We start from the raw sequence: 55,125 nt of genomic DNA on the forward strand, positions 1-55,125 counted from the left end.
CGCCCGCAGTTCCTCGCCGAGCAGTTCCAGCCGGACCGTGGTGTCCGGTGCGTGGAGCGTCACCCAGGCATGATCTCCGTGCTCGGGAGGAAGTAACCACTGGTGAGGGGCCTTGTCGGGGTAAGTCCACCCGATGGGGTCGAGACCCTGCTCACCGCGCGGGGTCGGCGGGCGCCCTGCTTGGTAGCCTCCCCCCTGCCGGGCGACGTCGCCGACAGGGCACCGACTGCCGCGTGACCGCTGGCGCTGAATCATCCATCTGTCTCGGGAGGATCTGCCAAGTGGCACCCGTCAACGTCACCGTCACCGGCGCGGCCGGCCAGATCGGCTACGCCCTGCTCTTCCGCATCGCCTCCGGTGCCCTGCTCGGTCCCGACACCCAGGTCAGCCTCCGGCTGCTGGAGATCCCGCAGGCCGTGAAGGCCGCCGAGGGCACCGCGATGGAGCTCGACGACTGCGCGTTCCCGCTGCTGAGTGGCATCGAGGTCACCGACGACGCGAAGAAGGCCTTCGACGGCGCGAACGTGGCGCTGCTCGTCGGCGCCCGCCCCCGCACCAAGGGCATGGAGCGCGGCGACCTGCTGGAGGCCAACGGCGGCATCTTCAAGCCGCAGGGCGAGGCGATCAACGCCGGTGCCGCCTCGGACATCCGCGTGCTGGTGGTCGGCAACCCGGCCAACACCAACGCGCTCATCGCCCAGCAGCACGCGCCGGACGTGCCCGCGGCCCGCTTCACCGCGATGACCCGCCTCGACCACAACCGCGCGATCTCGCAGCTGTCGTCGAAGCTGGGCGTGTCGGTCGGCGACATCAAGCGGCTGGCCATCTGGGGCAACCACTCGGCCACCCAGTACCCGGACGTCTTCCACACCGACGTCAACGGCAAGTCCGCCGCCGACATCGTCAACGACGAGACCTGGCTGGCGGAGAGCTTCATCCCGACCGTGGCCAAGCGCGGCGCGGCGATCATCGAGGCGCGCGGCGCGTCCTCGGCGGCGTCGGCGGCCAACGCGGCCATCGACCACATCCACGACTGGGTGCTCGGCACGCCCGCGGGCGACTGGACCTCGATGGCCATCCCGTCGGACGGCTCCTACGGCGTGCCCGAGGGCATCATCTCCTCGTTCCCGGTGACCTGCCAGGGCGGCGAGTACTCGATCGTCCAGGGCCTGGAGATCAACGAGTTCTCCCGCACCCGCATCGACGCCTCGGTCGCCGAGCTGGTCGAGGAGCGCGACGCGGTCCGGGCGCTCGGCCTCATCTGATCCGACTGGTCCGACGCTGACACGGCGGCTCGCGCGGGATTGCCCGTGCGAGCCGCCGTTCGTGTTCTACGGTGCGGGGGTGACCTTGATCCCGTGGCCGGTGCCGGAGCCCCAGTTAGCCCAGGCGACGCACCCGGTGCTCGCCGACGCCGCCCGCGCCGCGGCCGCCGCGTACCGCGAGGCCCGGCGCCTGCACACCCGGCCGCAACTGGCCGAGGAGCTGGCGATGGGCGCGGACGGCACGCCGACCATGCGGGTCGACTCGATCGTCGAGGACGCCATCGCCGAGTCCGCCCAGCGGCACGGGGTGAACCTGCTGTCCGAAGAGGCCGGTTTCGTGGATTGCGGTTCGGCCACCACGCTGGTGATCGACCCGCTCGACGGCTCGTCGAACGCCGCGTCCGGTGTGCCGCTGTCCTGCTTCGCGGGCGTGCTGGCCCGCGACTCCATCGCCACCGAGGCGCTGACGGTGTGGCTGGACACCGGCCGCTCGTGGTGGGCGCGCGCCGGTCAGTCCACTCCGTACCGGACCAGCGGACGCACCACACTGGACGGTGCCGCGGTCTGCCTGCTCCGACCGAAACCGCACGCCCGCGACGAGTGGCTGCGCGTCGCCGACCGCGCGGGCAGGCTGCGGATCCTCGGGACCACCTGCCTGGAGTCGGTGCTGGTGGCGGAGGGCTCGGTCGACGCCTTCGCCGACCCCGGCTCGGACACCCTGCGCATCGTCGACCTGGCGGCGGCGATGGTGACGGTGCCCGCCGCGGGCGGGGCGGTCGTCGACGCGCGCGGCCGGACCCTGGAGTTCGACCCGGACCTCACCCGCCGCTGGTCCGGCATCGCCGCGGCCACGCCCCGGCTGGCCGACGAGGTCGCCGAGACCGTGCTGGGCTGATCGCTAGGGGACGAGCACGGCCTTGCCGGTGACGCGGCGGTCGAGGAAGTCGGCCAGCGCGGTCTTGGCGTCGTCGAGGCGGTACTCGGTGACGGGGACGTCGAGGTCGGCCCGCAGGACGGCGTTGAGGTCGGCGGGGAAGGCGGCGTCGAACTTGACGTTGAACAGCCGGGTCTTCCGGCCGCGGCCGAGCCCGGTGAGCCTGCGCGCCTCCCAGCCGAGCAGCCGGGCGATGATGACGAGGAACGGGCGCAGGGGCGACCCGGACGCGTCGCCGTCGGCCTTGCTGCCGTAGCTGACCAGGGTGCCGCCGGGCTTGAGCATCCGGTACGAGTCGACGAGGTGCCTGCCGCCGATGTGGTCGAACACGACGTCCGCGTCGAGCTGGACCGGCTTCCGGTAGTCCAGCGCCACCGCCCCCAGCGCCTCGACCTCGGTCAACCGGCCCGCCGACGCCGTCCCGACCACGGACGCCCCGGCCTGGCGCGCGAGCTGGACCAGCAGCCGACCCACCCCACCCGAGGCGCCGTGCACGAGGACGGTCTGCCCGGCCCGCACCGTGGCCACGCGGTGCACCATCCGCCAGGCGGTGACCCCGTCGGTGATCAGCGCGACGGCCTTCGCCGGGTCGGTCCCGTCCGGCAGGACGACGAGTTGGCGGGGATCGACCTGCACCTCGGTGGCCCAGCTGCCACCTCGCGGCATCGCAGCCACCAGCTTGCCCGCGAGTGCACCCCCCACGACCGTGCCGACCAGGTCGTAGCCGCTGACGAACGGGAACTCGGGCTGGGCGTAGAAGCGGCCGAACAGCATCTCCCGGTCCGCCGAACCCACCCCCGCCGCCGTCACCCGGACCAGGGCCTTCCGCAGGTCGCGGACCAGCTCGCGGGTGCGCAGCTCCAGCACCTCGGGCCCGCCGCGACGCGTTGCGACAACCTCTTCCATTCGTAACACCCTCTCGCAAAGTTAGAAGCTCTAACGCAAGCTTGAGCCTGTTACCATCGAGCTGTCAAGGAGGGGTGATGAGCAGGCGCGAGCGGTATCGCGAAGAGGTGCGCCAAGAGGCCAAGGCGCACGCCATGGCGCAACTCGCGGAAAACGGGCCCGGCGGTATCTCGGTCAACTCGATCGCGCACCGAATGGGCCTTTCCGGGCCCGCGCTGTACCGCTACTTCCCCAGCCGCGACGCGCTGCTCACCGAGTTGATCTCCGAGGCGTACCAGGACCTGGCCGAAACCCTGGAATCCACCGCCGCCGAGCACCGCGCGGCCGAACCGGTCGTCGCGCTCACCGCCATGGCCATGGCCTTCCGCGAGTGGGCGCTGGCCGGGCCGCAGCGGTACCTGCTGCTCTTCGGCACCCCCGTGCCCGGTTACGCCGCCCCCGCCGAGACGATCGCCGCGGCTCAGCGCGCGTTGCTGGCGTTCGCGCAGGTCCTCGAGCGGCTCCCGGCGCCCGCGTGCCCGGTCGACGAGAGCTTCGGCCAGTGGCTCACCGACCGCGGTGTCGGCGTCGCGCCGTCGGCTTTTCGACAGGCGGTAGTCGGCTGGTCACGCATGCACGGGCTGCTCAGTCTCGAACTCACCGGCCAGTTCGCCCTAATGGGCTTCGACGTGGCCCAGCTATACCGAGACGCGGTGAAATCGGTGCTAAACGGCTAACCCATTCGAGGCTGTATACCCCGATAGCGTGAACGTCTGGCTAATGGCATCACGGGCTGCCGCCAAATGCGTTTCCCTGCTGACGGTTCGCCAACCACCAGCGCGAACACCGGGACAGGAGGCAACGGGATGACCAGCAACACCGAGCACTCGGAGCAGATCATCTCGCTCTACGGCGGCAGCACTCCTGTCCGCTCGCGTTGGAGCTACCGGGCGAACGAGCCCTTCACCGTCGTCGCGGCGTTCCAGACCGACTCCGACCGCTGGGTCGAGTGGATCTTCGGGCGCGACCTGCTGGCCGAGGGCCTGACCCGCCCCGCCGGTGAGGGCGACGTGCGGTTGAGCCCGGAGATCAGCGACGGCCGCCCCGTGCTCGCGCTGGAGATCGAGTCCCCTGACGGCCACGCCGTGCTGGAGATGGACCTGGCCGCCGTGCAGGGCTTCCTCGCCGCGACCACCGAGATCGTCCCGATGGGCGCCGAGAGCGACCACTTCGACATCGATGGCCTCATCGACGAGATCACCAACGTCTGACCGAACCACCCGACGACCGCCCGCCCCGGGAGCCGGGGCGGGCGGTCGTCGTTGTCGGGCGTCGGCGGTCACCTTCGCGGCTGGTCCGCCGCCGGTCGGCGGGTCAGAGGCAGGCCTGGCTCAGCGCGTTGACGGCGTCGAGCTTGTTCTGGGCCCAGGCGGTGATGCTGCTCGGGCTAACGTCGGGCACGGTCAGTTCGTTGACCTTGGTCGCCATGTCGTTGATGGCGTCGCGGACGGCCTGGTCGGCCGTCTTCGCGCTGAGCGCGGTCAGGTCCTCCGCGGTCTTCTTGGCCTCGTCCGCTGTCTTCGACACGTCCTGCGTGCTGGGCGTGAAGTTGGCCAGCTTCAGCGCCTCCAGGCACACGCTGGTCTTGTCGGCCGCGTTGCTCGCCGCGCCGGTCGCCTCGCGCACGGTGTCGCACGCGGTCAGGCCGCCGAGCAGGGCGGCCGCGGCCAGGGTGGTCGCCAGCCGGGATCGCATCATGCCCCCATCGGGTGAGAGGTCAGGTCGACGACAGCGTATCCGTTTTGCCCGGACCTCAGCCCGAAACGAACGCACTGCCCGCGGGCTGCGTCCCCTCCGGCTTGGCCAGGCAGAACAGGTGCGCCTTGCTCTGCCCCCGCGCCTTGACCGGCAGCGGCTCGATGTCCCAGCCCCCGGTGTCCTTGCCCGGCTTGGTGCGCGCGGCCATGGACTCCTTCGAGCACGCCCGCCGCACCTCGGGCAGGGCGGCCATCTCCGTCAGCGTCATCTCGGCCTCCGAGTCGGGTAGCAGCGTGCCCGCGAACGCCTGCCAGTTGTGCTTCGCGTCGCAGTCCATCGGGGTGGCCCGGACGTCGAGGTCGGCGATGTTGACGATGCCGCCGAAGCACTTGTCGACCGCGCAGAGGCCGTGAGCGTCGCTGTCGGCGCAGTTCGCCAACCCCGCAGGTATGGCCGGTGCGGTGCTGCTCGCAGTCGTAGTAGTGGGGGAGTTCGCCCCACCACCTTGTGCCTTCCCATGCCCGAACAGCCCTCGACCGAAGAACCCGGCAGCGACCAAGACAGGCACCGCAACCACGGCTACCGCTATCCGTGCCGTCTTAGCCCTGTCCGTCGCAACACGCGGCATAGGCCGAATCGGACGAAGACCACTGAGTTCGTCCCGTAGTTGCGCCGCGGTGCTAGTACGCCTCGCGGCGTCCGGATGCAGTGCGTTCAAGAGGGCCGCGTTGAGCGCGTTGGGCGCGTTCGGGACGGGTTGGACGGGGGCGCGAAGTGCCGTGATCAGGCTGTCGAGGGACTGGGCGGGCCAGGGGATGTCTCGTGGGCGTGACCCGGAGGCGAGGGTGTAGATCGTGGCGGCGAGGGAGTAGATGTCCCCGGCGGCGGTTGGTGCAGCTTGCGCGAAAACCTCGGGAGCGGCGTAGTAGGGACTAAGCGCACCTACGGTGACCGTGCTCTCGGCATGGGCGTCAAGGATCGCGGCGAGCCCGAAGTCCGCCAACTTCACCGCGCCGAACGAGTTGACCAGGATGTTCGCCGGCTTGATGTCCCGGTGCAGGATGCCGACCTGGTGGGCGTGCGCGAGTGCGTCGGCCAGCTTCGCCCCCATCTCGACAACCTCGTCGAACGGGAGCGGCCCGCGCTGGCTGAGCACATCGGACAGCGAGCCGCCGGTGCAGAGTTCCATGACGATGTAGGGCCTGCCGTCGGCCGTGACCCCGGCGTCGTACACGTTGACCACATTGGGATGCCCCGACAACCGCGCCGCGGCCCGCGCCTCGCGCAAGAACCGATCCCGATCCCGGTCGGTCTGCAACACCCGGTTGTCCACCTTGACGGCGACATCGCGGTGCAGCCGGTCCTGCCGGGCGAGGAAGACCGTGCCGAACCCGCCCTGGCCGAGGGGACCGGCCAGGCTGAGCCCCGCGATCTGCGGTGGAGAAGGCACATCACGCACGCGTGGAATCTACTTCCCCGCCCCCACGAGGCAGACTCTCCCTGCCCTGCCCTGCCCTGCCCTGCCCTGCCCTCGTCACCCCTGCTTGGCCGCCGCCTTCGCCGCCTTCTTGGTCGCCCGAACCTCCGCCAGAGTCTCCGCACTGGTCACATCAGCCACGGACTTGCGCGAGTCGACCACCCCGTAATCCCCAGCCGCCTCCCGCCACCCCACAGGCACAACCCCCAACTGCTTCCCCAACAACGCCAAAAAGATCTTCGCCTTCTGCTCCCCATACCCGGGAAGCCCCTTGAGCCGCTTGAGCACCTCCTTACCATCCGGCTCCCCACGCTCCCAAATCGCCGAGACATCTCCGTCGTACTCGGCCACCAGGTACTGACAAAGCACCTGCACCCGCTTCCCCATCGACGCCCCGTACCGGTGAATCGCAGGCGGGGTGGTCGACAAGGCCACCCACTCATCGGGGTCATACTCCGCCACAACATTCACATCCAACGAGTTCCCGAGCCGGGTGTAGAGCTTGAAGGGCCCGTTGAACGCCACCTCCATAGGAATCTGCTGGTCGAGCAGCATGCCGATCAAGAGGGCAAGTGGGCTCTCGGACAGCAGGGCGTCCGCGTCGGGGTTCTGCGCGATACAGATCTTCGGCGTCATGGGGTCATCGTGGCACGGGGGCCTGGTCGGGGCGGCGATGGTGGGATCGCGGCTCTCTTGTGGTCAGGGGGTTTCCAAAGACCGGGCTTCCTCGACCCAGGACCGGAGTTGGGGCGGGTCCAGGACCGTCGTCTCGTCCAGTTTCATCGACGCCATCTGCTGGCTGCCGCTCCCCGCCAACAACTCGGTGGGGTCGGTGAGGGATTGGCCCTTCCAGAAGCCCAGGGTGACGTGCTTCGTGTAGGCCTTCACGAAGCACACCGGGGTCTTGCCCGGGGTTTCGCCGAGGCTCCAGACGGGGTGGCCGTGCCACATGGCGGCCGGCGTGGGGAAGGTGGCGTCGATGGCCCCGACCAGCGACTCCGTCAGGGGGCGGAGGGTGGTGGGAACGTTGGCGACGTACTCGGCGACGGTGGGCTTCGGCATGCGGCGGGTCCTCTCGGGTGTGGCTGGTGGCAGTACGTCGGTTGGGGGATGCGACAGGGAATGGGTCCATTCCCTGTCAGGTATCTTCTTCGACGTGTGGGTGGAACTACCCCACCGACTGAGGAGTGACGAATGCGCTACCTGATGATGTCCAAGGACTCCGGCGACAGCACCCCGGACGAGAAGCTGTTCGCCGACATGGCCGCGTTCGTCGAGGAGTTGAGTGCGGCGGGGGTGCTCCTGGCCACCGGGGGGCTCGGGCCGGACGGGATCCGGGTGTCGTCCAAGGGGGACGAGATCACCGTGACCGACGGGCCGTTCGCCGAGGCCAAGGAGGCCGTCGCCGGGTTCGCGCTGGTCGAGGTGCGGTCCAAGGAGGAAGCCATCGAGCTCACCCGGCGGTTCCGCAAGATCGTCGGTGACGGGGAGAGCGTCATCCAGCAGGTCTTCGGTCCGTGACCGACGTCCGGCGGGCGGTCGACGCCGTCTTCAAACTGGAGGCGGCGCGGCTGGTCGCCGGGTTGACGCGGCTCGTGCGCGACGTCGGCCTGGCCGAGGAGTTGGCCCAGGACGCCCTTGTCGCGGCCATGGAACAGTGGCCCGGGTCGGGCGTCCCGGACAACCCGGGCGCCTGGCTCATGGCCGTCGCCAAGCGGCGGGCGGTGGACCACATCCGGCGCGCGGAGACGCTGGACCGCAAACGAGCGGAGTTGGCGAGGGAGGTCCGGGAGGAAGACGCGGCGCAGGACAAGGACGACGTCCTGCGGCTGATGTTCCTGTCCTGCCACCCGGTTCTCCCGACCCCCGCCCGTGTCGCCCTGACCCTGCGCCTGCTCGGTGGGCTCACCGCCGCGGAGATCGCGCGGGCGTTCCTCGTCACCGAAGCCGTCATCACCCGCCGGATCGCCGAGGCCAAGCGGGCCTTGGCCGAGGTGCCGTTCGACCTGCCCGAGCCCGACGCCATGGCCGCGCGCCTGTCGTCGGTACTGGAGGCGGTCTACCTCATCTTCAACGAGGGCTACTCCGCGACCTCCGGCGACGACCTGCAACGCCCCGCGCTGTGCCAGGAAGCCTTGCGGTTGGGGCGTTTGCTGGCCGAACTGGCCCCGCAAGAGTCCGAAGTGCACGGTCTTGTCGCGCTCATGGAGATCCAGGCGTCGCGCACCGCCGCCCGGACCGGGCCGGACGGTGAACCCGTGCAGCTCCACGAGCAGAACCGCGGCCGCTGGGACCGACTGCTCATCCACCGCGGCTTCACGGCGATGCTTCGCGCTCGCCAAATCGGCGGCCCACCCGGCCCGTACGTCCTGCAGGCCGCCATCGCCGTCTGCCACGCCCAGGCCCGCAGCGCCGACGACACCGACTGGCCGCGCATCGCCGCCCTGTACGCGGCGCTGGTCCGCGTCCTCCCGACCGCGGTCGTCCGCCTCAACCAGGCCGTCGCCGTCGGCATGGCGCACGGCCCCGAAGCCGGACTCGCGCTGACCGACGCCATCTCCCTGCCCGACTACCACCTGCTCCCGGCCGTCCGCGGCGATCTCCTCCTCCGCCTCGGCCGCGAAACACAGGCGCGCCTAGAGTTCGAGCGCGCCGCCAACCTCACCACCAACGCCGCCGAACGCGCCTTCCTCCTCCGTCGCGCCGACGCGATCGTCCCCACCCCGACCACGCGCACCCTCGGCCAAGCCTGCGCCGACTTCCTCGCCCGCGAAGACCTGGGCCCCTCGACGATCCGCTCCTACGCCCAAACCCTGCGTCGCCTCTGCCGATCGCTCGGCGACAACAAACCTCTCGACGCCACAACGGCGACCGACATCGCCACAGTCTTCAACTCCACATGGGACAAAGCGGCCCCCAAGACCTGGAACCGCCACCTCTCCGCGGTCCGGACCTTCGCCAAGTGGTCCTCATTGGACAGTCTAGACGGCGAACTGGAACGTCGTCCCGAGACCAGCGAACCGGCCAAACCCGCCCCGCTGCAAGGAATCTGGGAACTCCCCGACGTCCCACTACGCGAACAGACCCTCTGGCGCCTGCTCCACGAGTCCGAAGCCAAGGTCACCACCGTCCTCGCCATCAACATCGAGCACCTGGACCTCGCCGACCGCCGCGCCCGCGTCCGCGGCACCTGGGTCACCTGGCGCTCCGGCACCGCCGCGCTCCTGCCCGCCCTGGTCGCCGACCGCCCCTCCGGCCCGCTCTTCCTCAGCGACCGCCGCCCCGGTCCCGCCCGCACCCCGTCCCCGGACGACCTCTGCCCCCACACCGGCCGCCGCCGCCTCTCCTACGAACGCGCCGAATACCTCTTCAAACAGGCCACCCGCGCCCTCGACCCCGACGGCTACACCCTCCGCGGCCTCAGAACCGGCTGACCACGTCGTCCACCGGTCGAAGGCTTTGACCGGCGACAGGTAGAACAACAGGTGCCCAGCAGCGGAATAATCGTAAGCAGGCGAGAAATATAGCTGCGTCTGGTGTTCCGGTGGCAAACAACATAATGAGCGGAGGCATGCGTAATGGCATCTGCGACCAAAAGCTTTTGATCACTCCCGGCATGCCGCCAATCGAGTGAAGAATCCCGGAGGCAGTTCCGGTCGGCGGCCTCGTTGTGACAAGTATTGTGCATTGTCATCGCGCTGGTTGGCTTGTATGGGGCTACAGGGACTGCGCAATGTTGCGGAAGCGGGTCTTCAGCAGCTCTTCACGGATGCCTTTGCCGAACAGAACAAGCGTTTTGACCAGACCCTCAGCAGACTGGAAAGCAACGATGCAGAGGCGGCGACGCTCCTTCGTGAGCTGCGAGCGGAGATCGAGCAACTGCGAAGCGGTGGACGAGCGGTAGACTTCGATGCCGCTGCCATGTTGAGTGAAGCCTCGCGCAAGCTCGCTGGCCTGCCGGACTATGCGCCGATGCTCAACAAAGCCGCACACAAGCTTAGTGGCCTTGAAGGGCTAGTTGTGGCCCTTGGGAAGGTTGTGCGAAAGTTGCCCGATAGGTAGCCCGGATTCATTGGCAACGTTGGCCCTGTACGCATTTCACCGGCCTGACTGCCCACACCTCGTCAGAGTGGACGCGGGTGGTGACTTCGCCGTGCTGGGTCCCGGTTGCCGGACTCGGGCGGCCGGCGCACGCTGCGGTGTGACGGCGAACGGGAGAGGGCCCATGGCGATCTGCGACACCTGCGGCAACGACTACTGGATGTCCTTCGAGGTCCGCACGGTCAGCGGCCAAGTGCACACCTTCGACAGCATCGAGTGCGCCGCCGCCCGGCTCGCGCCCATTTGCGAGCACTGCTCGTGCCGGGTGCTCGGGCACGGCGTCGAGGTCGAGGGCCGCTTCTTCTGCTGCGCCCACTGCGCCCGCCAGGGCGCCGAGCTCGGCAGCCAGATCCGGGACGCCGTCGGGGCGCACCCCGGCTGAGTCAGCCCTGCCCCCACCACGTCAGCGGCACGTCCCGCAGCATCGGCAGCGCGCCCGTGTTGCGCAGGGCGATCAGCGACATCCACACGGCCACCACCGTCAGCAGCGGGCCGACGAAGGCCATCTCCACCCGGCCGCCGGTGCGCATCCGGAACACCTTCGGCGGGGCGACCGGGTACCAGGTCTTCCACGCGATCGGGACCGGCCACAGGATCGGGCAGCCCTGCTCGGTGATCGCGTCGCCCAGGTAGTGCGCGACGCAGCCGATGCCGACGGCCAGGCCGCAGGCGGCGGCGTTCGCGTCGGTCTGGTCCGTCCACTTGAGGCACGCGTAGGTGAGCAGAAGCGCCGTGCCGGTGATCCACAGGGCGTCGTTGCGGGGGCACCACTTGTGCATGATCCCGCGCACCGCCAGGCCGCAGAAGAAGAACATCAGCACCGGCAGCGCCCACGACCGGCTGGTCTGGATGATCGCGGTGGTGACGACCGTGGCCAACACCGCGAAGAACAGCGTGTGGGTCAGGCCGCGGTGGCCGCCGTCGCGGTTGGAGTCGCGCTTGGTGCGGGTCAGCCGGTAGACGCCGTGGCTGATCGTGTTGATCAGCTTGGACCCGGCCTGGCTGACCGGGCCGAACGTCGACGACACGGTCGACTCCGGGTGGTCCAGGTCCGGCAGCAGCGCCGCGCCCGCGGCCAGGACCGCGCCGACCAGCCACCCCTTGGTGGACAGCTGGCCCAGGGCGTTGTCGGGGGTCAGCGCGGTCACCGTGGCCCAGGCCGTCAGGCCGCTCATCGCGTGCGTGGGTCCGGTGGACACCGGCCGACCCCCTCCTAAATCGGGAGCCCCGGCGGCCCGGCGCGCCTAGGATTCGGCTGGTGCCGACCCCCGAGTTGCCGCTGACCACCAGCAGGCTCGTGCTGCGCCCGTTCGTCCCGGAGGACGCGGAGGCGCTGTACAAGATCCAGTCCCGGGAGGATGTCACGAAGTACCTCTACTGGGGCCCGCGAACGCGGGAAGAAGTACGGCAAGTCGTGGCCGACCGTATGACGTTCACCACCCTGAACGACGTCGGTGACCGGATCGTGCTGGCGGTGCAGCTGCGCGCGACGGGGGAGCTGCTCGGCGACGTCAACCTCGGCCTGGTCAGCGCCGAGCACCGCACGGGCGAGATCGGCTACATCTTCCACCCCGACCACCACGGCCACGGGTACGCCAACGAGGCCGCCCTCGAGATCCTGCGCGTGGGCTTCGAGGTCATCGGCCTGCACCGGATCGTCGCCCGCCTGGACGCGGACAACACCGCGTCGGCCAACCTCGCCGAGCGGCTGGGCATGCGCAAGGAAGCCCACTTCCGCAAGAACGAGTTCGTCCAGGGCCGCTGGGCCGACGAGGCCGTCTACGCCCTGCTCGCCGAAGAGTGGAAAGCGCGGTAACTGTGACATCGCCGCGGCTTCGCCTCGGCGGTGAGATCGCCTTTGAGCCGATCTCTTCCCTCGCGGTTCACGCGGCCCGAGGGGCCGCGTGAACCGCTCAGTCCAGAGACCGGCGCGATCTCGCGGTGCGGGCCGACTCGGCCGGTGAGCCGGCCCGGGAGGCGGGGCCGTCAACCGTAGGGGCGGCGGGGGCCAGGTTGTTGAGCGGGAATGGGGATTTCACAGTTCTAAGGCGCGGAAGCGTTCGTGGGCGGCTTGGCGGCTCACGCCCAGCGCCGAGCCGACGTCGGTCCACGACGCGCCGCGGTGGCGGGCGGCCTGAACCGCCTTGGTGGTCAGGGGGCGGTGCCACTTCTCCACCTCGGCCAGCAGCTTCAAGGCGGCCTCGGGTCGGGTCGTGATCATCTCCTCCACCTGTTCGCGCAGGACATCGGACTTCACCACCAGCCAGTTCGGCGGCTGGCTCTCCACCGCCGGGAAGGCGTGGTCGCGCAGCCAGTGGGTGGTGGCGTCCTCGGTAGTGGGGAAGTAGCGGTCCGCGGCCCAGCCGCAGTCGCAGATCGGGCGCAGGTCCACCACGCTGAGGCGGTGGCCGGGGAACTCCTCGGCGAAGTCGTCGAACATGGCTGTCAAGATACCTTGACAGCCTACGATCCCGCCCCGGGTGACCGTGCCCACAAGCGGCGGGTGGGCAGCTACCAGTACGCTTGTACCGTTTGCGAGGCGTTGAAGGCGAGAGGAGCACCGCGGCTCATGTCCAAGATCAAGGTCCAGGGGAAGGTCGTCGAACTCGACGGCGACGAGATGACCCGGATCATCTGGCAGTTCATCAAGGACAAGCTGATCCACCCCTACCTGGACGTGGACCTGGAGTACTACGACCTGGGCATCGAGCACCGCGACGCCACCGACGACCAGGTGACGATCGACGCCGCCAACGCCATCAAGCAGCACGGCGTCGGCGTCAAGTGCGCCACCATCACCCCGGACGAGGCCCGGGTCGAGGAGTTCGGCCTCAAGAAGATGTGGGTCTCGCCCAACGGCACGATCCGCAACATCCTCGGCGGCGTGGTCTTCCGCGAGCCGATCATCATCTCGAACATCCCGCGGCTGGTGCCGGGCTGGACCAAGCCGATCATCATCGGCCGCCACGCCCACGGCGACCAGTACAAGGCCACCAACTTCAAGGTCCCCGGCGCCGGTGAGCTGACCATCACCTTCACGCCCGCGGACGGCTCCGAGCCCGTCAAGCACGTGGTGGCCAACTACGGCCCCGACGGCGGCGTGGCCATGGGCATGTACAACTTCACCAAGTCCATCGAGGACTTCGCGCGCGCGTCCTTCTCCTACGGCCTGCAGCGCAACTACCCGGTGTACATGTCCACGAAGAACACCATCCTCAAGGCGTACGACGGCGCCTTCAAGGACATCTTCCAGGCGATCTTCGACGCCGAGTTCAAGGCCGAGTTCGACGCCAAGGGCCTCACCTACGAGCACCGCCTCATCGACGACATGGTCGCCGCGGCCATGAAGTGGGAGGGCGGCTACGTCTGGGCCTGCAAGAACTACGACGGCGACGTCCAGTCCGACACCGTCGCGCAGGGCTTCGGCTCGCTCGGCCTGATGACCTCCGTGCTGTCCACCCCGGACGGCCGCACCGTCGAGGCCGAGGCCGCGCACGGCACCGTGACCCGGCACTACCGCCAGCACCAGGCGTGCAAGCCGACCTCCACCAACCCGATCGCCTCGATCTACGCGTGGACCCGCGGCCTGGCCCACCGGGGCAAGCTGGACAGCACCCCCGAGGTCACCGGCTTCGCCGAGACCCTGGAGCGGGTCGTCATCGAGACCGTCGAGAGCGGCAAGATGACCAAGGACCTGGCGCTGCTGGTCGGCAAGGACCAGGCGTGGCAGACCACCGAGGACTTCCTCGGCACCCTGGACGAGAACCTGCAGAAGAAGATGGCGGGCTGACGCCCTCTTCCCGCACCGGGCCCCCGCCGACCAGCGGGGGCCCGGTCTCGTTCGTGACCCTGCGTGCCCGGCGTTGGCCCCTGCGGGTGGTTCGGCGGACCGGTACTGGCGCGGGTGGGGTCCGGTGCGCCACCGTGGGGATGACGATCTGCGTTGGAACCGGTCTAGGAGCGTCTGTCGTGCTGTTGCCGAAGCGGGCCATGATGGTGGGTGGCGCGATCGTGGGCCTCGCGGTGATCTACTCGATGAGCGTGGACCCGCCGAACAGCGCGACCACGCCGACCAGCAGCGATGCCAAGTGCCGGATGGCGGTCACCGCCGACGTGCTCAACGTGCGCTCCGCGCCGGAGCCGAACGCCGAGATCGTCGGCAAGTACAAGACCGGCGCCGAGTCGGACGCGGAGAACGTCGTGCAGAACGGCTTCCGCAAGCTCGGCGAGAACCGCTGGGCGTCGGCCGAGTTCCTCAAGCCCCTCCAGGGCCGCAACTGTGGTTGATTCCTCCCAACCCCCTCATCCCCACCCGGCATCGTCCCCGACCGGGCGAGCGAACGGCGAAACCCGGTAGCCCCTTAGGCTGGCGCGGTGCTGACCGTGTCGACCGTGAACGTCAACGGCCTGCGGGCCGCGGCCAAGAAGGGCTTCCTGGAGTGGCTGGCGGCCACCGAGGCCGACGTCGTCTGCCTGCAGGAAGTGCGTGCGGCCACCGATGAGCTGCCCCCGGAGGCGGGCGCCCCGGATGGCTGGTTCGCCACCCACGCCGAGTCCACCCTGTTCCGCGGCCGCAACGGCGTCGCCGTCTACTCGCGGACCCGGCCCACCGCCACCCGCGTCGGGTTCGGCGTGCCGGAGTTCGAGGCCAGCGGGCGGTACGTGGAGGCGTGGTTCCCGGGTCTGGTGGTGGCCAGCGTCTACCTGCCCAGCGGCGAGGTCGGCACGCTGCGGCAGGACCAGAAGGAGCGGTTCATGGAGACGTTCCTGCCGTACCTGGTCGAACTGCGGGCCAAGGCCGCCGCGAGCGGCTGCGAGGTCCTGGTCTGCGGCGACTGGAACATCGCGCACCAGGAGATCGACCTGAAGGCGTGGAAGGCCAACCGCAAGAACGCGGGCTTCACCCCCGGCGAGCGGGCGTGGCTGGGCCGCGTCTTCGACGAAGCGGGCTACCGCGACGTCCTGCGCGGCCTGCACCCGGACGGCCCGGGGCCGTACACGTGGTGGTCGTACCGGGGGAAGGCCTTCGACAACGACTCGGGGTGGCGGATCGACCTCCAGGTCGCCACCCCCGGCCTGGCCCTGCGCGCCACCTCGGCCGTCGTGGAGCGGCCGGAGAGCTACGACGCCCGCTGGACCGACCACGCCCCCATGACCGCCACCTACGACGTCTCGCGGGGCTGAGACCAGGCACAACCGTGACCAGGAGGTGACGAGGTGCACGAGATCATCATCGCCAACCTGCCCGAGATCGAAGAGCTGTGCAGGCGACACGGCGTCCGCCGTCTCGATGTGTTCGGGTCGGCAGTCGGAGATTCGTTCGACCCCACGTCTAGCGACGTGGACACCCTCGTGGACTTCGACGCGCCGCCCGGGTTCGACCACTTCGGCAGCTATTTCGCGTTGAAGGAGGGGGTGGAGCGGCTTTTCGGGCGTTCCGTCGACCTCGTGAGCGGTTCCGCCATCCGCAACCCGTACTTCCGGCAGCAGGTCATGGAGACCGGGGAGCTGCTCTATGCGGCGTGAACCGCGCGCGTACGTCCGGGACGCGCTGCGCGCCGCTGAGCTGCTGGATGAGTTCACCACGGGCAAGTCACGGACCGTGGGGGCGGGGTGACCGGTCGTCACCCACTTGCTCAACACCGCCCCGTCTCACTCGGACCGGTGAATCAGACCGACAGTGGTATCCCCCGTGTGGGTGGTAGCAGGCCCTTGGGGTTTCGACCTGCGCCTTCGCGGTGATCCACTACCCCGTGACGTGGCGCACCCGAGCAGGGGGATACGCTCCCCCGGCACCGGCCCCGGCGACGAACTCGCCCGCGGTCGGTTCGGCGTTCGGGGGCAGGGCCGGTAGTGCTTAGTCCAATCGAAGGACGGTAGAGCAGTGTCGAGCGGTGTCGTGTCGTGAAGGACCGAATAGCGCGGGGCTCGCGCCTCGCGGTGTCCCTGCTGGGGACCGCGGGCTTCCTGGTCGCTACGGCCGGGGTCGCGTCGGCGGACGCCGGCACGGTGGAGAGCTCCATCCCGTTCGAGGTGGCGGGCCCGGTGGGCACCCTCGCGGTGATCTTCGGTGCCGGGGGGCTCATCGTGGGCCTGATCCGCCGCCGCCGCCGGGTGGCCGTGGCCCCCGCCAACCTCCCGATCGCGCCGGTCGAGACCGAGGAGCCGCCCCAGGTCGTGGGCGCCCTCAAGCTCCCGGCGCCGCGTCGCTCGCAGGCCGACAACCCCGCCTGACCAGCGCAGACAAACCACGCGACAGGCCCCCGCCGAACGAATCGGCGGGGGCCTGTCGGCTGCGTGACCGCTACCGGACCGCGTCCAGCGCGTCGATCAGGCCCGCGCCGTAGAAGCCGCGGCCCGAGGCGCCGCCCTCGCACTTGGCCTTCCACGCACCGGTGCCGTCCGGGTCGTAGTCGCCACCGGCCGGGCACGCCAGCCGGTCGGCGTCGTGCTGCAGCTCGTCGACGACCCGGTCCGCCGACCAGTTGCGGTGCGTCGAGCGGATCAGCGCGACCACGCCCGCCGCGTGCGGGGACGCCATCGACGTGCCCTGCTTGTAGCCCCACGCCCCGCCGACGACCGTCGACAGGATCCGGCCGTTCGCGTCCGGGGTGCCCGGGACCTGCATGCGGTCACCGCCGGGGGCGGCCACCTCGGTCTCGGTGCGGCCGTAGTTGGAGTAGTACGACTTCAGGTTGTTCACACCGGTCGCCGACACACCCACCACACCGTGCGTCTCGGCCGGGATGTTCACGCACTCCGGGCCGGTCTCGCGGGTCGTCGGGGTGCCGTTGTTCGGGCTGCCCGAGTCGGTGATGTTGTGCGACAGGTCCCAGTTGCTGTTGCCCAGCGCCGCCACGTTCACCACGCCGCGCCGGTCGGAGTAGTCGATCGCGCGGGTCACCGCGGTCACCACGGCGCGCTGGTCGGCGTCGTTGCGGCACCACAGGAACCACGGGTCGATGAAGTACGAGTTGTTCGTGACCTTCACGCCGTGCTCGGCCGCCCACACGAAGCCGCAGATCGCGTACTCCGGGTAGATGAACTGGTCGTCGTCCACGACCTTGATCGAGGCCAGCTTCACGTTCGGGGCCACGCCCACCACGCCGACGCCGTTCTTGGCCGCGGCGATGATGCCCGCGACGTGCGTGCCGTGGTCGCTGGTGGTCGGCGCCCACGCGGCCGGGGACGTGTTCGGCACGCCCTGGTCGGTGCAGCCGACCGAGCGGGACGCGTCGATGTTCGGGGCCAGGTCGGGGTGGGTGGCCTCGATGCCGGAGTCGAGCACGCCGACCACGACGTCGCGGCTGCCGCCGGAGATGCTGTGCGCCTTGTCGGCCTTGATCGCCGCGAGGTTCCACTGGTTGACGCTGAGCGGGTCGCCCGGGTCGGACGGGACGCCCTTGCCGCCGTTGGTGACCACGGACTCGGTGGCCTCCAGCGACCGCGCGCTGTCGGCCGACGCGGCGATGCGCGCGGTGGTCGGCTCGGGCGTGACCAGCTCGGCCAGGTTGCGGGTCGCGCCCGCGCCCTGCACGCCGCGCTTGGTGCGCACGACCTTGGCGAAGTCGGCCTTGTCCGAGGACGCGACCACGACGCCGATCTGCGGCCAGCTCTTGACCACGGTGCCGCCCGAGTCGCGGACCGCCTTCTCGACCGCGGATAAACCGCGGCCCTCGTCGCCGAGGACGACGAAGTGCGCGGCCCCGGCCGCGGAAACCTGCGCGGGTGCCGCGGTCGCCTGGCCCGCCGCGGTCGCCACGCTCGCGGCCGCGGCGATCACCACCGCGGCGGCGAGCAGGCGGGCACGGGATCGTCTGTGCACTACAACCCTCCAGATGTGACTGTGGTGTCGGATCCGCGCCGGTCAGACGCCGTCGGATCCGATTGCGGAGAACCTGTCACCTCGGGCACCGGGCGGGCAATCCGCCATAAGGTCCAGCTCACCCAGCGGGGAACCGCCTCGACAGGGCTGCCAGGATGGTGGTGTGTCGACCGAGCCAACGAACCCGGTACCCGAGCGCAAGCCGCGCGTGCTGTCGGGGATCCAGCCCACGGCGGACTCCTTCCACCTCGGCAACTACCTCGGCGCGGTCCGCCAGTGGGTGGCCCTGCAGGACACCCACGACGCGTTCTACTTCCTGGCCGACCTGCACGCGATCACCGTCGAGCACGACCCGAAGCTGCTGCGCAAGCGCACCCGGGTGTCGGCGGCGCAGCTGCTGGCGCTGGGGCTCGACCCGGCGCGCACCACGCTGTTCGCGCAGAGCCAGGTCCACCAGCACGCCGAGCTGGGCTGGGTCATGCAGTGCCTGACCGGCTTCGGCGAGGCCAGCCGGATGACCCAGTTCAAGGACAAGTCGGCCAAGCAGGCGCTGGTCAGCGTCGGCCTGTTCACCTACCCGATCCTGCAGGCGGCGGACATCCTGCTGTACCGGCCGCAGTACGTGCCGGTCGGCGAGGACCAGCGCCAGCACCTGGAGCTGACCAGGGACCTGGCGCAGCGGTTCAACTCGCGGTTCGGCAAGACGTTCCAGCCGCCGGAGCCGTACATCCTCAAGGACACGGCCAAGATCTACGACCTGCAGGAACCAGGCGCGAAGATGAGCAAGTCCGCGTCCAGCCCGTCCGGCATCATCGAGTTGCTCGACGACCCGAAGATCTCGGCGAAGAAGATCCGCTCGGCGGTCACCGACACCGGCCGGGAGGTCGTCTACGACCCGGAGAACAAGCCGGGCGTGAGCAACCTGCTGAGCATCTACTCGTCGCTGACCGACCGCACTGTCGAGCAGTTGCAGGCCGACTACGACGGCAAGGGCTACGGGGACCTGAAGAAGGACCTGGGCGAGGTCGTCGCCGACTTCGTCACCCCGGTCCGCGACCAGGTGAAGTCCTACCTGGACGACCCGGCCGAACTGGACAAGATCCTGCACGCGGGCGCCGAACGAGCCCGTGAGGTCGCGGCGGCGACGCTGTCGCGCGTTTACGAGAAGGCGGGCTTCCTGGCCTGAAAATCGTCCGGCGTGGCGGTTTTGCCCGTTCTGTAGTGGTGTCGTGTCGAACCACTCGACCGGCGAACGAGGCCGTCGCGCCGGCGGGTCTGAACCTCGTCGGGTCCCCACCCGCGACAGCTGATCGCGGGTGGGGCTCGTCTCAGGCGTACGTGAGTGTCCAGTCGGTGCCGTTGAAGGTGGCGTGCGCGTTCGTCTTGCCGTTGGGGAAGGTCAGGCGCACCGGGGCGGTGACGTCGTTGTCGTCGACCACGGCGCCCGCGGCGTAGCGGGCCATCCCCAGCCAGTACGACGGGTGCGGGTCGAAGACCAGGTCGACGCCCGGTTCGGTGGGCGCGACGAAGGTGGCGGCCCCGTCCATGCCGATGCCGACGCAGCCGCGCCGGTACGCGCCCGCCCCGGGCAGGGTCTCGTCCTGGAGCACGGCCAGCACGCCCGGCGGGTGCGCGCCCGGTTCGCGGCGGAACCCGAAGCCGCCCTCGTAGACCAGCCGGGCGACGTTGTAGCGGTCCAATCTCGCGTCGAGGACGGTGCCCGCCCCGTAGTCGACGCCCGCGTGCAGGTTGCCCTGCCTGCCCCAGACGAAGCTGTAGCGCAGTGTCCACTCCAACGCGACTGTCGTACCCGGCCGGGACAGCCGCGCCAGCCAGGCCAACCGGACGGCGCTGTCCGGCAGGGACGGCGAGTCCTGGTACAGGACGGCGTTGTGACCGTCCACAGTGGAGTTGTTGGTCACCGTCACGGTGTGCTGGGCGCCCAGCGAGGGAACCAGGTCGGCGACGTCGACGCCCTGGGTTGTCAGTGTCATCAGGTCGGTCCTCGGGTGGTAGTCGGAAAACGCGGATTCCGCCGACGCTAGGTCCCCGGGTGGTCCCGGGTGAATCTTGATCACCCGTTCTTCACGAAAGGTGCCCCGATCGGGGCAGTGCCCGGTCCGAATGCCGCCGGGGAGTATCGTTGAAGATCTTTCGCGTTGCGTGCGGACCCCCGGCCGCTAGAGTGGTGGCGGTGACGGAGAACGAGTCGAAACTCGCCCGCCTGCGGCGCCGCCGCCCCGGCATCGACCACCTCATCCGGTCGTTCGACGCGTTCACCGAGCGCTACGGCAACCACTTCGCGGCGTCGATCACGTACTTCAGCGTGCTGTCGCTGTTCCCGCTGCTGCTGATCGGCGTCTCCGTGCTCGGCTTCGTCCTCGCCGACCAGCCCGACACCCTCCGCGAGCTGCAGGCCAGCGTCATCGGCGCGGCCCCGACCAGCCTGCGCGGGCTGCTGTGGGACCTGGTCAACGCGGCGGTGGAGGAGCGCGGCAAGGTCGGGGTCATCGGCCTCGTCACCGCCGCCGTCACCGGGCTCGGCTGGATGAGCAACCTGCGCGACGCGCTGACCGCCCAGTGGGGGCAGAAGCCGGTGCAGCAGGCGTTCCTGCGGGGCATCGTCGTCGACCTGCTGTCGCTGGTCGGGCTGGGGATGGCCATCGCGGTGTCCTTCGCGCTCAGCGCCGTCGGCAGCGGCCTCGCCGACACCCTGCTCGACGCGATCGGCCTCGGCGGCTACGGCTGGGCGAAGGTCCTGCTGGTCGTGGTCACCACGCTGCTGTCGGTCAGCGCCAACTGGCTGGTGTTCCTCTGGGTGATCTCGCGGCTGCCCCGGACCCCGGTGAGCGTCAAGAGCGCGGTCCGCGGCGCCCTCGCCGCGGCGGTGGGCTTCGAGGCGCTGAAGGCGGTCGGCGCCGTCTACCTGAACACGGTCCTCGGCGGTCCGCTCGGCAGCCTGGTCGGACCGGTCGTCGGTCTCCTGGTCTTCGCCAACCTGGTGGCCCGCTTCCTGCTGTTCATCACCGCGTGGACCGCCACGGCCCGCGAGAACATCATCGAGGAGCCCACCCCGGTGCCCGGCCCGGCGATCATCCGGCCGGTGCTGGAGGTCTCGCGCGTGCCCCGCGGCAAGGAGGCGCTGGGACTGGTCGGCGTCGGCGCGCTGCTGGGCGTGTTCCTGGGCCGCCGCAAGCGCTAGTCACCTGGCGACGACTCGCTCCGCGCGCACACCGCGTTCGGCGGGGTGTCGGCGCACGGCCGCGAGGTCCCGATGCGCACGCCGGACCAGTAGACCGGGTTGAAGCCGCGCGGACCCGAGTCCGTCCTGAGCACCCCGAAATCCGCGTGGTACCCGGTCCCGTCGGTCCGGGTACCCGCGACCTCCAGCACGAGCATGTCGGCTTGCCTGCGCTCGCCCACGATCGTGGGCGCGGTCTCCGCGGGGTGCTGCCCCGACTGCCGGGTCCCCTCGACGGTGTGCAGGCAGATCCCCGCGACATCGGCCACCGACTGGCACAGACCGGCGAGGTCGCCCGACCGCGCCAGGCGAACCGCGTCCCGCAGCACCCCCTCGGCTTCGCTCCGGCTCACCGGCGCGACGGGCGTCGGGCCGTCGTCCAAGGAGACGGCGTAGGCGGTCGCGGTGAGGCCGACCAGGAGCGCGATGGCCCACTTCGTGTGAGGGGAACGGGGTTTCACCATCTCGCGCCACCACCCGCGTCGAGGATCACGGTCACTCGACGATATCGGGAATCGGGGCGCGACCGCCGGAAAACCGGACCGCCCCCTGTCCGACGGGCAGGGGGCGGTGGATCGAGCGGGTGTCAGCCGCCCGCGGCGATGCGCCTGGCCCGGGCGGCGCGGGCGCGCTTCTGGCGGAACCAGATGCCGAACGCGACCAGGATCGCCACGGCCGCCAACGCGACCAGGGGGATGCCGTAGCTGCCGAACGCCGAGCGGTCCAGGTCGGCGGTGGAGATCGCGGCCGGGGCCGGGGTGGTCGGCGCGTTGGGGGAGTCGGTGGTGCCGGGGGTGTTGCTCAGGCCCGTGTTGGGCTTCTGCTGCACATCCGGCGCGTGGTCGACCAGCACGCCCACCGGCTTCGACTTCTCCGCGGCCAGGGCGAAGCCGTAGTCCAGGAGCTTGGCCCCCTGGTCCGACAGCGGCGCCCCCGTGGCCGTCTCACCGCGCATCATCACCACGCCGACGCGCTTGCCGCCGCGCTCCGCCGCGCCCATGTAGGTGTGCCGGGCGTCGTCGGTGAAACCGGTCTTGCCGCCGACGAAGCCCTGGTAGCGGCCCAGCAGCTTGTTGTCGTTGACGACCTTGTAGCCCGGCTTGTTCGCGTACCCGGGGAAGTCGATCGACTTCGTCGAGATCGCCTCGACGAACTCCTTGTGCTTCACCGCCGCGCGGAAGACCAGGCTCAGGTCGTAGGCCGACGAGCTCATCCCCGGCCCGTCCAGGCCCGACGGGGTGGCCGCCCGGGTGTCCAGCGCGCCCAGCTCGGCGGCCAGCGCGTTCATCTTCTCCAGCGTCGCCTGCTCGCCGCCCAGCAGCGTCGACAGCGCGTGCGCCGCGTCGTTGCCCGAGCGCATCAGCAGCGCGTGCAGCAGCAGCCGCACCGTGTACTGGCCGCCGGGGCCCATGCCGACCTTGGTGCCCTCCTGGTCGGCGTCCGCCTGCGTGCCGGTCACCACCTGCTCCGGCCGCAGCTCGCGGATCACCGCGATGGCCAGCAGCGTCTTGATCAGCGACGCGGGCCGCTCCCGGGCGTGCGGGTCCTTCGCGGCCAGCACCTCACCGGAGTCCAGGTCGGCGACGACCCACGACGCCGACGTCACGTCACCGGCGATGGCGGCCTTGGCGCCGACCGGCGACACCACCCCGCACTCGCCCATCCGGGTGCCGCCGACCGGCTCGGCAGGCACGGGCAGCGGCTTCGGCGTCGGCTCGCCCGGCTTGGGCTCCTCGGAGGTGTCCACCGGGGGCGGCGGCCGGTCGTGGTTCTGGCACTGCGCGCTGTTCTGCGTCGGCGTGCCCCCGGTGGTCTGCTGCGCCTTCCGGGGGCTCTTCGGCGCGGCCACGGCCCCCGGCGCGGCCAGCACGGCCGACGCGATCAGGGCGCACAGCGAGACGAGGAGAGCGGTCACGGTCCTGCGGGCTGCGAAGCGCACCCCCGCAGCGTAGAACGTGTCACGGTCCGGCCACGATCCGCCCTATCACCCACACGTGGGCACCGCGCCCGGGCGCTGGATACTGCCCGTGTGACGCTCAGCCGCCGGTCAGCGCTGTTCCTGCTCGCCTTCGGGCTCTGGTCCTGGGTGATCTGGCCCATGTTCCTGAAGAACGTGTGGGCCGACCCCCGCTCGTGGGACGGCGGCCCGACCGGTTTCTTCATCGTGCACGCCCTGCTGACGGCCGCCTCACTGGCGTTCGGCACCATCATCGGGGTCATCGGCTGGCGGGCCTGGAACGCTCGGAGAAGGAGCTGACGTGGAGTTCGTCCGACACTTACTGGTCTTCCTGCACCTGCTGGGCATGGGTCTGCTGCTGGGCACCCTGCTGCTGCAGCTGCGCACGCCGAACGAGCTGAACAAGGGCTGGCTGCACGGCTCGGGCCTGCAGCTGGTGACCGGTATCGCCCTCATGGCGCTCGCCCCGCTGACCGACGCCCACTACAACCACGCCAAGCTCGGCGTGAAGCTCACGGTCGTCGTGGTGATCCTGGTGCTGGCCTTCGTCTACCTGGCCAAACGCGCCTGCCCACGCTGGCTCGCCCCCACCCTCGGCGGTCTCGTGGTGCTCAACGTCGGGCTCGCGGTCTTCTGGAGCTGAGCTGCTTGTGCCGGTTGAGGCGTGGTCGGGCGAAGAGCGGGTAGCGGAGGAGTTCGGGTCGTAGTGGGGCCCAGGCGCGTAGTTGCTCGACGAGGTCCGGGTCGCCTGCTTCGGGTATGGCTTGGGCTACCTGGTGGATCTGGTCGCGGAGTCGGCGGGAGAGGCGGAGCTCGTCCGCGTCGAGCCGGTGGGCGCGGCTGAGCCGGGTGGCCTCGGCCAGGTCCGCCGGTGGCGCGGCCAGCCAGCGGCGGAGGCCGTGGTCGATCATCGGGCGGGTCTCCTCCGCGGGGAGGGGGTCGTCCGGGTACCTCTCGAAGTGCCAGGCGAGGTCGACCAGCAGGGACGCGTCGTCGCCGGGTGGGTTCACCTCGCGGTCCACCGCCTCCCGGACGAGCGCCAGGAGCCCGGGGTGCGACACCGGGGAGTCGCCCTTGCCCGCGGCGGTGAGCAACAGCGACCACCACTCGCGGCGGTCGTCGTCGCGGGGTTCGTTGCGGTCCAGCCAGGCCGGGACGTTCCCCGCGGCGGCCAGGTCCTGGGCGTGCTCGCCGAACTCCTGCTCACGGTGGTCCCGTGGAAACCGGTGCCCCCGCCGGGCGGCGGGGGTCTGGTAGGCGGTCACCATCTTCTCGACCGTGCCGAAGTACCGGGATCGCTTGTGCGTCCAGGTGATCAGGGACATGCCGGAGCTGGGTTCGTAGTACTGGCGGTGGTCATCCGCGTCGTTCCGGGTCCATTCGTAGTCGAGTTCCAGGGTGAAGCCGCGGGCGCGGATGGCGGCTGCCAGTTCGTCGAAGAGGAGTTCTGTGCGGCGGAATCGGCCGTAGTGGGCATTGAGCGCGGGGAACTTGTTCTTACCGTCGAGCCTGTTGGGGTAGGCGCCGTAGTGGGCCAGGTACCAAGTGTTGAGCGGGGGCCACCTGGTCCAGACGAACTCGGCGAGCCCGTCGTCGATGCGCATGGTGTCCCCACCGTCTTGCCTGCCCCGCCAAGTCTTGGAGATCTTCCCGGGTCCGAGGACCGCCGCCACCTCCGCCACCGTGCTGGTGTGGTCGAGGCCCAGCACGGTCCGCGTGGTCATGAGGTCGACGAAGAAGTCCAGATCGCTCACCAGGCCAGGGTCGCAGTGGGGGGTCGGTGATCGCGTGCGAGCTCGGTTACCGGCGGGTAGGGTCTGGGCATGCTCGACATCGTGCTGTTCGGGGCGACCGGCTTCACCGGCGGGCTCACCGCCGAATACCTGGCCCGGCACGCCCCGCCGACGCTGCGCTGGGCGATCGCGGGGCGGGATCGGGCCAAGTTGGCTGCGGTGCGCGACCGGCTCGGGTTGCCCGAGCTGGAACTACTCGTTGCGGACGCGGGGGACCCCGCGTCGTTGAAGGCGGTCGCGGAGTCCACGCGGGTTGTCGTGAGCACGGTTGGGCCTTACCTGACGCACGGGGAGCCGTTGGTCGCCGCGTGCGCGGAGGCGGGCACCGACTACCTCGACCTCACCGGCGAGCCCGAGTTCGTCGACCGCGTCTACCTGGGACACCACGCCCGCGCAGTGGAGACCGGCGCGCGGATCGTGCACTCCGCGGGCTTCGACTCGATCCCGTACGACCTGGGCGTGTACTTCACGGTCAAGCAGCTGCCCCGGGACGTGCCGATCACCGTCGAGGGCTTCTTCCGCGCGTCCGCCGCCATCTCGGGCGGCACCTTCCACTCCGCCGTCCTGGTCATGTCCCGCCTGCGCGAGGCGTCCAGGCTCGCGACCCAGCGCCGCCGCGCGGAGGGCAGGCCCGCCGGGCGGCGGGTGCGGGGCATGAAGGTCCGGCCCCGGCGGGTGGACGAGCTGGCGCTGTGGGGGCTGCCCGCGCCGACGATCGACCCGCTGGTCGTGCTGCGGTCCGCCCGCGCGCTGGAGTCGTACGGACCGGACTTCCGATACGGCCACTACCTGGGGATCAAGCGCTTGCCGTCGGTCGTGGGACTGGTCGGCGGGGTGGCCGCGGTGGCGGGCCTGGCGCAGGTCCCGTTCACTCGCGACTGGCTGCTGTCCCGGCGCGAGGCGGGCACCGGCCCGAGCCCCGAACAGCGCGCCAAGTCCTGGTTCAAGGTCACCTTCCTGGCCCGCGCGGGCACCGAGCGCATCACCACCGAGGTCACCGGCGGCGACCCCGGCTACGACGAGACCGCCAAGATGCTCGGCGAGTCGGCCCTGTGCCTCGCCCTGGACGACCTGCCCGCCACCGCGGGCCAGGTGACCACCGCGGTCGCCATGGGCGACGCCCTCCTGGACCGGTTGGTGGCGGCCGGGATCCGGTTCGCGGTGCGCTGACCGTCCGGTGTGGAGTCGTTCGTCCGGGTGGTGTGACCGCCCGGGTGGGTGACGTCCGGAGTGGGCGGTCGCGGGACGGGCTAAAGGTGTTCGTATGACCGCGAAAGCACGCAGATGCGCAGGTGTCCTGGCCGCGACCGCAACCATGACGGCCCTGGCGGCGTCCCCGGCCACCGCCGCCGTGGATCCGGGGTGGTACCACCTCCGCTCCACCGTCCGGGGGACCTGCGTCCCCAACACGGTCCCGACGACCCTCCAGGGCTGCGGCGGCACGGACACCGCCTGGGTCGTGGACACCGACGGCACCACCGGCTACCGCATCTCCTACGACGGCCAGTGCCTCAACAGCGCGCAGGACAAGGTGTGGCTGTCGTCGTGCGACACGGGCACCCAGTACTGGGACATCCAGCTCACCCAGTCCGGCACCGCGCTCAAGCTGACCAACGTCTCCGGCCGCGTCCTGTCCGTCTCCGCCGCCAAGGTCCTCACCGTCAAGCCGACGGGCGCCGCTGAGCAGTCCTGGACCCTTGTGCCGCTCTGATCCGACCCCGGCGGGAGCCGCCTCCCCGGCGGCTTCAGCCGGGCAGTTCGGCGGCGGCGTCCACGGCCATCCGCATGAGCCCGGGGTCGGGTTTCCCGGACACCACCGCCCCCTCGGCCACGACCAGCAGGTCCCGTTTCGGGCGCGACCGGTACGGGGTGCCGGTGAACCGCACACCCTGCCCCTCCAGCAGGTCGAACCCGATCGACTTGACGCTGCCGGTGCCGTCGCGGTCGATCAGCCGCCGCAGGTCGCCGGTGTCGCCGCTGCCGCGCATCCGGACCCAGGACACGGACACGACGAAGGTGCCGCCGTCGGGGGCGGCGAGGGTGAACAGGGTGCGCTCCAGGGAGCGGCACGGGTTGCGGAGGAAGAACTCGCGCACCTGCCCGTAGGAGTTCACCGCGCAGTTCGCGGCCTGCTCGGTGGCTTCCCGGACCTGCTTGAGCCGCATCCGCCGCCACGACTTGTCCGACTCCGACTTGCGGGCTCGCCGGGTGTTCCCCCGCGCAGCCTGTCCGCCCGCCTGCTCGACAGCGGCTTGGCCCGCGGCCTCGACCGCCGCTCCCGTGGCCGCCCCACCGGTTCCGTTCGCCACGGCCAGCGCGATGGCCGCGCCGGTGACCGTGACCCCGGCACCGCCCTTGACGGTCCAACGCCCACCCGCATCGCGCGGTTGGTTCCACCAACCCATGTCAGCCCCCTTGTCCCAGCCGCGCAGGTTGCCAGGGCTGTCGGGGAAGCGGGCGGTTTTCGGTGTCGTTCACCCGATTGAGCAACGGCAGGCGTCGAACTCCGCCCCGGTGCTGTGTTGCCGTGCAAAGAAAGAGGCCGTGGACCCCGGCGGGATCCACGGCCTCTCGTGTGCGAGTCGGTCAGCGGCGGAAGAGCAGGGCGCGCTTGACTTCCTGGATGGCCTTGGTGACCTGGATGCCTCGGGGGCACGCGTCGGTGCAGTTGAACGTCGTGCGGCACCGCCAGACACCCTCGGCGTCGTTGAGGATGTCGAGGCGTTCCTCGGCTCCCTCGTCGCGGGAGTCGAAGATGAAGCGGTGGGCGTTGACGATGGCCGCCGGGCCGAAGTAGCTGCCCTCGTTCCAGAACACCGGGCACGAGGTGGTGCAGCAGGCGCACAGGATGCACTTGGTGGTGTCGTCGAAGCGCTCGCGGTCGGCGGCCGACTGGATGCGTTCGCGCGTGGGTTCGTTGCCGTAGGTGATGAGGAACGGCTTGACCGCGCGGAACGCCTCCATGAAGGGCTCCATGTCGACCAGCAGGTCCTTGTTCACCGGCAGGCCCTTGATCGGCGCCACGGTGATCGTGGTGTGCTTGCCGCCGCCCGCCAGCAGGTCCTTCACCAGCACCTTGCACGCCAGCCGGTTGACGCCGTTGATCTGCATGGCGTCGGAGCCGCAGATGCCGTGCGCGCACGACCGGCGGAAGGTCAGCGTGCCGTCGAGGTACCACTTGACGTAGTGCAGCAGGTTCAGCACGCGGTCGGTGGGCAGCGCGGGCACCCCGAAGGACTCCCAGCGCGGCTCCGAGTCCGTCTCGGGGTTGAACCGCTGGACCCGCACCGTCACGGTGACCGCGCCATCGGGCACGGGGGGCTGGTCGCCGCGCTTGCCGGTCGCGGTCCGCTCAGAAGTCACCGCAGTCATCAGTACTTCCGCTCCATGGGCTGGTACCGGGTGAAGGTCACGGGCTTGTAGTCCAGCCGGATGTCGCCCTTGAGACCGTCGCCCTGCTTGTAGAACATGCTGTGCCGCATGAAGTTCGTGTCGTCGCGGTTCGGGTAGTCCTCGCGGGCGTGCCCGCCGCGCGACTCCTTGCGCTCCAGCGCGCCCACGACCAGCACCTCGGCCAGCTCCAGCAGGAAGCCCAGCTCCACGGCCTCCAGCAGGTCGGTGTTGAACCGCTTGCCCTTGTCCTGCACGGAGATGTGCACGTAGCGGTCCTTGAGCGCCTGCACGTCGTGCAGCGCCTGCTTCAGCGTCTCCTCGGTGCGGTACACCGACGCGTTGGCGTCCATCGTGGCCTGCAGCTCGGTGCGGATGTCGGCCACCCGCTCCTTGCCGTGCTCGGACAGCACCAGCGCCAGCTGCGACTCGACCACCGCGGACGGCGTCTCCGGCAGGTCCAGCAGCTCGTGGTTCGCCGCGTACCGCGCCGCCGCCAGGCCCGCGCGGCGACCGAACACGTTGATGTCGAGCAGCGAGTTCGTGCCCAGCCGGTTCGCGCCGTGCACCGACACGCACGCGCACTCACCGGCCGCGTACAGGCCCGGCACCACGTTGTCGTTGTCCCGCAACACCTCGCCGTGGATGTTGGTCGGGATGCCGCCCATCGCGTAGTGCGCGGTCGGGTACACCGGCACCGGCTCCTTCACCGGGTCCACCGCGAGGTACGTGCGGGCGAACTCGGTGATGTCCGGCAGCTTGGTCTCCAGGACCTCGGCGCCCAGGTGCGTGCAGTCCAGCAGCACGTAGTCCTTGTTCGGGCCCGCGCCGCGGCCCTCAAGCACCTCCAGGGCCATCGACCGGGCGACGATGTCGCGCGGTGCCAGGTCCTTGATGGTGGGCGCGTAGCGCTCCATGAACCGCTCACCGGAGGCGTTGCGCAGGATCGCGCCCTCGCCGCGGGCGCCCTCGGTGAGCAGGATGCCCAGGCCCGCCAGGCCGGTCGGGTGGAACTGGTAGAACTCCATGTCCTCCAGCGGCAGGCCCTTGCGGAAGATGATGCCCATGCCGTCACCGGTGAGGGTGTGCGCGTTGGACGTCGTCTTGAACACCTTGCCGAAGCCGCCGGTCGCGAACACGACGGCCTTGGCCTGGAACACGTGGATCTCGCCGGTCGCCAGCTCGTACGCGACGGCGCCGGTGCACACCGGACCGCTCTCCGTCTCGGTGAGGCAGATGTCGAGCACGTAGAACTCGTTGTAGAACTCGATGCCGTGCTTGACGCAGTTCTGGTACAGCGTCTGCAGGATCATGTGGCCGGTGCGGTCCGCGGCGTAGCAGGCCCGGCGCACGGCGGCCTCGCCGTGGTTGCGGGTGTGCCCGCCGAAGCGGCGCTGGTCGATGCGGCCCTCGGGCGTCCGGTTGAACGGCAGGCCCATCTTCTCCAGGTCGAGGACGGCGTCGATGGCCTCCTTCGCCATCACCTCGGCGGCGTCCTGGTCGACCAGGTAGTCACCGCCCTTGATGGTGTCGAAGGTGTGCCACTCCCAGTTGTCCTCCTCGACGTTGGCCAGCGCGGCGCACATGCCGCCCTGGGCCGCGCCGGTGTGCGACCGGGTCGGGTAGAGCTTGGTGAGCACCGCCGTGCGCGGCGCGTGCCCCGCCTCGGTGGCCGCCGCCAGGGCCGCGCGCATCCCCGCGCCACCCGCCCCGACGATCACCACGTCGTACTTGTGGAACTGCATCGGATCTACCGCTTCTTCCAGGTGGTGGTGCGCGTCAGTTGGCCGGGATCGTGGCGTCGAAGGTGAAGATGACGTAGCTGCCCAGCGCCAGGATCAGCACCATCGACACGTACAGCATGATCTTCAGCCAGAACCGGGTGCTGTCCTTGCGCGCGTAGTCGTTGATCACCGTGCGCAACCCGTTGCCGCCGTGGATCTCGGCCAGCCACAGCATGGCCAGGTCCCAGAACTGCCAGAACGGGCTCGACCAGCGGCCCGCGACGAAGGCGAAGTTGATCCGGTGCACGCCGCCGTCGAGGATGTTCATGATGAACAGGTGCCCGAGCACCAGCACGATCAGCGCCAGCCCCGAGATGCGCATGAACAGCCAGCTGATCATCTCGAAGTTGCCGCGGCGCGCGGCCGGGCGGCGGGGCGAGCGGGGCTTGTCCAGTGCGAGAGTCATCTCAGTTGCCCCCGAACATCTCGCGCACGGTGCGCTCCATCATGAAGTACGCACCGGGGACCATGACCACGACCCAGATGCCCAGGATCGTCCACAGCATCGGCTTCTGCAGGCGCGGTCCCCTGGACCAGAAGTCCACCAGCATGACCCGCAGGCCGTTGAGCGCGTGGTAGAGCACGGCGCCCACCAGGCCGACCTCGATGAGGTTCACGATCGGGGTCTTGTAGGTCTCGATGACCTCGTCGTAGGCGTTCGGCGATACCCGCACCAGAGCGGTGTCGAGCACGTGCGCGAACAGGAAGAAGAAGGTGAGCACCCCGGTGATCCGGTGCGCGACCCAGGACCACATGCCCGGGTCGCCGCGGTAGAGCGTCCCGGTGCGCCGGGACCCGCGGGCCGCCACCTTCTCGGTGGCGCTGGCCGATTCGGACATCGGTATCGGGCCTCCACGTCGCTGATGGACCAGTCTGGAACCTGTCTGGTGGACAAGCCGCGCCCGTGCTGGTACCGCACACGAAACGGGCTTGACTGAAGGGATGCTAGACCCGACGAGTCGGGCACACCCAACCCGCCGATCCCCTCTGTGACGGACGAGACACGGCCTCCGGGCCCGTCCCCCGCTGGTGGGGCCCCTACCGCCCGAACCGGTCCGCGTGTTGGTCACCGCGCGTCACGGAGGTGCCGGTGACCACCGTGTCGGGCGATGCCGAGATCGGGTCGAGACTCTGAATCGATCACGCCGCGCCGCGCGAATCCCCGCACCGGGCCTTATCGGTGACCGCACCGTGTCCACTCAGGACCGCCGGGCACCCGCTCCGGTCATCCGCCGCCACCCGGAGGTGTCCTCGAGTGGCCACGGTGGGTGGTGTGAATCAACAATTGGGTTACGCCCTGGACGGTACGCCGGAAAGCGCCGTACCGGGGAGTACGGTCCTGCGGCAACGCCGTGCGGCGCCCGTCACGCGGCGCGCGGACCGGGGAAGACGAAGACGACTCAGCCACTGAGCCGACAACTCCAACACTGCCGAGAAACCGAACGACTGCCGACTCTGTCGGATCCGGAAGGAGAAAGCCTTGCGCCGAACGCGAGGAGTTCGTCTCGCCGCCGCCCTGCTGGCGCTGGGGATCGGCCTGGCCGGGTGCGGTGCGAAGAACAACGACACCGGCAGCGGTGGCGGCACCCCCACCAGCGGCGCCCCCGCCGCCGGGCTCAAGATCGGCCTGGCCTACGACATCGGCGGCCGCGGCGACCAGTCCTTCAACGACTCCGCCGCGCGCGGCCTGGACAAGGCCAAGACGGAGTTCGGCCTCGACGTCAAGGAACTCGAGGCCACCGCGGGCGAGACCGAGGCGCAGAAGGAGGACCGGCTGCGCCAACTCGTCGAGGGCGGCTACACCACGGTCGTCGCCGTCGGCTTCGCCTACGCCGAGGCCATCGGCAAGGTCGCCAAGGACTCGCCCGAGGTCAAGTTCGCCATCATCGACGACTTCACCGACGGCGTGGACACCGGCGCCAACATCGCCAACCTGACCTTCGCCGAGCAGGAGGGCTCCTTCCTGGTCGGCGTGGCCGCCGCGCTCAAGAGCAAGACCGGCAACGTCGGCTTCGTCGGCGGCGTCAACACCCCGCTGATCCAGAAGTTCGAGGTCGGCTACACCGCGGGCGTCAAGGCCGTGAAGGCCGACGCGACGGTGCAGGTCAAGTACCTGACCCAGCCGCCGGACTTCACCGGCTTCAACGACCCGGCCAAGGGCGAGACCGCCGCCAAGGGCATGTTCGACGCGGGCGCCGACGTCGTCTACGCGGCCGCGGGCGGCTCCGGCAACGGCGTGTTCAAGACCGCCAAGGCCAACTCGAAGTGGGGCATCGGCGTCGACTCCGACCAGTACAACCAGCCCGCGCTCGCCGAGGTCAAGGACGTGATCATCACCTCCATGATCAAGGAGGTGGACGTCGCGGTGTACGACTTCATCTCCTCGGTGAAGAACGGCAGCTTCAAGGCCGGGCAGAAGGTCTACGACCTGAAGGCGGGCGGCATCGACTACGCCACCAGCGGCGGCAAGATCGACGACATCAAGGCCAAGATCGACGAGTACAAGGCCAAGATCGTCTCCGGCGAGATCAAGGTCGCCGACAAGAAGTAGCCGACACCGGCGAGCAGAAGTCCCGACGGGCCCGGCGGCGCACCCAGCGGCCCGGGCCCGTCGGCTTCGCCCCGGTCGGCCGAGGCGAGGCCCCGCGCTGTCCCCACCCCTGCCAGCGACTAAGGAATCGGCCGTGTCAACGGAGCCACCAGCAGCCGTCGAGCTGACCGGGATCACCAAGCGCTTCCCCGGCGTCATCGCCAACTCCGACGTCAACATCACCGTCCGGGCGGGCACCGTGCACGCCATCGTCGGGGAGAACGGCGCGGGCAAGTCCACCCTCATGAAGATCCTCTACGGCATGCAACCGCCGGACGAGGGCACCATCGCCGTCAACGGCGCACCCGTGTCGTTCGGCTCGCCCGCCGACGCCATCCGCGCCGGGATCGGCATGGTGCACCAGCACTTCATGCTCGCCGACAACCTCACCGTCCTGGAGAACGTGGTACTCGGCAGCGAACCCCGCAAGGGCGTCGCGCTCGACTTCGCCGCCGCCCGCGCCAAGATCCGCGACATCTCCGACGCCTACGGCCTCGGCGTCCACCCCGACCGGCTGGTCGACGACCTCGGCGTCGGCGAACGGCAGCGGGTCGAGATCCTCAAGGTCCTCTACCGCGGCGCCCGCGTCCTCATCCTCGACGAACCGACCGCCGTGCTCGTCCCCCAGGAGGTCGACGAGCTGTTCGGCAACCTGCGCGAGCTCAAGGCCGAGGGCCTGACCATCCTGTTCATCTCGCACAAGCTCGACGAGGTCCTCTCCGTCGCCGACGACATCACCGTCATCCGCCGCGGCACCACCGTCGCCAGCGTCTCGCCCAGCGACGTCACCGCCCGCGAACTCGCCGAACTCATGGTCGGCAGCGCCCTGCCCGTACCCGAGCTGCGCGATTCCACCGTCACCGCGAAACCGGTCCTCACCGTCAAGAACCTGACCGTGACCGGCGCCGACGGCCGACTCGTCCTCGACGACATCTCCTTCACCATCCACGCGGGCGAAGTCCTGGGCATCGCGGGCGTCGAAGGCAACGGGCAGGCCGAACTCGTCGAGGCGCTGATGGGCATCCACGCCCCCAACGCGGGCCGCGTCACCCTCGGCGACCGCGCGGGGAACCAGCGCGACATCACCCGCGCCTCCACCCGCCACCGCCGCGAAGCAGGCATGGGCTACATCCCCGAGGACCGCCACCGCCAAGGCGTCCTGCTCGAAGCGTCCCTCTGGGAGAACCGCGTCCTCGGCCACCAGACCCGACCACCGAACAACCGCGGCCCGCTGCTCGACCGCAAGGGCGCCAAGGCCGACACCCGCCGCATCGTGTCCGAGTACGACGTGCGCACACCGTCCATCGAGGTCAACGCCTCCGCCCTCTCCGGCGGCAACCAGCAGAAACTCATCGTCGGCCGCGAGATGAGCGGACGACCCGTCGTGCTCCTCGCCTCCCACCCCACCCGCGGCGTCGACGTCGGCGCCCAAGCCGCCATCTGGGACCACATCCGCCGCGCCCGCGCCCAGGAACTGGCCGTGCTGCTCATCTCCGCCGACCTCGACGAGCTGATCGGCATGTCCGACACCCTCGCGGTGATCCTGCGCGGCAGGTTCGTCGCCGAGTACGACCCCAGGACCGTGACCCCGGAGCAGCTCGGCTCCGCGATGACCGGCGCGGGGAAGGAAGGCTGATGCGCAAACTCACCCCCCGGTCCGTCCTGCTCGGACTCGCCGCCCCCGTCGGCGCGCTGGTCTTCGCCGCCGTCGTCTCCGCGATCATCCTCGCCGTCACCGGGCACGCCCCCACCGACGCCGTCGACGCCATGGCCCGCGCCGCCGAACGACCCCGCACCCTGGTCAACGCCGTCAACAGCGCCACCTACTACTACCTGGCCGCCGTCGCCGTCGCGATCGGCTTCCGGATGAAGCTGTTCAACATCGGCGTCGACGGCCAGTACCGGCTCGCCGCCCTGCTCTCCGCCGCCCTCGCGGGCGCGGCCTTCATGGAGCAACTGCCCTCGTTCCTGCGCATCACCGTGACCATCGTCGTCGCGATGCTCGTCGGCGCCGCCTGGGCCGGGCTCGCCGCGCTGCTCAAGGTCACCCGCGGCGTGTCCGAGGTGATCTCCACGATCATGCTCAACGCCGTCGCCACCTACCTGGTGTCCTACCTGAACCGGCCGGAGCGGCTCGCGGTCAGCACCGCGGGCAGCAACAACATCGGCACCCCGAAGATCACCGAGGGCGGCCAGGTCGCCGGGTTCACCGTCGAGGGCTCCTCGTCGAAGCTGTTCGGGCTGATCTTCCTCGCCGCCGCCGTCGGGGTGCTCTACTGGTTCGTGCTCTCCCGCACCCGCTTCGGCTTCGAGCTCAAGGCCACCGGCCTCTCCGAATCCGCGGCCGTGGCCAGCGGCGTCAACGTCAAGAAGATGGTGGTGCTGTCCATGCTGCTCTCCGGCGCCGTCGCCGGACTGGTCGGCATGCCGCAACTGCTCGGCTCCTCCTACAGCTACTCCCTCGACTTCCCCGCCGGGCTCGGGTTCATCGGCATCGCCGTCGCCCTCCTCGGCCGCAACCACCCGATCGGCATGGCCATCGCCGCGCTGCTGTGGGGTTTCCTGGCCAACACGGCCAACTCCTTCGACACCTCCGGCATCCCGCGCGAGATCGTCGACATCATGCAGGGCGTCATCGTGCTCTCCGTGGTCGTCGCCTACGAACTCGTCCGCCGCTACCGGGTGCGCGCCGAACAGCACGCCGTCGGCGGGGCGCTGGGCCGCACCAAGACCCTCGAGGAGGTGTCGTCGTGACCGTCGGCGGACTCTCGGTCGGACTCGACACGGCCGCGGCGCCCAAGCGCGGCAAACGCGCGTCGCCCTGGACCTACGCGCTGTTCGCGGTGGCCGCGCTCGCGGTCATCTCACTGGTGCGCGTCACCACCGGCGCCACCGACCTCACCTCGGCGGGCACCGTGCAGGCCGCGCTGACCGCCGCCGTGCCGCTGGCCATGGCCGCGCTCGCGGGCCTCTGGGCCGAACGCGCCGGCGTGGTCAACATCGGCCTCGAGGGCATGATGGTGCTGGGCACCTTCGGCGCGGGCTACGCCGGTTACCAGTGGGGACCGTGGGCCGGTGTGGTGTTCGGCCTGTTCCTCGGCGTCGTCGGCGGACTGCTGCACGCCGTCGCCACCGTCACCTTCGGCGTCGACCACATCATCTCCGGCGTCGCGATCAACCTGCTCGCGCCGGGCGCGGCGCTGTTCATGTCCAAGCTGTACTTCACCGACGCCCCCGGCGGCGGCGCCCGCCAGTCACCGCCCATCGGCGACGCGCCCAAGGTGACCGTGCCCGGCTTCGCCGACCTCATGGGCACCATCGAGGACAAGCACTGGTTCCTGCTCTCCGACCTCGCCGGTGTGCTGCGCGGCCTCACCACCCAGATCTCCGTGCTGACCCTGCTGGCCGCCGCGCTGATCATCGGCACCGGCTGGCTGCTGTGGCGCTCCGCGTTCGGGCTGCGGCTGCGCTCCTGCGGCGAGGCCCCCGCGGCGGCGGAATCGCTCGGCGTGAACGTCTACAAGTACAAGTACCTCGCCGTCACCGCCTCCGGCGCGTTCGCCGGGCTCGGCGGAGCGTTCTTCGCGGTCAGCTCCGGGCAGTTCCGCGAGGGCCAGACCGGCGGCCGCGGCTTCATCGGCCTCGCCGCGATGATCTTCGGCAACTGGCGGCCCGGCGGCCTCGCCACCGGCGCCGGCCTGTTCGGCTACACCGACGCCATGTCGCTGCGCGGCTCCGACGCCGTGCACGCGCTGCTGTTGCTGCTCGGCATCGCGCTGCTGGTCGTCGCGGTCACCCAGTACCGGTCCGGGCACCACGTGCTGTCCGGGTTCGCCGCCGCCATCGGCGTGCTGTTCGGCTGGTGGTTCTTCGCCAGCGACGAGGTACCGCCGGAACTGGTCGGCGCCGCCCCGTACGTGGTGACGCTACTTGTGCTCACCTTGGCGGCACAGCGGTTGCGACCGCCCAAACTGGCGGGCGAGCCGTACCGGAGGGGGCAATCCGGGTGAGCGAGATCGACTGGGACGCGCTGCGCGCGGCGGCCGTGGCCGCCGCCGCGTCCGCCTACTGCCCGTACTCGGGACTGCGCGTCGGCGCCGCCGCCCTGGTCGACGACGGCCGCGTCGTCACCGGGTGCAACGTGGAAAACGCCTCATACGGCCTCGGGCTGTGCGCCGAGTGCACCCTCGCCGGCCAGCTCCAGCTGACCGGCGGCGGCAGACTCGTCGCACTGGCCTGCCGCGGCGGCGACGGGGAACTGCTGATGCCGTGCGGACGTTGCCGCCAGGTGATCTACGAACTCGGCGGACCCGCGTGCCAGGTCGACACCCCCGCCGGACCGCAGCCCATGACCGCCGTGCTGCCCGACGCGTTCGGCCCGCACGACCTGCCCGCGAAGGGAACCGCCTGATGGAGCCGTTCGCCGCCGTCGACGTCATCCGGTCCAAACGCGACGGCCACCGGCTGACCGACGCCCAGATCGACTGGGTCGTCGACGCCTACACCCGCGGCGCGGTCGCCGAGGAACAGATGTCCGCCCTGGCCATGGCCGTGTTCCTCAACGGCATGGACGCCGCCGAGACCGCCCGCTGGACCGCGGCCATGGTCGACTCCGGCGACGTGCTCGCCCTCGACGTCGACCGGCCCACCGTCGACAAGCACTCCACCGGCGGCGTCGGCGACAAGATCACCCTGCCGCTGGCGCCCCTGGTCGCCGCCTGCGGCGCCGCCGTCCCCCAGCTCTCCGGCCGCGGCCTCGGACACACCGGCGGCACCCTCGACAAACTGGAATCCGTGCCCGGCTGGCGGGCCCGGCTCAGCCTCGCCGAGATCCAGGCCCAACTCGCCGACGTCGGCGCGGTCATCTGCGCGGCGACCGAAGGACTCGCCCCCGCCGACCGCAAGCTCTACGCCCTGCGCGACGTCACCTCGACCGTCGAGTCCATCCCGCTGATCGCCAGCTCCATCATGAGCAAGAAGATCGCCGAAGGCGCGGACGCACTGGTGCTCGACGTGAAGTTCGGGTCCGGGGCGTTCATGAAAACCCTGGACGACGCGCGGGCCTTGGCGCGCGCACTGGTGTCGATCGGCGTCTCCCACGGACGGCGCGTCTCGGCGCTGCTGACCGACATGTCCGTGCCGCTGGGACGCGCCGTCGGCAACGCGGTCGAGGTCGAGGAATCCGTCGCGGTGCTGCGCGGCGGCGGCCCCGCCGACGTCGTCGAGCTGACCCTGGCGCTGGCCCGCGAGATGCTCGCACTGGCCGGTCTGTCCGATGTGGACCCCGAGGGAGTGCTGGCGTCGGGGCGGGCGTACGAGGTGTGGGCGCGGATGCTGCGCGCCCAGGGCGGCGACCCGGACGCGGCCTTGCCGTCACCCCGGCACGTGCACCTCGTCGACGCCCCGGCCGACGGCGTGGTGACCCGGCTCGACGCGTACGCGGTCGGCGTCGCCGCCTGGCGGCTCGGCGCGGGCCGGGCGCGCAAAGAAGACCCCGTCCAGGCCGCGGCCGGGATCCTGTGCCACGCCAAACCGGGGGAGACCGTCCGCGCGGGCGACCCGGTGCTGGAACTGCGAACCGACACCCCGGAAGCGGTGCCGTCCGCGCTGGCCGCGCTGGAGGGCGCCTGGGCCGTCGGCGAGTCCGCTGTGGACCGCGGTCCGCTGGTGGTCGAGACGATCCGCTAGCGCTTGGACTCGATGAGCGCGGCGACACCGTCGAGCGCCCGCTCCAGGCTCCACGAGAAGTCCTGCTCGCTCGTGTCGTCGTAGTCGAACACGCCCTCGTCGAGCACGTCGATCAACTCCGGGAAGTGCTTGGGGTCCAACAGGAGCCGCAGCGTCTTCCCGTAGTCGGGGAGCTTGCCCTCGGACTCCGGCTCACCCACCCGCAGGTCGATCATGAGCGTGGCGTCGTTCCGGACCAGGCTGTTGACCAGCAGCATCACCGCGATCTTCTCCTTGCCCGACAACGGCGTCCCGCGCAACGCGGCCAGCGACGCCTCCAGCCACCGCAACTGGTGCGGCGTGATCGGCGGACCGGTGACCGGCACCCGCACCACCCACGGGTGGCGGCGCAGCGTGTGCAGGTTGTTGAACGCCAACTGGGTCAGGTCCGCCCGCCAGCGACCGGTCGCGGCGATGGTCCAGGTGTCGGCGTAGACCGCGTCGACCATGAGCGTGAGCAGCTCGTCCTTGGCGGAGACGTACCGGTACAGCGACATCGCGCTGGTCCCGATCGCGTTGGCGACCCGGCTCATGGACAGCGCGTCCAGCCCCTCCCGGTCGGCCACCGCCACCCCCGCGGCCACGATCCGCTCCAGGCTCAACGCGCGCTTGGGACCGCGGGCGGGCCTGCCACGCAACCCCCAGACCGCCTCAACGCTGGCGGGGAGGCTGGTGTCGGTCTCCTCGGAGGGCATCGTCTCGCTCTCGGGTTACGGGCTTGACGACCAGGATACGGCTGCGTATATCGTAAGCAGTAGCGCGTATGCGATACGCAGATCTGGGGGTTACCTGACCCGATCGCACTGGGGGTGCCGTCCGCGCACGCGCGGACGGCGCGGCAGACCCCGGTGCGGCCCGTTCCCCGGAACGAGCCGCACCGGTCCTGGCACCGCGGTGCCAGGCGTCAGTGGGGCCACCTCACCAGCCTGGAGGTGGCCCCACTGCTCGGGTCCGGCCCGCGCCGCCCCTTCTGTCCACACCCCACCCGGAGTTGTCCACAGCCCCCCAGTCGATCAAGATTTTGTGTCGCCCCCCACCTCTACAATGGAGATCGGGGGGCCGTGGCCACCCCGCCGAAGTTGATCACCGACTCCCGGCGGCCCCGCCCGGCCACCGACCGACAGCCCCGCCCGGCCGCGACCAGGTCCACGTCTGCCGCTTCCCGGTCGAGCCCGCGCTGCGCCGTGCCGTGCGACTCCCGCCGAGCCGCCCACGAACACCGCCCACCTAGGGCACACTGTTGGCCGAAACCGGAGGTGCGGGCGTGGAGATCGACGTCGAGCGCGAGCTCGAAGCGGTGGCGCGACGGGTCGAGCAGACCAGTGCCGAGGCGCGCGACCGCGCCCAGCAGGTCGGCCCCATCACCGGCAGCGCCACCAGCGCCGACGGCGCCGTCGCCGTCGAGGTGCGCCCCGGCGGCCTGCTGTCCGCCGTCAAACTCACCCCCGCCGCCCTGACCAGCGGCTCCGAAGCCCTCGCCGCGCAGATCACGGCCCTCGCCGCCAAGGCCACCCGCCGCGCGGGCGGCAACATGCACGCCGCGCTCGCCCCCGTGCTCGGTCCCTCCGGCGAGAAGCACCTCGCCTCCCTCGGCTACGAACCCATCGACGACGAAGACGCCGACGACACCGTCTTCGACCGCCCCCTCGGCGCCCAGCCCAGGCGGCGCGCCCGATGACCGACCGCGTCCCCGTCGAACGCAGCACCCGCCAACTCATCGAGGACGGCCGCGCCCGCCAACAGGCACTCGCCTCCGTCGACACCGTCCTCGCCGACGTCCGCGGCACCGCCCACGACAACCACGGCAGCGTCCGCGTCACCGTCGACGGCCGCGGCAAGCTCCTCGACCTGTGGCTGCGCCCCGACGCCGTCCGCTGGGGACCCGACCAGCTCGGCCGCCTCATCGTCCTGGTCGCCGAGGCCGCCATGGACCAGGCCACCCAGGCCGGCTACAACAAGCTCGCCCCGATCCTCGGCGACGGCATGACCCAGGCCATCGAGATGCTGTCCGGTCGAACGGCCCCCGCGCGCCGCGAAACCGGCCCCGGCATCACCGCCGAGGAGTTCCAGCGCAGGCGCGACGAGCGGATGCACGCGCAGGCGACCGGCCAACACCCCGGGCCCGGACCGTCCGAACCGGACCGCGGCCACTGGGCACCCGCCCCGGGAACCGTTGCCGGACAAGGCAACCACCCGGACAGGCCCGGTTCGCCCGATCAGGTGAGCCCGGCTGCCGCCGGGCCGGGCGGCAGCGGCCCGGGTACGGTCGAAAACGACGGTTTCGACCCGGACGACCCGCTTTCCTTCGACCTGTCCTCCCTACGTTCCGACCGGTGATCCGCACCCCGTAGGCTGCCGTCGCGCCACGCGTGCTCGCGGGGTGCGACGTACGCCGATGGCTGCGCGACCAGGAGGACCTCCAATGGCCCAGGACATCGTCCCGATCGAGCTGGGGTTGCCACAGGGTGACGTCGTCACGCTGTGGGCGCCGCGGTGGCGGGAAGACGGTGAGGAATGGGAGGCGTTCCTCGGTCACGAGGACGACCTCTACGCGTTCCCCGACGCCGCGCACCTGGCGGCGTTCGTGCGGACCACCGAGGAACACGACCTGTCCGACCACCCCGCCTGGCACCTCGTGCCCGCGCTGTCGGTGGCCGAGCTGATGCCCGACGAGGGCCACCAGTACGACCTGGTCGGCGTGCCCGAACTGGTCGCCGAGGAACCGGACACCTGGACGGTCAACGAGCTGGCCGACATCATCACCATCGTCCGCGCGCTCGCCGACGTCTGCGAGCTCGACGAGGTGCACGAGGTCCTCAACGCCGCCGACGGCTTCTCCGTGCTCGAACAGGGCACCTTCCCGTTCACCGGCCGCGAGGGCGAGCGGCTGTGGACCGACATGGCCGAGACCATCTCCGAGCGCTGGGACGAGGTGCTCGACGCGCTGGACTCGGTGGTGACCGCCCCCGACGTGGACGAGGCCGCGCTGGAGAAGAGCTCCCAGGAACTGGCCGAGTTCCAGGCGGAGGCCGCCGAGGCGGGCGAGGACGCCGACGTCGACCTCGACAGCGAACTCGACGCCGCCGACGACTCCGAGGACGACACGGCGGAGGACGAGGAGACGGGCCAGGTCGGGTTCTGGGCGGAGGTCGGCATCGACCCCATCAAGATCATTACCGACGGCCACGAGTACTACACCCTCCGCTGCTACCTCGACGACGAACCGGTCTTCCTCGGCCGCGAGGGCAAGATCGACGTCGCGGGCTCCCCGCGCGCGCTGGCCAAGTTCCTGGCCACCGAGGACCTGTCGGAGAACGACCTCGCCGAGGTGTCCACCTGGTCCGACGTCGCCGCCAAGGCCACCGACGGCAGCCTCGAGATCGACGTGCACGCGGACAACACGTACGTCCTCCAGGGCCTGGCCGACGACCTGGGCGAGGGCGTGGACGCGGTCGACCCGGTCCAGCTCGACCTCGCCGTGGAACTGCTCAACGACGCCGCCGACTGGGCGGGCGACGAGGGCGTCGCCGAGGCCCTCAACCAGTCCGAGTCCCTGGGCTGGCTGGTCAGCTTCATCCTGGCCCCGGACCCGACCCGGATGGCCCCCAGCGCCCCCTTCACCGCCGAGTCGGCGGCGTGGAGCAAGCTGGTGCAGGACCTGGAAGACCGCCTGAACGCGCACTAGTCGCGGACTCGCGGAAGGGGGAGGAACCCGGGTGGGTTCCTCCCCCTTCGCTTTGCTGCCGTCACGCATCGCGACCGGTCGCCACCCACGTGCGCACCGCTGGTCCCGCTGTCGGCCTGTGGTGGTTGGCTCCGGCGGGTGTGGCTACCTTGAGTGGGCGGAAGTTGCCCTGATCAGGCGATGTGAGGCTGGAACTTTGCACACCAGTTCGAACGTTCGTTATATAGATCGGTGCAGGCGAGCGGGACTTGATGTGCCCGGGGGAGGAGAAGGTGTCCAGCCGAGCACCGCGGGTGTCTACCTGGGAGCCGGTCGTCCGGCGGGTGCGGTTGGTCGGGACGCGCGCCAGTCGCCGACCAGGGGTGCGTAGGCGGGCTTGATGACGTCGTCGATGATCGCCAGCCGCTCGTCGAAGCCGATGAACGCGGACTTCATCGCGTTGATCGTGAACCGGCGCAGGTCGGCCCAGCCGTAGCCGAACGCGTCGACCAGGGCGGCCAGCTCGCTGGTGACGGTGCAGCCGCTCATCAGGCGGTTGTCGGTGTTGACCGTCACCCGGAACCGCAGGTCGGCCAGGAGGCCGAAGGGGTGCTCGCCGATCGAGGTGGCCGCGCCCGTCTGCAGGTTCGAGCTCGGGCACATCTCCAGCGGGATCCGGCGGTCCCGCACGTACGACGCCAACGGGCCGAGGTGGGCCTTGCCGTCGCCGTCCACGGTGATGTCGTCGATGATCCGCACGCCGTGCCCTAGCCGCTCGGCGCCGCAGTGCTGGATCGCCTCCCAGATCGACGGCAACCCGAACGCCTCGCCCGCGTGGATCGTGAAGTGCGCGTTCTCGCGGCGCAGGTAATCGAACGCGTCGAGGGTGCGGGTGGGCGGGAAACCCGCCTCCGGGCCCGCGATGTCGAAGCCGACCACGCCCGCGTCGCGGTAGCGGACAGCCAACTCGGCGATCTCCGAGGCGCGGGCGTTCTGGCGCATCGCGCACAGCAACGTGCCGATCCGGACCGTGCGGCCGTCCGCGGCGGCGCGGCGCTCGCCCTCGCGGAAACCCGCCTGGACGGTCTCCACGATGGTGGGTAGGTCGAGGCCGTGTTCGGTGAACAATTCGGGCGCGTAGCGCACCTCGGCGTACACGACTCCATCCGCCGCAAGGTCCTGCGCGCATTCGGCTGCCACCCGAACGAGTGCATCTTGGTCCTGCATGACACCGCACGTGTGCGCGAAGGTCTCCAGGTACCGCTCCAGCGAACCCGAGTCCGCCGCCTCCCGGAACCAGACGCCCAGGGCCGCCGGGTCGGTCGTCGGCAGGCCGCGGTAGCCCGACGCCTCCGCCAACTCGACCACGGTGCCCGGCCGCAGCCCACCATCCAAGTGGTCGTGCAGCAGGACTTTCGGGACGTCGCGGATGGTCTCCGGGGTCACCGGCACCGGCGTGGGGGTCGACATGCGGCCACGGTACTCAGACCAGGGACGCCACCCGATCGGGTAGCACCAGCGTCACGTAAGGTGGGTGACGATCACGTTATACCGCTGGATGGCCGTCCACCGAACGGACTAATAGTCCGTGTCTGGGCCCACGAACGAGCAACGGGTGGTGTATGGACGCCTTCTGGGACTGGCTAGGCTCGCCAGCGTCTCCCCCATCTCCCCTCCCCAGGACGAAGGTCACCTCCGTGAACGAAAACAACCCCACGGTGTCGTTCGACCGGATGCGCAACATGCTCACGCGCGCGGCCGAGATCCGTGAGAGCGAACAGCAGCAGATCTTCGACGCCCTGGACGAGATCCACGCGCGGCTCTCGCCGCTTGAGTCCATCGGGTCGGTGCGCAAGCGGCTGTCCGAGATGCCGGACCGCACCGAGGTCAGCGTGCTGGCGGAGCGGCTCGACGAGGCGATGGCGAAGCTGGAGGGGCAGAACGCGGCCATCGCGGCGATCGGGCGCGCGGTGGAGAGCATCGTGGACAAGCTCGCCACGCCGTTCGCCCAGCTCGACGGCAGGCTCGACGGGGTCGCGGGCCGGTTCGAGGGCGTGGCCGGGCGGATGGACGGCCTGGAGGACAAGCTGTCGAGCATCCACCGGCGCATCGACGAGCTCGACAGCCACCTCGACAAGCAGGACAACCGCATCGACCAGGTGCCCGGCTCGGTGCACGGGCCGGTGCGGGAACGCATCGAGATCATGGAGACGGCGCTGCGCGGCCGCCTCGACGAGGTCGACGAGGGCGTCCACGAACACCTCGACGGCACCAAGGACGCGCTGGCGCGGGTGGTCGGGGAGACCTCCGACGCGGTGCGCGGTGCGGTCACCGAGTCGGCGACCACCGTGCGCGGCCTGGTGACCGACTCGACCAACACCGTGCGCGGTGCGGTCACCGAGTCGACCAACGCCCTGCACGGCCGCTTCACCGAGACCTCCGACGCCCTGCACGGCAAGCACGACGCCGCGGCCCAGACCCTCGCGGGCATCCGCGAGGCGGTCGGCGCCTCCCGCGACGCGGTCTACGGCAAGCTCGACGAGGCCACCGACGCCCTGCAGAACGCCCTGCGGGAGACGAAGGAGACGGTCGACGCCAGCGACCGCCTGGAATCCCTCGCCCAGCGGCTGGAGAAGGTCACCACCCGCCTCGACGAGATGGCGACCCGCCTCGACACCGTCGAGGACGGCTTCACCGCGCGCCTGGGCGACCTGGGCGGCGCGATCGAGCGCGGCCTGACCAAGGTCGAGGGCACCCTCTCCAACCGCCCCGACTCGGACTCGGTGGAAACCCTGGTCCGCCGCAGCAACGACGAGTCGGTCCGCCGCATCGGCGGCCACCTCGACGAGGCCATGGCCACCTTCGCCGAACTCATGCTCGGCGGCGGCACCCCCACCCCGCCCCCGCCGACCACCCTGCCCCGTCAGGGCAACCGCCGCCGCACCAACGGCAAGGGCCCCAAGTCGGCCGACAAGGTCCGCGACGAGAACGCCGAAGACAGCGACATCGCCGCAGGCGCGTAATCCCGCTCTTCTGGTGGGCCATCTCCGTTCGCGGAGATGGCCCACCAGCGTCTTCGGCGATGCTCGGCGCCTGCGGCTTGAAGGCCCGCTTCGGGGTCGCCTGGACGAACGACGACCAAACAGGTGACGTCCGCTCGGCGCGGTTTCCGGCCGTGCTCCGCCGCCCCTGGGCCGAACCCGCCGCCGCACAACCGAGCCCACCCCCCAATCCCTCCCCTCAAACCCCGCGGCCAGCCCAAGTCGATCTCGGCACCCCGAATCGACTCCGCCGCCCCGAATCGCCCTCGCCGCCGCACAACGGGTCATGCCCAGCGCGCGGCCGCCAAGGCCGCGCGCTGGCCCGACGCGGCTGTTGGCGCGACGCGGCTGTTGGCGCGACGCGGCTGTTGGCGCGACGCGGCTGTCGGCCCGACGCGGCTGTTGGCGCGACGCGGCTGCTCGGCCTCGTGCGCTGGCGGGCGAAGAGCGAGCGTGGCGTCGGCGGTGGTTGGCGGGATGGAGCGGGATCGGGATGTGTCGGCGTGGATGGGCCACGGGCCGTGGGCCGAGTTGGGTTGGTGCCGGTGTGCCGAAAGGAGGCGTCGGATGAGCTAACTTCCAGTCAACGCCGATGGGCTGCTTGAGCCAATGCGCTGCTCGGCGAGCCTGCGTCTGCGGTCGGCCGCGCCCATCCGTCTTCCCTCGTGAGGGGCTCGCCCGGCCGGGTGCGTGTCCCGTGTGACGGGGCTGGCTTGGTGTGACGGGGCTGGCTTGGGGTGCGGCGCTCTCCGGTGGCGGCGCAGCTGTGGTGGGCGTAGCTGTGGCCGCGCTGTTGGTGGGCTTGGTTTGCCTGCGGTGGTTTCCGGTTGGAGTGTGGCGGAGGGTGCCTTGTGGTTACCAAGTCAACGGTGGGGCCGGCTTGCGGGGTGGGGTGCCGTGTCGCAGTTTCGTCCCGCTCGCCTGTACTGATCTGATAAGCGAACGATCGAACTGGTGTGCAAAGTTCCAGCTTTGGATCGCTTGATCAGGGGAAACTGTGGTGACGATGGGTAGCTGTGGGTGGGGTGGTCGGGGCTGGAGTGGTTTCGGAGGGGTGACGGGTCAGCCGGTGGGGCGGTAGAAGCCTACGAAGGGCATTCCCGAGTTGGTGGTGCGTAAGGGGCCTACCTGGACGGGGTCGCCTGCCTCGACGATCTGGCCGCTGCCGATGTACATGGCGACGTGGCCTTCCCAGCAGACCAGGTCGCCGGGGAGGAGTTGGTCGGCGGACGGGACCTCCGCGCCGATGTCCTGTTCGCGGGAGGTGCGCGGGATCTCCAGACCACCCTCGCCGTACGCGTACTGGGTGAGGCCGCTGCAGTCGAGGCCTACGCCGGGGGCCGTGCCGCCCCAGACGTACGGGACGCCCAGTTGGCCTAGGGCGGCTCGGACTGCTCGGGCGGCTGTTTCGTTGGGGGCCTGAACCGTGCTGCCGTCGGGGAGGTTGACGGCTACGCCCGTGCCCGGCTGCGGTGGGATGGCCATGGGCAGCCTGCGTTTGGTGACGGTGCCGCCGCCACCCCCGCCGCCGGAATAGCCGCCGCCGCCCCCTCCACCACCGCCGCCTCCGCCTCCGCCTTGGTGCTGGGTGTACGCGGTGGGTGGGGGTGGGGCGGTCGAGGTGGCGCCCGCCGTGCTGGTGGCGCCCGCGTCGCCGCCGGTGAGTCGGGTGACGACGCCGGTCAGCTGGGTCATCACCGCTTCGAGGTTGGTGGACGTGTCGCCGGTCAGCTGGGCGGCGTAGCGGGCCAGTTCGGTCAGCTTGGCCTGCGCCCCCGCGGGGTCGCCCGCTTGGCGCAGGGCGGCGGCGGTGCGCAGCAGTTCGGCGGCGCGGCGGTTGAACTCGTCGAGCTGGTCCTGGTTGACCTTCTGGCCGACCTTGAGGATCTCGCCCGCCTCGCGCACCGCCCGCTGCACCTCGGCGCTGTACTGGCTCAGGTCCGCGCTCGCCGCCCGCTGCGCCGTGGCGTCCTCCTGGTGGCGCACGGCGCTCTGCCCCGTCCACCCCTCCCGCAGGGTGGCGGCGTACCGGTACGCGTCGTCGTCGACCGTGGTGAGGGTGTTGCTGACGGTCGCGTGCGCCTGACCCAGGCGGTCGATCGCGTCGTCGTCGGTGGCCAGGTGCCGTTGCGCGGTCGCGGCAGGCTGGACCATCGGGTCCAGCAGCTCGTGCACGGGGCTCACCACGCGGACTCACCCGCCATCCGGCGCCCGGCGGTGACGGTCTCGGTGGTTCGCGTGCTCGGCATGGCCTCTGCGGTGTCGGTGGGGTGGGGCGGGGTCACGCGAGGTCTCCGGCGGCGCGGCGGACGTTGGCGGAGGTGTCGTCCTCGGTGGCGGACAGGTTGGTCCAGGTGTTGCGCACCGCCTCGGCCGTGCCGCCGTAGCTGGTGGCGAGGCTGCGGACGCCGTCGGCCTGGCGCTGGGTGGCCGAGCGGAGGGCCTGGGCCAGGCCCACCTCGTCGCCGATCTTGGAGAACGCGTGGGCGCCGAACTGGCCGGGGCCGTGCAGGTCGCGGTCGGCCAGGCCGTGCAGCTGGTCGGCCAGCGGGTTCACCCCCGCCGTGTACGCGCGGAAGGCGGACTCCTCGCCGCGGTAGCCGCCGACGTCCGACTCGCCCATGGTGTCCCCCTGCTCCCTCTGCCCGACCGGTTCGACGACCGCTCCCCGCGATCGGTTTCCCAGGTTAGGACACATCGGGCAACCGCGTGGGGAGTTGTCCACAGCCCTGGAAGTGTGGTTGCCGACCGGTATCATGGGAGGTGACGGAAGGGGTCCTCCGGTGCCTGGTACCGCCTCGGTGCACGACGTCGTGGCCGCGATCCTCGATCGGACCGGTCCCGAGTCGCCGATGAAGGTGCAGAAGCTGCTCTACTACACCCAGGGCTGGCACCTGGGTCGCTTCGGCGAACCCCTCTTCCCCGACCGCATCGAGGCGTGGACCGCGGGCCCCGTGGTCCCCGAGGTCTACCGCCGCCACGAGGGCACGCGGGAGGTCGCGGACTGGCCGGAGGGCGACCCCGGCAGGCTCAGCGACCAGGACCGGGAGCTGGTCGACACCGTCGTCGCCCGCTACGGCGGCTTCGACCGCCACCAGCTCAGCGCCATGACCCACGACGAGGAACCCTGGCGGGTGGCCCGCGGCGACCTGCCCGACTCGGCCCCCAGCCGGGTGCGGCTGTCGGAGTCGGTGATGGCCCGCTTCTTCGGCAGGCTGATGTGCGACGCGGACACCGCCGCCGCCGAGGCCGCCGCCAGCGCCCGGTTGGAGGGCCTGGAGGTCTCGGCGGAGGCCCGCCGGGCCTGTTCCCGGGTCGCGGACGGCACCATGACCACCGACCAGGCCGTCCGGCAGCGGCTGCGCGAGCTCCTGGGCGCCTGAACCACCACCCAAGGAAGATCGACCGGGCGACGCGTGTGACCGACCCGTACCTCGACCCCGAGACCGGGGTGCTGCGCAACCTGCACGGCTGCACCGACCACGCCACCCTCGCCGCCGTCGAGCGCGACCTGGCGTTCCTCCGCGACGAGGAGCTGAAGCGATTACCCCTGCCGGGCGCCTACGACTCCGCGCACCTCACCAGGTTCCACCGCCACCTCTTCGGCGACGTCTACCCGTGGGCGGGCAAGCACCGCCGGGTCGACCTCGTCCGGGGCACGTCCCGCTTCGCGCACTGGCGCCACGTCGAGCCCGCGCTCACCGACCTGTTCACCAAGTTGAAGGCCGAACGCCTCCTCGTCGGATTGCGCCGCGCGGATTTCCTCGACCGGTTCGCTTATTACTTCGGTGAAGTAAACGTCGTCCACCCGTTCCGCGAGGGGAACGGTCGCGCCCAGCGCGCGTTCTTCCGCCAATTGGCGCTATTCGCGGGGTGGCGAATGGATTTCGCGCGTCTGGACCGAACGGACTATCTCCACGCGTGCGTCGCGGCGATGGTCGGTCAATTCGAACCCCTTACCGCGCAGTTCGACATCGCGCTCGTGGGCGGTGCATAAAACCGTTGCCCCCCACGCGTTCGCGTGAGGGGCAACGGTTTTATGCTCGTCCCCGGCACAGGGCTACCGGGGGCGTGTCAGGCTGGTGCGGGCCTCGTCCGGGGTCGGTCGGTACCGGACGCGGTCAACCACTCAGCCGACGCGCCAGAGGGCGGGCACGTTCGGCGGCTCCCAGCCGGGCTGGGCCGTGTGGCCCTGCAGGCAGGTGTAGTTCACGCCGCTGTAGGTGACCCGGGTGCCCGCGGCGTAGTTGGTGCCCGCGGCCCAGGTGGTACCACCGGGCGGGTTGTTGGTGGTGCTGGTCGGCGGCGTCGTCGAGCTCGACGGCGGACGGGTCGTCGACGAGGTCGGCGGGGTGCCGTTGACGTTCAGGACGAAGTCGAACGACGCTTCCTTGCCGTTGCCCACGGTGCGGACGTTCATCAGCAGCCGGGGGTCGTAGATGGTGTCGGTGTTGTTGCGCGGCTCACCCGGGAAGTACGTCTGGGTGGTCAGGATCCGACCGCCGGGGTTCTGCACCTTCATGTGGATGTGCCGGGTGCGGCCGGGGTAGAGGCCGGGCACGATCGTGGTGAGGGTGTACTTGCCGTTGGCGTCGGTGTACTGGTGGCCGCGGAAGCGGTAGGTGGTGTTGTCGTAGTTGCCACCGTTGTCGGCCTGCCAGAAGTCGAGCAGGACGTTGGCGAGCGGCTGGCACTGGCGGCCGAAGACGTACCCGGTGACGGTCAGCGGGGTGCCGACGGTGCCGGGCTCGACCAGCGAGGTGCGCTGCGGCGAACCGGCCTTGAAGTACGGGCCCTCGGTCTGCTCGATGGTCGGGGCGTCCCCGTCGCTGCAGTCGGGGGTCAGTTCGAGCAGCTCGCCGTTGGCCGCGTCCTCGGCCTTGGTGCGGGCCAGGGCGGGCACGCCGACCAGCGCGATCGGCGCGGCGACTCCGGCGGCGATGGCGGCGCGCAGCACGGCCTTGCGGCTGACCTGCTTGCCGGGTTCCTGTGGCTGGTCTTGGTCGCCGTGCAGGGGGGCGTCCATGTAGGGCTCCTTGTGGGTGGGGGCGCCGGGGAATGAACACGAACCTACGTAGACGATTCGGCGTGGACGATGGACTGGAACCGTTGGACGTGGTGATTCCCATGGGGGCTGTTACCACTGTGGACGTCGTTCCCACGTAACTCAATGCGTTCCTCGCCGCCGCCGCGGCGGAAATCGCCCGGGCTCACCCCGGCTTCTCGTCGGAAAAACCGACAAAAGTACGCCGCGTCGGCGAAACCGACCCGTCCCGCGATCTGTCTGACCGTGAGATCGGTTCTCAGCAGCAGGCGTTTCGCCTCGTGTGCGCGCGCCTCCCGGACCAACTCCGACGGCGTGCGCCCGGTGGCCGCCTTCACCGCCTCGGTGAGGTAGCCCGGCGTAACCCCTATGTGTTCGGCGTACGCCCTGACGGACCACAAGTCAAGGTCTATGCGCGCGGTGAGCCTGGTGAACTCGTCGGCGACGGACCCCGCGCGGGCGGGCGCGGGGGGCGCGGCGGCCGGGGTCTCGGGCAGCCTGCCCGCGCGGACGATGAGGACGTGGAGCAGGGCGCGCAGCACGGTGTGGGCGCCCTCGGCGTTGCGGCGGTACTCGTCGTGCAGGTCGCCCATGAGCCGCGCGGTCTGGGCGTGGGTGGTGCCGTCGAGGGTGAGCCAGGGGCGTTCGCTGAGCCTGCGCAGCAGGTCGCGGTCGGCGGGGTGGTCGAGCAGGAAGTCGTCGGTGAACAGGACGACGTTGCCCTCGAGGTTGCGCGTGTTCTCCCAGTGGTGCACCTGGCCCGGGGCGATCACGCACAGGTGCGGCGGGCGCAGGTCCCAGCGGGCCAGGTCGACCACGTGCGTGCCGGTGCCGCCGGTGACGTGCACGATCTCGTGGAAGGTGTGCCGGTGCGGGAAGGACGCGCGCGACAACGGGCCGACGCTGTCGAAGGTGCCCGCGACGAACGGGAGGGCGTTCGCCGTGGGTAACTCCAACCGGTGCATGGGAAGCTCTCCCGCACGCGCGGTGCGGGAGGGCGTCCCGGGTAAGACAGTGGTGCCGCGCATGGAGCCGTTCCCCTCGCTTCCTGGACCAAAAGGTCCAGACCAATCGTTGGCAAACCCTCACGATGGCACGCGCGGGGCCGACTGGGAACACGTCAGGGCATAGCAGGAAGTACTAGACCCCCATGGGATGCCACACGGTCTTGGTCTCGACCAGTGCGCGCAGCCTGCCGATATCCGGCCCCGTGGTCCAGTCCGGCTCCCCGCGCCCGACTCGCAGGACGCGGGTGACCGTACCGGCCGCGGCCCGCTCGAGTTCGGCCCGCTGCTCCACCGGCGCCCCGGCGAGGTCGAGCGCGTTGACGTCGGCGTGCGCGGCCAGCCACGGCGCCAGCTCCGCGGTGTGCCCGGTGAGCAGGTTGACCACCCCGCCCGGCACGTCCGAGGTCGCCAGCACCTCCGCGAGCGTGATCGCGGGCAGCGGCCGGTCCTCGCTGGCCACCACGACGGCCGTCGCGCCGACCGCCAGCACCGGAGCCAGCACGCTGACCAGGCCCAACAGCGACGAGTCCGGCGGCGCGAGCACCCCGACGACGCCCGTCGGCTCCGGCACCGAGAAGGAGAAGTACGGCCCGGCGACCGGGTTCGCCGCGCCCAGCACGGTGGCCAGCTTGTCGGTCCAGCCCGCGTACCAGACCCACCGATCGATGGCCGCGTCCACAATCGACTGCGCCCGCCGCGACGGCGCGCCCTCGCCCGCGGCGACCTCGGCGGCGAACTGCTCGCGCCTGCCCTCCAGCAGCTCGGCCACCCGGTAGAGGACCTGTCCACGGTTGTAGGCGGTCGCGCCGGACCACTTGCCGAAGGCGCCGCGCGCGGCCACCACGGCCTCCCGGAGGTCCTTGCGCGAGGCCTGCGCCGCGTTGGCCAGGAACCGGCCGCGCGAGTCGGACACCGGGTAGGTGCGGCCGGACTCGGAGCGGGGGAACGCGCCGCCCACGAAGAGCTTGTAGGTCTTGGACACCGTCACGCGGTCAGACATCGAGGTACGCCTCCAGCCCGGTCCGGCCGCCCTCGCGGCCGAAGCCCGACTCCTGGTAGCCGCCGAACGGCGCGGCGGGGTCGAAGCGGTTGAACGTGTTGGCCCACACCACGCCCGCGCGCAGCCGGTCGGCCATCCACAGGATCCGGGAGCCCTTCTCCGTCCACACGCCCGCGGAGAGCCCGTACGGGGTGTTGTTGGCCTTGGCCAGCGCCTCGTCGGGGGTGCGGAAGGTGAGGACGGACAGGACCGGCCCGAAGATCTCCTCGCGCGCGATGCGCATGGACTGGGTGACGTTGGCGAAGACCGTGGGCGCGAAGAAGAAACCCTTCTCCGGGAGGGGGCACGGGCTGGTCCACCGCTGCGCGCCCTCCTGCTCGCCGGAGGTGACCAGCTCCCGGATCTTGGACAGCTGGTCGCGCGAGTTGATCGCGCCGACGTCGGTGTTCTTGTCCATCGGGTCGCCGACGCGCAGCGTCGCCACCCGCTCGTGCAGCCGGTCCAGCAGCTCGTCGGCGATCGACTCCTGGACCAGCAGCCGCGACCCGGCGCAGCACACGTGGCCCTGGTTGAAGAAGATCCCGTTGACGATCCCCTCGACCGCCTGGTCCAGCGGGGCGTCGTCGAACACGATGTTCGCCGCCTTGCCGCCCAGCTCCAGCGTGAGCTTCTTGCCGGTCCCAGCGAGGGAACCCTGGATGAGCTTGCCGACCTCGGTGGAGCCGGTGAAGGCCACCTTCGCCACACCCGGGTGGTTGACCAGCTCGGCGCCCACGTCGCCCGCGCCGGGCACGATGTTGACCACGCCCGGCGGCAGCTCGGCCTGCTGGATGATCTCCGCCAGCACCAGCGCGGTCAGCGGGGTGGTCTCCGCGGGCTTGAGCACCACGGTGTTCCCGCAGGCCAGCGCGGGGGCGATCTTCCAGGCGGCCATCAGCAGCGGGAAGTTCCACGGGATGACCTGACCGGCCACGCCCAGCGGCCGCGGATCGGGGCCGTAGCCCGCGTACTCCAGCTTGTCGGCCCAGCCCGCGTGGTAGAAGAAGTGCGCGGACGCGGTCGGGACGTCCGTGTCGCGGGACTCCTTGATGGGCTTGCCGTTGTCGAGGGTCTCCAGCACGGCCAGCTCGCGCGCCCGCTCGGCGATCATCCGGGCGATGCGGAAGATGTACTTCGCGCGTTCGCTGCCGGGCATCCGGCCCCACACCTTGTCGTACGCGCGGCGCGCGGCCTTGACGGCCTTGTCGACGTCGGTCGGGCCCGCCGTGCCGACCTCGGCCAGGACCTCCTCCGTGGCCGGGTTGACGCTCTTGAGGGGCTCGCCGGTGCCGTCGACGAACTCGCCGTCGACGAACGGCCGGTAGGTCGGCTTGAGGTTCGCGATGGCCCGCGATTCCGGCGCGGGGTCGTATTCCCAGGTCATCTAGTCCACCGTCACATAGTCCGGGCCGCTGTAGTGGCCGCTGAGCTGGGTCTGGCGCTGCATCAGCAGGTCGTTGAGCAGGCTGGAGGCGCCGAAGCGGAACAGCTTCGGGGTCAGCCAGTCGGGGCCCGCGACCTCGTGCACGGCCACCAGGTGGCGGATGGCGTCCTTGGTGGTGCGGATGCCGCCCGCCGGTTTGACGCCGCGGTGCTGCCCGGTGGCGGCGTGCCAGTCGCGCACCGCCTGGAGCATCAGGTTGGTGACCGGCAGGGTCGCGGCGGGGGAGACCTTGCCGGTGGAGGTCTTGATGAAGTCGCCGCCCGCGAGCAGCGCCAGCCAGGACGCGCGGCGCACGTTGTCGTAGGTGGCCAGCTCGCCGGTCTCCAGGATGACCTTGAGGTGGGTGTCGCCGCAGGCCGCCTTGATCGTGCGGATCTCGTCGAACACTTGGCCGTAGCGGCCCGCGAGGAAGGCGCCGCGGTCGATCACCATGTCGATCTCGGTGGCCCCGGCCTCGACGGCGTACTCGGTGTCGGCGATCTTGATCCGCAGGCTGGAGCGGCCGGACGGGAAGGCGGTGGCGACGCTGGCCACCTCGACACCGGTGCCCGCGACCTCTTGCGCGGCGGTGGCCACCATGTCCGGGTAGACGCAGACCGCCGCCACGCGCGGGGTGGCCGGGGCGGGGTGTCTGGCTTTCGCGCACAGGGAGCGCACTTTGCCTGGCGTGTCCGCACCCTCCAATGTGGTCAGGTCGACCATGGAGATCGCGGTGTCGATGGCCCAGCGCTTGCTCGACTTCTTGATGCTCCGCGTGGCCAGGCCCGCGCTGCGCTGCTCCAGGCCGACCGCGTCCACGCCGGGCAGGCCGTGCAGGAAGCGCCGCAGCGACGACTCGTCCCTGGTCGCGTCGCTGAACTCGTGCGTTGTCGTCGCGGACATGGGCTTGAGTCTATGCGGCTTGGAGGGCTCGCCGGGGGCGGGCGGTGCGGATGATCTTGATGGTGAGGGCCACGAGCCAGGCGGTCCACAGCACGTAGCCGAGGAAGTTGGCCAGGTCGGCGCCGGGGACGCCGAGCGGGATGAGGACGCCGGTGGCGACGAGCGCGGCGGCGGGCCAGGCGATGGCGCGGAGGCCGGAGCGGCGGGCGACGAGGAACGTCCACGCGGCGGTGAGGGCGTAGCCGATGGTCTCGCCGATGACGGTTCCGAGCACAGT

The 55,125-nt window shown here is 70.6% G+C and carries 60 protein-coding genes (2 of these 60 running past the window's edge); 32 read left to right on the top strand and 28 right to left on the bottom strand.

Annotated elements, in window-relative coordinates; translation table 11 throughout:
* Positions 1-63, bottom strand: partial view of a helix-turn-helix domain-containing protein gene (locus CLV40_RS07405; RefSeq protein WP_181043364.1) — the start only. The gene continues 765 nt to the left of window position 1, outside the view; only the first 63 of its 828 coding nucleotides appear in the window; it begins with the start codon at positions 61-63; its stop codon lies beyond the left edge, outside the window.
* 218 nt (positions 64-281) lie between these two features.
* Here CLV40_RS07405 and CLV40_RS07410 point away from each other — a divergent pair, with 218 nt between their 5' ends.
* Positions 282-1,265 carry a malate dehydrogenase gene (locus tag CLV40_RS07410; RefSeq protein WP_104478084.1) on the top strand — a complete coding sequence of 328 codons (984 nt, stop codon included), beginning with the start codon at positions 282-284 and terminating at the stop codon, positions 1,263-1,265.
* Positions 1,266-1,344: 79 nt separating this feature from the next.
* Positions 1,345-2,160, top strand: coding sequence for an inositol monophosphatase family protein (locus CLV40_RS07415; RefSeq protein ID WP_245931153.1), 816 nt, complete (start codon positions 1,345-1,347; stop codon positions 2,158-2,160).
* Positions 2,161-2,163: 3 nt separating this feature from the next.
* Here CLV40_RS07415 and CLV40_RS07420 read toward each other — a convergent pair whose 3' ends face one another.
* The gene (locus tag CLV40_RS07420; protein ID WP_104478085.1) at positions 2,164-3,105 is read right to left on the bottom strand and encodes a zinc-binding dehydrogenase; all 942 of its coding nucleotides are present in this window, start codon (positions 3,103-3,105) and stop codon (positions 2,164-2,166) included.
* Between the two features lie 77 nt (positions 3,106-3,182).
* Here CLV40_RS07420 and CLV40_RS07425 point away from each other — a divergent pair, with 77 nt between their 5' ends.
* Together CLV40_RS07425 and CLV40_RS07430 are read left to right on the top strand one after the other, a co-directional pair.
* Positions 3,183-3,821 (top strand): TetR/AcrR family transcriptional regulator, encoded by a 639-nt coding sequence (locus CLV40_RS07425; protein WP_104478086.1) that lies wholly within the window; start codon positions 3,183-3,185, stop codon positions 3,819-3,821.
* 129 nt (positions 3,822-3,950) lie between these two features.
* Entirely contained in the window at positions 3,951-4,355 is a 405-nt protein-coding gene (locus tag CLV40_RS07430) for an SsgA family sporulation/cell division regulator (protein WP_104478087.1), read from the top strand.
* Between the two features lie 103 nt (positions 4,356-4,458).
* Here the strand turns inward: CLV40_RS07430 and CLV40_RS07435 are convergent, their stop codons facing one another.
* The 4 genes from CLV40_RS07435 to CLV40_RS07450 form a co-directional block, all read right to left on the bottom strand.
* Complete coding sequence (locus tag CLV40_RS07435; RefSeq protein ID WP_104478088.1) at positions 4,459-4,842, bottom strand: bacteriophage spanin2 family protein; 384 nt, start codon at positions 4,840-4,842, stop codon at positions 4,459-4,461.
* A 55-nt stretch (positions 4,843-4,897) separates the two neighbouring features.
* Positions 4,898-6,301, bottom strand: a complete 1,404-nt coding sequence (locus CLV40_RS37810; protein WP_245931154.1) for a serine/threonine-protein kinase — start codon at positions 6,299-6,301, stop codon at positions 4,898-4,900.
* A gap of 75 nt (positions 6,302-6,376) precedes the next feature.
* Entirely contained in the window at positions 6,377-6,955 is a 579-nt protein-coding gene (locus CLV40_RS07445) for an HhH-GPD-type base excision DNA repair protein (RefSeq protein WP_104478089.1), read from the bottom strand.
* Between the two features lie 63 nt (positions 6,956-7,018).
* Entirely contained in the window at positions 7,019-7,381 is a 363-nt protein-coding gene (locus CLV40_RS07450) for a DUF1801 domain-containing protein (protein WP_104478090.1), read from the bottom strand.
* Positions 7,382-7,513: 132 nt separating this feature from the next.
* On the opposite strand from CLV40_RS07450, the gene CLV40_RS07455 reads away from it, so the two are divergent.
* The 4 genes from CLV40_RS07455 to CLV40_RS07470 all read left to right on the top strand — a co-directional run bounded on the left by CLV40_RS07455 (position 7,514) and on the right by CLV40_RS07470 (position 10,802).
* Entirely contained in the window at positions 7,514-7,840 is a 327-nt protein-coding gene (locus CLV40_RS07455) for a YciI family protein (protein WP_104478091.1), read from the top strand.
* On the top strand, positions 7,837-9,753 hold the full coding sequence (locus tag CLV40_RS07460; protein WP_104478092.1) for a DUF6596 domain-containing protein: 1,917 nt from the start codon (positions 7,837-7,839) through the stop codon (positions 9,751-9,753). Before CLV40_RS07455 ends, CLV40_RS07460 begins: the two co-directional genes overlap by 4 nt.
* A 277-nt stretch (positions 9,754-10,030) precedes the next feature.
* A complete protein-coding gene (locus tag CLV40_RS37085) occupies positions 10,031-10,381 on the top strand; it encodes a hypothetical protein (protein ID WP_146107958.1) in 351 nt (116 codons plus the stop codon).
* Positions 10,382-10,544: 163 nt separating this feature from the next.
* Positions 10,545-10,802, top strand: coding sequence for a Prokaryotic metallothionein (locus CLV40_RS07470; protein WP_104478094.1), 258 nt, complete (start codon positions 10,545-10,547; stop codon positions 10,800-10,802).
* A 1-nt stretch (position 10,803) separates the two neighbouring features.
* Here CLV40_RS07470 and CLV40_RS07475 read toward each other — a convergent pair whose 3' ends face one another.
* Positions 10,804-11,619: a metal-dependent hydrolase gene (locus CLV40_RS07475; RefSeq protein ID WP_181043365.1), complete on the bottom strand. Its 816-nt coding sequence runs from the start codon at positions 11,617-11,619 to the stop codon at positions 10,804-10,806.
* Positions 11,620-11,678: 59 nt separating this feature from the next.
* Between CLV40_RS07475 and CLV40_RS07480 the strand changes: the two genes are divergently transcribed.
* Complete coding sequence (locus tag CLV40_RS07480) at positions 11,679-12,236, top strand: GNAT family N-acetyltransferase (protein WP_104478095.1); 558 nt, start codon at positions 11,679-11,681, stop codon at positions 12,234-12,236.
* 219 nt (positions 12,237-12,455) lie between these two features.
* Here CLV40_RS07480 and CLV40_RS07485 read toward each other — a convergent pair whose 3' ends face one another.
* Positions 12,456-12,860 carry an AsnC family protein gene (locus CLV40_RS07485; RefSeq protein ID WP_104478096.1) on the bottom strand — a complete coding sequence of 135 codons (405 nt, stop codon included), beginning with the start codon at positions 12,858-12,860 and terminating at the stop codon, positions 12,456-12,458.
* Positions 12,861-12,989: 129 nt separating this feature from the next.
* Between CLV40_RS07485 and CLV40_RS07490 the strand changes: the two genes are divergently transcribed.
* The 5 genes from CLV40_RS07490 to CLV40_RS07510 all read left to right on the top strand — a co-directional run bounded on the left by CLV40_RS07490 (position 12,990) and on the right by CLV40_RS07510 (position 16,654).
* Entirely contained in the window at positions 12,990-14,210 is a 1,221-nt protein-coding gene (locus CLV40_RS07490; protein ID WP_104478097.1) for an NADP-dependent isocitrate dehydrogenase, read from the top strand.
* Between the two features lie 179 nt (positions 14,211-14,389).
* A complete protein-coding gene (locus CLV40_RS07495; protein ID WP_245931155.1) occupies positions 14,390-14,707 on the top strand; it encodes an SH3 domain-containing protein in 318 nt (105 codons plus the stop codon).
* Between the two features lie 87 nt (positions 14,708-14,794).
* Entirely contained in the window at positions 14,795-15,604 is an 810-nt protein-coding gene (locus CLV40_RS07500; protein ID WP_104478098.1) for an exodeoxyribonuclease III, read from the top strand.
* 33 nt (positions 15,605-15,637) lie between these two features.
* Entirely contained in the window at positions 15,638-15,946 is a 309-nt protein-coding gene (locus CLV40_RS07505; RefSeq protein ID WP_104478099.1) for a nucleotidyltransferase family protein, read from the top strand.
* Positions 15,947-16,324: 378 nt separating this feature from the next.
* On the top strand, positions 16,325-16,654 hold the full coding sequence (locus tag CLV40_RS07510) for a hypothetical protein (protein ID WP_146107959.1): 330 nt from the start codon (positions 16,325-16,327) through the stop codon (positions 16,652-16,654).
* A 70-nt stretch (positions 16,655-16,724) separates the two neighbouring features.
* Here CLV40_RS07510 and CLV40_RS07515 read toward each other — a convergent pair whose 3' ends face one another.
* The gene (locus CLV40_RS07515; RefSeq protein WP_104478101.1) at positions 16,725-18,245 is read right to left on the bottom strand and encodes a S8 family peptidase; all 1,521 of its coding nucleotides are present in this window, start codon (positions 18,243-18,245) and stop codon (positions 16,725-16,727) included.
* Positions 18,246-18,408: 163 nt separating this feature from the next.
* Between CLV40_RS07515 and trpS the strand changes: the two genes are divergently transcribed.
* Entirely contained in the window at positions 18,409-19,431 is a 1,023-nt protein-coding gene (gene trpS, locus CLV40_RS07520; protein WP_104478102.1) for a tryptophan--tRNA ligase, read from the top strand.
* Positions 19,432-19,573: 142 nt separating this feature from the next.
* On the opposite strand, the gene CLV40_RS07525 is transcribed toward trpS, so the two are convergent.
* The gene (locus CLV40_RS07525) at positions 19,574-20,239 is read right to left on the bottom strand and encodes a hypothetical protein (RefSeq protein ID WP_104478103.1); all 666 of its coding nucleotides are present in this window, start codon (positions 20,237-20,239) and stop codon (positions 19,574-19,576) included.
* A 200-nt stretch (positions 20,240-20,439) separates the two neighbouring features.
* On the opposite strand from CLV40_RS07525, the gene yhjD reads away from it, so the two are divergent.
* The gene (gene yhjD, locus CLV40_RS07530) at positions 20,440-21,447 is read left to right on the top strand and encodes an inner membrane protein YhjD (protein WP_342752249.1); all 1,008 of its coding nucleotides are present in this window, start codon (positions 20,440-20,442) and stop codon (positions 21,445-21,447) included.
* Here yhjD and CLV40_RS07535 read toward each other — a convergent pair.
* Both CLV40_RS07535 and CLV40_RS07540 read right to left on the bottom strand, forming a co-directional pair.
* Entirely contained in the window at positions 21,444-21,950 is a 507-nt protein-coding gene (locus tag CLV40_RS07535) for a hypothetical protein (protein ID WP_104478105.1), read from the bottom strand. The two genes, yhjD and CLV40_RS07535, sit on opposite strands and share 4 nt — an antisense overlap.
* Positions 21,951-22,072: 122 nt before the next feature.
* Positions 22,073-23,425 (bottom strand): D-alanyl-D-alanine carboxypeptidase family protein, encoded by a 1,353-nt coding sequence (locus CLV40_RS07540; RefSeq protein WP_245931156.1) that lies wholly within the window; start codon positions 23,423-23,425, stop codon positions 22,073-22,075.
* A 90-nt stretch (positions 23,426-23,515) separates the two neighbouring features.
* Here CLV40_RS07540 and CLV40_RS07545 point away from each other — a divergent pair, with 90 nt between their 5' ends.
* A complete protein-coding gene (locus tag CLV40_RS07545) occupies positions 23,516-23,743 on the top strand; it encodes an SCO4848 family membrane protein (protein ID WP_104478107.1) in 228 nt (75 codons plus the stop codon).
* 1 nt (position 23,744) lies between these two features.
* The gene (locus tag CLV40_RS07550) at positions 23,745-24,086 is read left to right on the top strand and encodes a hypothetical protein (protein WP_104478108.1); all 342 of its coding nucleotides are present in this window, start codon (positions 23,745-23,747) and stop codon (positions 24,084-24,086) included.
* On the opposite strand, the gene CLV40_RS07555 is transcribed toward CLV40_RS07550, so the two are convergent.
* The gene (locus tag CLV40_RS07555) at positions 24,055-25,197 is read right to left on the bottom strand and encodes a hypothetical protein (RefSeq protein ID WP_104478109.1); all 1,143 of its coding nucleotides are present in this window, start codon (positions 25,195-25,197) and stop codon (positions 24,055-24,057) included. The two genes, CLV40_RS07550 and CLV40_RS07555, sit on opposite strands and share 32 nt — an antisense overlap.
* A 69-nt stretch (positions 25,198-25,266) precedes the next feature.
* Between CLV40_RS07555 and CLV40_RS07560 the strand changes: the two genes are divergently transcribed.
* Entirely contained in the window at positions 25,267-26,406 is a 1,140-nt protein-coding gene (locus CLV40_RS07560; RefSeq protein ID WP_104478110.1) for a saccharopine dehydrogenase family protein, read from the top strand.
* Between the two features lie 94 nt (positions 26,407-26,500).
* A complete protein-coding gene (locus tag CLV40_RS07565; RefSeq protein WP_146107960.1) occupies positions 26,501-26,947 on the top strand; it encodes a ricin-type beta-trefoil lectin domain protein in 447 nt (148 codons plus the stop codon).
* 34 nt (positions 26,948-26,981) lie between these two features.
* On the opposite strand, the gene CLV40_RS07570 is transcribed toward CLV40_RS07565, so the two are convergent.
* The 5 genes from CLV40_RS07570 to sdhC form a co-directional block, all read right to left on the bottom strand.
* Positions 26,982-27,641: a hypothetical protein gene (locus CLV40_RS07570; protein ID WP_104478112.1), complete on the bottom strand. Its 660-nt coding sequence runs from the start codon at positions 27,639-27,641 to the stop codon at positions 26,982-26,984.
* A 181-nt stretch (positions 27,642-27,822) separates the two neighbouring features.
* On the bottom strand, positions 27,823-28,608 hold the full coding sequence (locus CLV40_RS07575) for a succinate dehydrogenase iron-sulfur subunit (protein ID WP_104478113.1): 786 nt from the start codon (positions 28,606-28,608) through the stop codon (positions 27,823-27,825).
* Positions 28,608-30,371 carry a succinate dehydrogenase flavoprotein subunit gene (sdhA, locus tag CLV40_RS07580; protein WP_104478114.1) on the bottom strand — a complete coding sequence of 588 codons (1,764 nt, stop codon included), beginning with the start codon at positions 30,369-30,371 and terminating at the stop codon, positions 28,608-28,610. The genes CLV40_RS07575 and sdhA overlap by 1 nt, the downstream gene beginning before the upstream one ends.
* Before the next feature lie 34 nt (positions 30,372-30,405).
* Positions 30,406-30,816 carry a succinate dehydrogenase hydrophobic membrane anchor subunit gene (locus CLV40_RS07585; RefSeq protein ID WP_104478115.1) on the bottom strand — a complete coding sequence of 137 codons (411 nt, stop codon included), beginning with the start codon at positions 30,814-30,816 and terminating at the stop codon, positions 30,406-30,408.
* Between the two features lies 1 nt (position 30,817).
* The gene (gene sdhC / locus CLV40_RS07590; protein ID WP_104478116.1) at positions 30,818-31,249 is read right to left on the bottom strand and encodes a succinate dehydrogenase, cytochrome b556 subunit; all 432 of its coding nucleotides are present in this window, start codon (positions 31,247-31,249) and stop codon (positions 30,818-30,820) included.
* 641 nt (positions 31,250-31,890) lie between these two features.
* On the opposite strand from sdhC, the gene CLV40_RS07595 reads away from it, so the two are divergent.
* From CLV40_RS07595 to CLV40_RS07620, 6 genes are all read left to right on the top strand, one after another.
* Positions 31,891-32,961, top strand: coding sequence for a BMP family lipoprotein (locus tag CLV40_RS07595; protein ID WP_104478117.1), 1,071 nt, complete (start codon positions 31,891-31,893; stop codon positions 32,959-32,961).
* Between the two features lie 133 nt (positions 32,962-33,094).
* Positions 33,095-34,636 (top strand): ABC transporter ATP-binding protein, encoded by a 1,542-nt coding sequence (locus CLV40_RS07600; RefSeq protein ID WP_181043366.1) that lies wholly within the window; start codon positions 33,095-33,097, stop codon positions 34,634-34,636.
* Entirely contained in the window at positions 34,636-35,754 is a 1,119-nt protein-coding gene (locus CLV40_RS07605) for an ABC transporter permease (RefSeq protein WP_104478119.1), read from the top strand. The genes CLV40_RS07600 and CLV40_RS07605 overlap by 1 nt, the downstream gene beginning before the upstream one ends.
* Positions 35,751-37,010, top strand: a complete 1,260-nt coding sequence (locus tag CLV40_RS07610; protein WP_104478120.1) for an ABC transporter permease — start codon at positions 35,751-35,753, stop codon at positions 37,008-37,010. Before CLV40_RS07605 ends, CLV40_RS07610 begins: the two co-directional genes overlap by 4 nt.
* Complete coding sequence (locus tag CLV40_RS07615) at positions 37,007-37,411, top strand: cytidine deaminase (protein ID WP_104478121.1); 405 nt, start codon at positions 37,007-37,009, stop codon at positions 37,409-37,411. The genes CLV40_RS07610 and CLV40_RS07615 overlap by 4 nt, the downstream gene beginning before the upstream one ends.
* Positions 37,411-38,688 (top strand): thymidine phosphorylase, encoded by a 1,278-nt coding sequence (locus tag CLV40_RS07620; RefSeq protein ID WP_104478122.1) that lies wholly within the window; start codon positions 37,411-37,413, stop codon positions 38,686-38,688. Before CLV40_RS07615 ends, CLV40_RS07620 begins: the two co-directional genes overlap by 1 nt.
* On the opposite strand, the gene CLV40_RS07625 is transcribed toward CLV40_RS07620, so the two are convergent.
* The gene (locus CLV40_RS07625; protein ID WP_104478123.1) at positions 38,685-39,422 is read right to left on the bottom strand and encodes a TetR/AcrR family transcriptional regulator; all 738 of its coding nucleotides are present in this window, start codon (positions 39,420-39,422) and stop codon (positions 38,685-38,687) included. The genes CLV40_RS07620 and CLV40_RS07625 overlap by 4 nt on opposite strands.
* Positions 39,423-39,991: 569 nt before the next feature.
* On the opposite strand from CLV40_RS07625, the gene CLV40_RS07630 reads away from it, so the two are divergent.
* The 3 genes from CLV40_RS07630 to CLV40_RS07640 all read left to right on the top strand — a co-directional run bounded on the left by CLV40_RS07630 (position 39,992) and on the right by CLV40_RS07640 (position 42,412).
* A complete protein-coding gene (locus tag CLV40_RS07630) occupies positions 39,992-40,405 on the top strand; it encodes a YbaB/EbfC family nucleoid-associated protein (RefSeq protein WP_104478124.1) in 414 nt (137 codons plus the stop codon).
* The gene (locus CLV40_RS07635; protein WP_104478125.1) at positions 40,402-41,064 is read left to right on the top strand and encodes a YbaB/EbfC family nucleoid-associated protein; all 663 of its coding nucleotides are present in this window, start codon (positions 40,402-40,404) and stop codon (positions 41,062-41,064) included. Before CLV40_RS07630 ends, CLV40_RS07635 begins: the two co-directional genes overlap by 4 nt.
* 85 nt (positions 41,065-41,149) lie before the next feature.
* A complete protein-coding gene (locus tag CLV40_RS07640) occupies positions 41,150-42,412 on the top strand; it encodes a primosomal protein (RefSeq protein WP_104478126.1) in 1,263 nt (420 codons plus the stop codon).
* A 297-nt stretch (positions 42,413-42,709) separates the two neighbouring features.
* Here CLV40_RS07640 and CLV40_RS07645 read toward each other — a convergent pair whose 3' ends face one another.
* Positions 42,710-43,861 (bottom strand): adenosine deaminase, encoded by a 1,152-nt coding sequence (locus CLV40_RS07645; RefSeq protein ID WP_104478127.1) that lies wholly within the window; start codon positions 43,859-43,861, stop codon positions 42,710-42,712.
* Between the two features lie 263 nt (positions 43,862-44,124).
* Here CLV40_RS07645 and CLV40_RS07650 point away from each other — a divergent pair, with 263 nt between their 5' ends.
* Entirely contained in the window at positions 44,125-45,414 is a 1,290-nt protein-coding gene (locus tag CLV40_RS07650; protein ID WP_219823930.1) for a hypothetical protein, read from the top strand.
* A gap of 1,080 nt (positions 45,415-46,494) precedes the next feature.
* Here CLV40_RS07650 and CLV40_RS40225 read toward each other — a convergent pair.
* Together CLV40_RS40225 and CLV40_RS07660 are read right to left on the bottom strand one after the other, a co-directional pair.
* Positions 46,495-47,607, bottom strand: a complete 1,113-nt coding sequence (locus tag CLV40_RS40225) for a bifunctional WXG100 family type VII secretion target/C40 family peptidase (protein WP_281261648.1) — start codon at positions 47,605-47,607, stop codon at positions 46,495-46,497.
* 106 nt (positions 47,608-47,713) lie between these two features.
* Positions 47,714-48,055, bottom strand: a complete 342-nt coding sequence (locus CLV40_RS07660; RefSeq protein ID WP_104478129.1) for a hypothetical protein — start codon at positions 48,053-48,055, stop codon at positions 47,714-47,716.
* A 160-nt stretch (positions 48,056-48,215) separates the two neighbouring features.
* Here CLV40_RS07660 and CLV40_RS07665 point away from each other — a divergent pair, with 160 nt between their 5' ends.
* Both CLV40_RS07665 and CLV40_RS07670 read left to right on the top strand, forming a co-directional pair.
* A complete protein-coding gene (locus tag CLV40_RS07665; protein ID WP_245931157.1) occupies positions 48,216-48,815 on the top strand; it encodes a type II toxin-antitoxin system antitoxin SocA domain-containing protein in 600 nt (199 codons plus the stop codon).
* A gap of 35 nt (positions 48,816-48,850) precedes the next feature.
* A complete protein-coding gene (locus CLV40_RS07670) occupies positions 48,851-49,429 on the top strand; it encodes a Fic/DOC family protein (protein WP_104478130.1) in 579 nt (192 codons plus the stop codon).
* Between the two features lie 132 nt (positions 49,430-49,561).
* Here CLV40_RS07670 and CLV40_RS07675 read toward each other — a convergent pair whose 3' ends face one another.
* From CLV40_RS07675 to CLV40_RS07700, 6 genes are all read right to left on the bottom strand, one after another.
* Complete coding sequence (locus CLV40_RS07675) at positions 49,562-50,458, bottom strand: dioxygenase family protein (protein ID WP_104478131.1); 897 nt, start codon at positions 50,456-50,458, stop codon at positions 49,562-49,564.
* A gap of 44 nt (positions 50,459-50,502) precedes the next feature.
* Positions 50,503-51,441 carry a helix-turn-helix transcriptional regulator gene (locus tag CLV40_RS07680; protein WP_245931158.1) on the bottom strand — a complete coding sequence of 313 codons (939 nt, stop codon included), beginning with the start codon at positions 51,439-51,441 and terminating at the stop codon, positions 50,503-50,505.
* A gap of 175 nt (positions 51,442-51,616) precedes the next feature.
* Positions 51,617-52,483, bottom strand: a complete 867-nt coding sequence (locus CLV40_RS07685; protein ID WP_104478133.1) for an aldehyde dehydrogenase family protein — start codon at positions 52,481-52,483, stop codon at positions 51,617-51,619.
* A complete protein-coding gene (locus tag CLV40_RS07690; RefSeq protein ID WP_104478134.1) occupies positions 52,476-53,906 on the bottom strand; it encodes an aldehyde dehydrogenase family protein in 1,431 nt (476 codons plus the stop codon). The genes CLV40_RS07685 and CLV40_RS07690 overlap by 8 nt, the downstream gene beginning before the upstream one ends.
* Positions 53,907-54,848 carry a deoxyribose-phosphate aldolase gene (gene deoC / locus CLV40_RS07695; protein WP_104478135.1) on the bottom strand — a complete coding sequence of 314 codons (942 nt, stop codon included), beginning with the start codon at positions 54,846-54,848 and terminating at the stop codon, positions 53,907-53,909.
* 10 nt (positions 54,849-54,858) lie between these two features.
* Positions 54,859-55,125 carry the final stretch of a DUF4386 family protein gene (locus CLV40_RS07700; protein ID WP_104478136.1) on the bottom strand. Its footprint extends 342 nt past the window's final position, so 267 of the gene's 609 nt are visible here — the last part of the coding sequence; its start codon lies off the right edge, out of view; its stop codon occupies positions 54,859-54,861.

Source organism: Actinokineospora auranticolor (assembly GCF_002934265.1).
Classification (GTDB): Bacteria; Actinomycetota; Actinomycetes; order Mycobacteriales; family Pseudonocardiaceae; genus Actinokineospora; species Actinokineospora auranticolor.

What these genes read in the sequence shown, in the direction of transcription:
- CLV40_RS07420 (WP_104478085.1), bottom strand. Translation starts at nt 3,105, where the DNA reads ATGGAAGAGGTTGTCGCAACGCGTCGCGGCGGGCCCGAGGTGCTGGAG.
- CLV40_RS07425 (WP_104478086.1), top strand. Translation starts at nt 3,183, where the DNA reads ATGAGCAGGCGCGAGCGGTATCGCGAAGAGGTGCGCCAAGAGGCCAAG.
- CLV40_RS07430 (WP_104478087.1), top strand. Translation starts at nt 3,951, where the DNA reads ATGACCAGCAACACCGAGCACTCGGAGCAGATCATCTCGCTCTACGGC.
- CLV40_RS07435 (WP_104478088.1), bottom strand. Translation starts at nt 4,842, where the DNA reads ATGATGCGATCCCGGCTGGCGACCACCCTGGCCGCGGCCGCCCTGCTC.
- CLV40_RS07445 (WP_104478089.1), bottom strand. Translation starts at nt 6,955, where the DNA reads ATGACGCCGAAGATCTGTATCGCGCAGAACCCCGACGCGGACGCCCTG.
- CLV40_RS07450 (WP_104478090.1), bottom strand. Translation starts at nt 7,381, where the DNA reads ATGCCGAAGCCCACCGTCGCCGAGTACGTCGCCAACGTTCCCACCACC.
- CLV40_RS07455 (WP_104478091.1), top strand. Translation starts at nt 7,514, where the DNA reads ATGCGCTACCTGATGATGTCCAAGGACTCCGGCGACAGCACCCCGGAC.
- CLV40_RS37085 (WP_146107958.1), top strand. Translation starts at nt 10,031, where the DNA reads ATGGGGCTACAGGGACTGCGCAATGTTGCGGAAGCGGGTCTTCAGCAG.
- CLV40_RS07470 (WP_104478094.1), top strand. Translation starts at nt 10,545, where the DNA reads ATGGCGATCTGCGACACCTGCGGCAACGACTACTGGATGTCCTTCGAG.
- CLV40_RS07485 (WP_104478096.1), bottom strand. Translation starts at nt 12,860, where the DNA reads ATGTTCGACGACTTCGCCGAGGAGTTCCCCGGCCACCGCCTCAGCGTG.
- CLV40_RS07490 (WP_104478097.1), top strand. Translation starts at nt 12,990, where the DNA reads ATGTCCAAGATCAAGGTCCAGGGGAAGGTCGTCGAACTCGACGGCGAC.
- CLV40_RS07525 (WP_104478103.1), bottom strand. Translation starts at nt 20,239, where the DNA reads ATGACACTGACAACCCAGGGCGTCGACGTCGCCGACCTGGTTCCCTCG.
- CLV40_RS07535 (WP_104478105.1), bottom strand. Translation starts at nt 21,950, where the DNA reads ATGGTGAAACCCCGTTCCCCTCACACGAAGTGGGCCATCGCGCTCCTG.
- CLV40_RS07560 (WP_104478110.1), top strand. Translation starts at nt 25,267, where the DNA reads ATGCTCGACATCGTGCTGTTCGGGGCGACCGGCTTCACCGGCGGGCTC.
- CLV40_RS07565 (WP_146107960.1), top strand. Translation starts at nt 26,501, where the DNA reads ATGACCGCGAAAGCACGCAGATGCGCAGGTGTCCTGGCCGCGACCGCA.
- CLV40_RS07570 (WP_104478112.1), bottom strand. Translation starts at nt 27,641, where the DNA reads ATGGGTTGGTGGAACCAACCGCGCGATGCGGGTGGGCGTTGGACCGTC.
- CLV40_RS07575 (WP_104478113.1), bottom strand. Translation starts at nt 28,608, where the DNA reads ATGACTGCGGTGACTTCTGAGCGGACCGCGACCGGCAAGCGCGGCGAC.
- sdhA (WP_104478114.1), bottom strand. Translation starts at nt 30,371, where the DNA reads ATGCAGTTCCACAAGTACGACGTGGTGATCGTCGGGGCGGGTGGCGCG.
- CLV40_RS07585 (WP_104478115.1), bottom strand. Translation starts at nt 30,816, where the DNA reads ATGACTCTCGCACTGGACAAGCCCCGCTCGCCCCGCCGCCCGGCCGCG.
- sdhC (WP_104478116.1), bottom strand. Translation starts at nt 31,249, where the DNA reads ATGTCCGAATCGGCCAGCGCCACCGAGAAGGTGGCGGCCCGCGGGTCC.
- CLV40_RS07605 (WP_104478119.1), top strand. Translation starts at nt 34,636, where the DNA reads ATGCGCAAACTCACCCCCCGGTCCGTCCTGCTCGGACTCGCCGCCCCC.
- CLV40_RS07620 (WP_104478122.1), top strand. Translation starts at nt 37,411, where the DNA reads ATGGAGCCGTTCGCCGCCGTCGACGTCATCCGGTCCAAACGCGACGGC.
- CLV40_RS07625 (WP_104478123.1), bottom strand. Translation starts at nt 39,422, where the DNA reads ATGCCCTCCGAGGAGACCGACACCAGCCTCCCCGCCAGCGTTGAGGCG.
- CLV40_RS07635 (WP_104478125.1), top strand. Translation starts at nt 40,402, where the DNA reads ATGACCGACCGCGTCCCCGTCGAACGCAGCACCCGCCAACTCATCGAG.
- CLV40_RS07640 (WP_104478126.1), top strand. Translation starts at nt 41,150, where the DNA reads ATGGCCCAGGACATCGTCCCGATCGAGCTGGGGTTGCCACAGGGTGAC.
- CLV40_RS07645 (WP_104478127.1), bottom strand. Translation starts at nt 43,861, where the DNA reads ATGTCGACCCCCACGCCGGTGCCGGTGACCCCGGAGACCATCCGCGAC.
- CLV40_RS07650 (WP_219823930.1), top strand. Translation starts at nt 44,125, where the DNA reads ATGCGCAACATGCTCACGCGCGCGGCCGAGATCCGTGAGAGCGAACAG.
- CLV40_RS07660 (WP_104478129.1), bottom strand. Translation starts at nt 48,055, where the DNA reads ATGGGCGAGTCGGACGTCGGCGGCTACCGCGGCGAGGAGTCCGCCTTC.
- CLV40_RS07675 (WP_104478131.1), bottom strand. Translation starts at nt 50,458, where the DNA reads ATGGACGCCCCCCTGCACGGCGACCAAGACCAGCCACAGGAACCCGGC.
- CLV40_RS07680 (WP_245931158.1), bottom strand. Translation starts at nt 51,441, where the DNA reads ATGCACCGGTTGGAGTTACCCACGGCGAACGCCCTCCCGTTCGTCGCG.
- CLV40_RS07685 (WP_104478133.1), bottom strand. Translation starts at nt 52,483, where the DNA reads ATGTCTGACCGCGTGACGGTGTCCAAGACCTACAAGCTCTTCGTGGGC.
- CLV40_RS07690 (WP_104478134.1), bottom strand. Translation starts at nt 53,906, where the DNA reads ATGACCTGGGAATACGACCCCGCGCCGGAATCGCGGGCCATCGCGAAC.
- deoC (WP_104478135.1), bottom strand. Translation starts at nt 54,848, where the DNA reads ATGTCCGCGACGACAACGCACGAGTTCAGCGACGCGACCAGGGACGAG.